General features: G+C 70.6%; 42 protein-coding genes and 1 tRNA gene. 22 read left to right on the top strand and 21 right to left on the bottom strand.

Annotated features, from left to right (window positions below; genetic code table 11):
* Positions 1-315 precede the first annotated feature (315 nt).
* On the bottom strand, positions 316-1,014 hold the full coding sequence (locus ACFWI9_RS12800; protein WP_387161299.1) for a hypothetical protein: 699 nt from the start codon (positions 1,012-1,014) through the stop codon (positions 316-318).
* A gap of 47 nt (positions 1,015-1,061) precedes the next feature.
* Here ACFWI9_RS12800 and ACFWI9_RS12795 point away from each other — a divergent pair, with 47 nt between their 5' ends.
* Positions 1,062-1,250 carry a DUF5703 family protein gene (locus ACFWI9_RS12795; protein ID WP_242333279.1) on the top strand — a complete coding sequence of 63 codons (189 nt, stop codon included), beginning with the start codon at positions 1,062-1,064 and terminating at the stop codon, positions 1,248-1,250.
* Positions 1,251-1,328: 78 nt separating this feature from the next.
* On the opposite strand, the gene ACFWI9_RS12790 is transcribed toward ACFWI9_RS12795, so the two are convergent.
* From ACFWI9_RS12790 to ACFWI9_RS12780, 3 genes are all read right to left on the bottom strand, one after another.
* Positions 1,329-2,135, bottom strand: coding sequence for a chaplin (locus tag ACFWI9_RS12790; protein WP_387161297.1), 807 nt, complete (start codon positions 2,133-2,135; stop codon positions 1,329-1,331).
* 131 nt (positions 2,136-2,266) lie between these two features.
* A complete protein-coding gene (gene chpH / locus ACFWI9_RS12785; protein WP_338675602.1) occupies positions 2,267-2,500 on the bottom strand; it encodes a chaplin ChpH in 234 nt (77 codons plus the stop codon).
* Positions 2,501-2,675: 175 nt separating this feature from the next.
* On the bottom strand, positions 2,676-4,001 hold the full coding sequence (locus ACFWI9_RS12780) for a M20/M25/M40 family metallo-hydrolase (RefSeq protein WP_387161295.1): 1,326 nt from the start codon (positions 3,999-4,001) through the stop codon (positions 2,676-2,678).
* Positions 4,002-4,193: 192 nt separating this feature from the next.
* On the opposite strand from ACFWI9_RS12780, the gene ACFWI9_RS12775 reads away from it, so the two are divergent.
* Together ACFWI9_RS12775 and ACFWI9_RS12770 are read left to right on the top strand one after the other, a co-directional pair.
* Positions 4,194-4,281, top strand: a tRNA-Leu gene (locus ACFWI9_RS12775).
* Between the two features lie 82 nt (positions 4,282-4,363).
* Positions 4,364-5,308: a pseudouridine synthase gene (locus tag ACFWI9_RS12770; RefSeq protein WP_387161294.1), complete on the top strand. Its 945-nt coding sequence runs from the start codon at positions 4,364-4,366 to the stop codon at positions 5,306-5,308.
* A 33-nt stretch (positions 5,309-5,341) separates the two neighbouring features.
* Here the strand turns inward: ACFWI9_RS12770 and ACFWI9_RS12765 are convergent, their stop codons facing one another.
* The 3 genes from ACFWI9_RS12765 to ACFWI9_RS12755 form a co-directional block, all read right to left on the bottom strand.
* Positions 5,342-6,439 (bottom strand): S-(hydroxymethyl)mycothiol dehydrogenase, encoded by a 1,098-nt coding sequence (locus tag ACFWI9_RS12765; RefSeq protein WP_387161293.1) that lies wholly within the window; start codon positions 6,437-6,439, stop codon positions 5,342-5,344.
* 156 nt (positions 6,440-6,595) lie between these two features.
* Complete coding sequence (locus ACFWI9_RS12760; RefSeq protein ID WP_387161291.1) at positions 6,596-8,059, bottom strand: amino acid permease; 1,464 nt, start codon at positions 8,057-8,059, stop codon at positions 6,596-6,598.
* Positions 8,060-8,220: 161 nt separating this feature from the next.
* Positions 8,221-8,457, bottom strand: a complete 237-nt coding sequence (locus ACFWI9_RS12755) for a hypothetical protein (RefSeq protein ID WP_387161290.1) — start codon at positions 8,455-8,457, stop codon at positions 8,221-8,223.
* 103 nt (positions 8,458-8,560) lie between these two features.
* On the opposite strand from ACFWI9_RS12755, the gene ACFWI9_RS12750 reads away from it, so the two are divergent.
* Positions 8,561-9,073, top strand: coding sequence for a gluconokinase (locus tag ACFWI9_RS12750; RefSeq protein WP_387161289.1), 513 nt, complete (start codon positions 8,561-8,563; stop codon positions 9,071-9,073).
* A 92-nt stretch (positions 9,074-9,165) separates the two neighbouring features.
* Here the strand turns inward: ACFWI9_RS12750 and ACFWI9_RS12745 are convergent, their stop codons facing one another.
* From ACFWI9_RS12745 to ACFWI9_RS12735, 3 genes are all read right to left on the bottom strand, one after another.
* Positions 9,166-10,722 carry an APC family permease gene (locus ACFWI9_RS12745; protein ID WP_387161288.1) on the bottom strand — a complete coding sequence of 519 codons (1,557 nt, stop codon included), beginning with the start codon at positions 10,720-10,722 and terminating at the stop codon, positions 9,166-9,168.
* Positions 10,723-10,843: 121 nt separating this feature from the next.
* Positions 10,844-11,803 (bottom strand): hypothetical protein, encoded by a 960-nt coding sequence (locus tag ACFWI9_RS12740; protein ID WP_387161286.1) that lies wholly within the window; start codon positions 11,801-11,803, stop codon positions 10,844-10,846.
* 226 nt (positions 11,804-12,029) lie between these two features.
* Positions 12,030-13,685: an FAD-binding dehydrogenase gene (locus tag ACFWI9_RS12735; RefSeq protein ID WP_387161284.1), complete on the bottom strand. Its 1,656-nt coding sequence runs from the start codon at positions 13,683-13,685 to the stop codon at positions 12,030-12,032.
* Positions 13,686-13,833: 148 nt separating this feature from the next.
* Between ACFWI9_RS12735 and ACFWI9_RS12730 the strand changes: the two genes are divergently transcribed.
* From ACFWI9_RS12730 to ACFWI9_RS12720, 3 genes are read left to right on the top strand one after another with little or no spacing between them, the layout of a single operon-like run.
* Positions 13,834-14,409: an NUDIX hydrolase gene (locus tag ACFWI9_RS12730; protein ID WP_387161282.1), complete on the top strand. Its 576-nt coding sequence runs from the start codon at positions 13,834-13,836 to the stop codon at positions 14,407-14,409.
* A gap of 22 nt (positions 14,410-14,431) precedes the next feature.
* Complete coding sequence (locus ACFWI9_RS12725; RefSeq protein ID WP_387161303.1) at positions 14,432-14,821, top strand: YidH family protein; 390 nt, start codon at positions 14,432-14,434, stop codon at positions 14,819-14,821.
* Positions 14,818-15,135 (top strand): DUF202 domain-containing protein, encoded by a 318-nt coding sequence (locus ACFWI9_RS12720; RefSeq protein ID WP_387161280.1) that lies wholly within the window; start codon positions 14,818-14,820, stop codon positions 15,133-15,135. Before ACFWI9_RS12725 ends, ACFWI9_RS12720 begins: the two co-directional genes overlap by 4 nt.
* Positions 15,136-15,168: 33 nt before the next feature.
* On the opposite strand, the gene ACFWI9_RS12715 is transcribed toward ACFWI9_RS12720, so the two are convergent.
* Entirely contained in the window at positions 15,169-16,104 is a 936-nt protein-coding gene (locus tag ACFWI9_RS12715; protein WP_387161277.1) for an NADP-dependent oxidoreductase, read from the bottom strand.
* Positions 16,105-16,380: 276 nt separating this feature from the next.
* Between ACFWI9_RS12715 and ACFWI9_RS12710 the strand changes: the two genes are divergently transcribed.
* The 3 genes from ACFWI9_RS12710 (at position 16,381) to ACFWI9_RS12700 (ending at position 19,655) form a co-directional block, all read left to right on the top strand.
* Positions 16,381-17,292 (top strand): MBL fold metallo-hydrolase, encoded by a 912-nt coding sequence (locus tag ACFWI9_RS12710; RefSeq protein ID WP_387161275.1) that lies wholly within the window; start codon positions 16,381-16,383, stop codon positions 17,290-17,292.
* A gap of 107 nt (positions 17,293-17,399) precedes the next feature.
* Positions 17,400-18,422: a phosphotransferase family protein gene (locus tag ACFWI9_RS12705; RefSeq protein WP_387161273.1), complete on the top strand. Its 1,023-nt coding sequence runs from the start codon at positions 17,400-17,402 to the stop codon at positions 18,420-18,422.
* Positions 18,423-18,431: 9 nt separating this feature from the next.
* Entirely contained in the window at positions 18,432-19,655 is a 1,224-nt protein-coding gene (locus ACFWI9_RS12700) for an acyl-CoA dehydrogenase family protein (protein ID WP_387161271.1), read from the top strand.
* Positions 19,656-19,768: 113 nt separating this feature from the next.
* Here ACFWI9_RS12700 and ACFWI9_RS12695 read toward each other — a convergent pair whose 3' ends face one another.
* Complete coding sequence (locus ACFWI9_RS12695; RefSeq protein WP_387161269.1) at positions 19,769-20,362, bottom strand: TetR/AcrR family transcriptional regulator; 594 nt, start codon at positions 20,360-20,362, stop codon at positions 19,769-19,771.
* Positions 20,363-20,533: 171 nt separating this feature from the next.
* Positions 20,534-21,301, bottom strand: coding sequence for an SDR family oxidoreductase (locus tag ACFWI9_RS12690; protein ID WP_387161267.1), 768 nt, complete (start codon positions 21,299-21,301; stop codon positions 20,534-20,536).
* Positions 21,302-21,574: 273 nt separating this feature from the next.
* On the opposite strand from ACFWI9_RS12690, the gene ACFWI9_RS12685 reads away from it, so the two are divergent.
* Entirely contained in the window at positions 21,575-22,789 is a 1,215-nt protein-coding gene (locus ACFWI9_RS12685) for a serine-threonine protein kinase (protein ID WP_387161301.1), read from the top strand.
* A gap of 73 nt (positions 22,790-22,862) precedes the next feature.
* Here the strand turns inward: ACFWI9_RS12685 and ACFWI9_RS12680 are convergent, their stop codons facing one another.
* Positions 22,863-25,682, bottom strand: coding sequence for a penicillin acylase family protein (locus ACFWI9_RS12680; RefSeq protein ID WP_387161264.1), 2,820 nt, complete (start codon positions 25,680-25,682; stop codon positions 22,863-22,865).
* Positions 25,683-25,927: 245 nt separating this feature from the next.
* Here ACFWI9_RS12680 and ACFWI9_RS12675 point away from each other — a divergent pair, with 245 nt between their 5' ends.
* The 3 genes from ACFWI9_RS12675 to ACFWI9_RS12665 all read left to right on the top strand — a co-directional run bounded on the left by ACFWI9_RS12675 (position 25,928) and on the right by ACFWI9_RS12665 (position 28,375).
* The gene (locus tag ACFWI9_RS12675; RefSeq protein ID WP_387161262.1) at positions 25,928-26,539 is read left to right on the top strand and encodes a hypothetical protein; all 612 of its coding nucleotides are present in this window, start codon (positions 25,928-25,930) and stop codon (positions 26,537-26,539) included.
* A gap of 150 nt (positions 26,540-26,689) precedes the next feature.
* Positions 26,690-27,757, top strand: a complete 1,068-nt coding sequence (locus tag ACFWI9_RS12670) for an RNA ligase (ATP) (protein WP_387161260.1) — start codon at positions 26,690-26,692, stop codon at positions 27,755-27,757.
* A gap of 156 nt (positions 27,758-27,913) precedes the next feature.
* The gene (locus ACFWI9_RS12665; RefSeq protein WP_387161257.1) at positions 27,914-28,375 is read left to right on the top strand and encodes a MaoC family dehydratase; all 462 of its coding nucleotides are present in this window, start codon (positions 27,914-27,916) and stop codon (positions 28,373-28,375) included.
* 42 nt (positions 28,376-28,417) lie between these two features.
* On the opposite strand, the gene ACFWI9_RS12660 is transcribed toward ACFWI9_RS12665, so the two are convergent.
* The 3 genes from ACFWI9_RS12660 to ACFWI9_RS12650 all read right to left on the bottom strand — a co-directional run bounded on the left by ACFWI9_RS12660 (position 28,418) and on the right by ACFWI9_RS12650 (position 30,662).
* Positions 28,418-29,050, bottom strand: coding sequence for a TetR family transcriptional regulator (locus ACFWI9_RS12660; RefSeq protein ID WP_387161255.1), 633 nt, complete (start codon positions 29,048-29,050; stop codon positions 28,418-28,420).
* An 80-nt stretch (positions 29,051-29,130) separates the two neighbouring features.
* Entirely contained in the window at positions 29,131-29,418 is a 288-nt protein-coding gene (locus ACFWI9_RS12655; RefSeq protein WP_387161253.1) for a YiaA/YiaB family inner membrane protein, read from the bottom strand.
* 92 nt (positions 29,419-29,510) lie between these two features.
* Entirely contained in the window at positions 29,511-30,662 is a 1,152-nt protein-coding gene (locus ACFWI9_RS12650) for an acyl-CoA dehydrogenase family protein (protein ID WP_387161251.1), read from the bottom strand.
* A gap of 63 nt (positions 30,663-30,725) precedes the next feature.
* On the opposite strand from ACFWI9_RS12650, the gene ACFWI9_RS12645 reads away from it, so the two are divergent.
* Positions 30,726-31,430: a TetR/AcrR family transcriptional regulator gene (locus ACFWI9_RS12645; RefSeq protein ID WP_387161249.1), complete on the top strand. Its 705-nt coding sequence runs from the start codon at positions 30,726-30,728 to the stop codon at positions 31,428-31,430.
* Between the two features lie 109 nt (positions 31,431-31,539).
* Here ACFWI9_RS12645 and ACFWI9_RS12640 read toward each other — a convergent pair whose 3' ends face one another.
* The 3 genes from ACFWI9_RS12640 to ACFWI9_RS12630 form a co-directional block, all read right to left on the bottom strand.
* The gene (locus ACFWI9_RS12640) at positions 31,540-32,619 is read right to left on the bottom strand and encodes a Zn-dependent alcohol dehydrogenase (RefSeq protein WP_387161247.1); all 1,080 of its coding nucleotides are present in this window, start codon (positions 32,617-32,619) and stop codon (positions 31,540-31,542) included.
* Between the two features lie 60 nt (positions 32,620-32,679).
* Positions 32,680-34,071, bottom strand: coding sequence for an aldehyde dehydrogenase family protein (locus ACFWI9_RS12635; protein ID WP_387161246.1), 1,392 nt, complete (start codon positions 34,069-34,071; stop codon positions 32,680-32,682).
* A 204-nt stretch (positions 34,072-34,275) separates the two neighbouring features.
* The gene (locus ACFWI9_RS12630) at positions 34,276-34,695 is read right to left on the bottom strand and encodes a hypothetical protein (protein ID WP_387161244.1); all 420 of its coding nucleotides are present in this window, start codon (positions 34,693-34,695) and stop codon (positions 34,276-34,278) included.
* Between the two features lie 249 nt (positions 34,696-34,944).
* On the opposite strand from ACFWI9_RS12630, the gene hmgA reads away from it, so the two are divergent.
* From hmgA to ACFWI9_RS12600, 6 genes are all read left to right on the top strand, one after another.
* Positions 34,945-36,297, top strand: a complete 1,353-nt coding sequence (hmgA, locus tag ACFWI9_RS12625; protein WP_387161242.1) for a homogentisate 1,2-dioxygenase — start codon at positions 34,945-34,947, stop codon at positions 36,295-36,297.
* Between the two features lie 30 nt (positions 36,298-36,327).
* Positions 36,328-37,077: a GntR family transcriptional regulator gene (locus ACFWI9_RS12620; protein ID WP_387161240.1), complete on the top strand. Its 750-nt coding sequence runs from the start codon at positions 36,328-36,330 to the stop codon at positions 37,075-37,077.
* Positions 37,078-37,085: 8 nt separating this feature from the next.
* Entirely contained in the window at positions 37,086-38,261 is a 1,176-nt protein-coding gene (locus tag ACFWI9_RS12615) for a type ISP restriction/modification enzyme (protein ID WP_387161300.1), read from the top strand.
* A 58-nt stretch (positions 38,262-38,319) separates the two neighbouring features.
* Positions 38,320-39,513, top strand: a complete 1,194-nt coding sequence (locus ACFWI9_RS12610) for a CaiB/BaiF CoA transferase family protein (protein ID WP_387161239.1) — start codon at positions 38,320-38,322, stop codon at positions 39,511-39,513.
* Positions 39,514-39,900: 387 nt separating this feature from the next.
* Complete coding sequence (locus tag ACFWI9_RS12605) at positions 39,901-43,830, top strand: Pls/PosA family non-ribosomal peptide synthetase (RefSeq protein ID WP_387161238.1); 3,930 nt, start codon at positions 39,901-39,903, stop codon at positions 43,828-43,830.
* Positions 43,818-45,173, top strand: coding sequence for a M1 family metallopeptidase (locus ACFWI9_RS12600; RefSeq protein WP_387161236.1), 1,356 nt, complete (start codon positions 43,818-43,820; stop codon positions 45,171-45,173). The genes ACFWI9_RS12605 and ACFWI9_RS12600 overlap by 13 nt, the downstream gene beginning before the upstream one ends.
* A 236-nt stretch (positions 45,174-45,409) precedes the next feature.
* On the opposite strand, the gene ACFWI9_RS12595 is transcribed toward ACFWI9_RS12600, so the two are convergent.
* A complete protein-coding gene (locus ACFWI9_RS12595; RefSeq protein WP_387161233.1) occupies positions 45,410-45,676 on the bottom strand; it encodes a hypothetical protein in 267 nt (88 codons plus the stop codon).
* Between the two features lie 274 nt (positions 45,677-45,950).
* On the opposite strand from ACFWI9_RS12595, the gene ACFWI9_RS12590 reads away from it, so the two are divergent.
* Entirely contained in the window at positions 45,951-47,480 is a 1,530-nt protein-coding gene (locus ACFWI9_RS12590; protein ID WP_387161232.1) for a DUF4331 domain-containing protein, read from the top strand.
* Positions 47,481-47,605 lie beyond the last annotated feature (125 nt).

Here is a 47,605-nt window from a genome sequence, read left to right as displayed (position 1 = left end):
CGTGGCGGTGGCACAAGGCCGTGGGGGTGAGGGGGGTGGCTGCGGGTGCCCCCGGAGTGTTCGGTGTCATCGGCGTGCGGGAGTGCTCGGTGCCGTAGCCGTTCAGCGCGGCCGGACACCACATCGGCGAAGACAACAAGCCGCGATCAGCGCACGCGGCACGCGGCACGCGGCACGCGGCACGCGGCACGCGGCAGAAAGTAGCCCATCGCCGACGCCATCCGTCACCCACCCCCCCTCCCCCCCCCTGGCGGGCGGGCGCGCCGCTCGGCGGGCGGTCAGGCCGTCGGCCCCACGGGGACACGCACGGCCCGGTCAGGCCTCCGCGGTGCCGAGGTGGCCGTCCGGATCCTCTTCATCCTCGTCGTCACTCTCGTCCTCTTCGAACTCGTCCTCGTCGAAGACCGCGCTGACGTCGAAGCGGCACACCACCCGCTCTGGATCCGCCTGGTCGAACGGAGTGCTCAGCCACTCCCCCGCCTCAGGGAGTTCGTCCAGCGCGGAGACCCAGAGCGTGGAGTCTCCCTCCTCAAGCCCGAACTCCTTGTGGCGGGAGGCGATCTCATCCGGCTCGAACTCGCCGAAGAGCACACCGAGCGCGGCATGCGGACTGGTGCCCACCGCGGCCGCCGTGCGGTCCGCGGTGTCGTCCCGGTCCAGGTCCGCGATGCGCTGGGCCTGGGCGAGCAGCCGCTGCGGCTGGGCCACGGCGTAGTCACGCCGGATGAGAACGCTCAGGGCGTTCGGCTCATCGGGGCCGACATAGGGCGGAAGGGAATCATCCGCTCCGGGAATTTCGAAGGGGGTGACTTCGTCATAGCGGTCGTAGAGGCGTTCGTCATAAGCCTCGGCTGCCGCGGCGAGCGCGTTGAACGCGTCGTACACCGCCGGATCGTCCTCTCCCGTGCGGCGTTCGACCGCTTCGAGGTGACGGTCCAGCGCTGCTTTGACCGCCTCGGCGGCGGCGCGAACCTCGGCAACCGTGGGCTGCGCAGGAGCGGATGCGTCAGACATAGGGAAGACGCTATCCGTACCAGGGCTCTGCCCGCACAATAGATGCGATGCCGGAATACGAATTTGTCGACGTGTATGTGCCACGCGGAGTCTCACGCAAGGAGGCCGCCCGTCTGCTGACCGACCATGCCGAGTACGGACACTGGGAGTTGGACCGATTGAGTCTTCGCCGGGACGGCAGCCGCAAGGTGCGGCTGCGCCGGCGCATCATCCGTCAGGTACGCGCCACATGGTGAGTTCCCGGTGGACGAGAAACGGGTCGGGGCCGCAGTAGCGGGCCCGACCCGTTCCCATCCCACTGGGTGACGCCACGGTCACGCCGAGGCGCGAGCCTTGCGATAGATGACCGCGCCGCCGAGCAGTGCGGCACCCGCGGGCAGGACGAAGCCGAGCGAGCCCGCACCGGTGTGCGCGAGCTGGTCCGTGGCCCTGGGCGGGGTGACCGTGTTGGTACCCGGGGTATTCGGGAGCTCCGGCTCATTCGGCGATCCGGGCTCTCCAGGCTCTCCGGGTTCTCCAGGTTCTCCGGGTTCTCCGGGTTCACCGGGCTCCCCCGGCTCTCCGGGCTCTCCGGGCTCTCCGGGTTCACCAGGCTCCCCCGGCTCACCGGGCTCTCCGGGCTCTCCGGGTTCACCAGGCTCCCCCGGCTCACCGGGTTCACCAGGCTCCCCCGGCTCCCCCGGAACGCCGGCACCGTTGCCGCAGGCGTTGCCGACGGCGGCATTGCCGAGGCCGACGACCGACACGCTGTTCCCGCAAGCGTTCACGGGGGCATCGACGGGGACCTGGACCGTGTTGCCGGACAGGACACCGGGTGAGTTGCTCGTCCCGCCTTCGGCGTGGGCTCCGCTGCCGCCGTCGGCACCACTCCCCGAGCCGTTGGCACAGCGGTTCCCGAATGCCGGGTTCAGCAGTCCGACGACATTCACGGTGTTACCGCAGACGTTGACCGGGACGTGCACCGGAACCTGGACCGCGTTGCCGGAGAGGACACCCGGTGAATTGGACGCACTGCCGTTGGCGTCAGCGCCACCGTGCGCCTGTGCGTAGCCACCGCTCAGGGCGATCAATCCGCCCGCGGCAGCCATGGTGATCAGGCCTTTTCGCGTGACCTGTCGCATAGCTAGTTCCCTGCCTTCTGACTTCCGGAACACCCCCGGGCACCGTCGCCCGGAGGCGGAATGCCAACGGCCCCGGAATACGCGGCGCGCACTCCGGGGCCGCCTGACTCCTCAGGAGCCGAGGTGCAATGTCATGCGTTCTGGCAGTAGTTGCCGAAGGCCGGGTTCAGCAGCCCGATCACGGAGACCGTGTTGCCGCAGACGTTCACCGGAACGTGGATCGGCGCCTGGATGACGTTGCCGGACAGCACACCCGGGGACTGCATGGCGGCACCCTGAGCACCCGAATCGGCGACGGCCATCCCCGCACCCGCGAGAACCAGACCACCGGTGGCAGCCGCAACAGCGACGACCTTCTTGATCATTCTTCCTCCTTGTTAGCAATGCGATCCCAGCCGCGGACCGCCACACCCTGTAACGAGGAGGAGGTAATGGAGCTACTAGCGTATGGTCCCATTCACTCTTTTCAGTCGGGTACGTACGCACGGCCGAATACGGAAACGGTCGAACTCAGGCCATCCGGAAGTCCGGCGCGGAGTGTCAGCTCGCGTCGAGGAACCGGTCCAGCACCCGGACTCCGAACCTCAGCCCGTCGACCGGTACACGCTCGTCCACCCCGTGGAACATTCCGGCGAAGTCCAGCTCGGGCGGCAGCTTGAGCGGCGCGAAACCGAAGCAGCGGATGCCGAGGTCGTCGAAGGACTTGGCATCGGTACCGCCGGAGAGCATGTAGGGCACGGCCCGCGCGATGGGGTCCTCGGCCTTCAGCGCCGATTGCATCGCGTCCACGAGATCGCCGTCGAAACTCGTCTCCAGTGCCCTGTCCGCGTGCACGTCCTCGCGCTTCACGCGCGGCCCGAGCAGCCGGTCGAGGTCGGCCAGGAACTCCTCCTCGTAACCGGGCAGGAAGCGCCCGTCGACATGGGCGGTGGCCTGGCCCGGGATCACGTTCACCTTGTATCCGGCGCCGAGCATGGTGGGCGCGGCCGAGTTGCGCAGCGTCGCGCCGACCATCTTGGCGATCCCGCCCAGCTTCGCGAGGGTGGCGTCCATGTCCTCCGGGTCGAGCGGGGTGCCGAGCGCGTCGGACAGCTCGTCCAGGAAGGACCGCACGGTCTTGGTGACCCGCACCGGCCAGGTGTGCCGTCCGAGCCTGCCGACCGCCTCGCACAGTTCGGTGATGGCGTTGTCGTCGTTGGTCATCGAGCCGTGCCCCGCGGTGCCCTCCACGGTGAGCCGCATCCAGTGCATGCCCTTCTGCGCCGTCTCGACCAGGTAGAGCCGCAGGTTCTCGTTCACGGTGAAGGAGAAGCCCCCGACCTCGCCGATGGCCTCCGTGACGCCCTCGAAGAGGTCCCGGTGCTTGTCGACGAGATAACGCGCCCCGTAGAGGCCGCCGGCCTCCTCATCGGCGAGGAAGGCCAGGACGACGTCACGCGGCGGCTTGCGGCCGCTGCGCAGCCGGTCCCGCACGACCGCGAGCGTCATCGCGTCCATGTCCTTCATGTCCACCGCGCCCCGTCCCCAGACGCAGCCGTCGGCGATCTCCCCGGAGAAGGGGTGGTGGGTCCAGTCCTCGGCGTTCGCCGGTACGACGTCGGTGTGGCCGTGGATCAGCAGCGCGGGACGGGACGGGTCCTCGCCCTCGATGCGGGCCACGGTGGACGCCCGCCCCTTGTGGGATTCGATGATCCTCGGCTCCAGGCCGACCTCGGCGAGCTTCTCCGCGACGTACTCGGCGGCGGCCCGCTCCCCCGGCCCCGAGTGGTCGCCGTAGTTGCTGGTGTCGATCCTGATCAGGTCGCGACAGAGGTCGACGACCTCGTCCTCGCCGGAAATCGTCCGGCCGGTGCTCGACTCGCTCACGCTGCTTCCTCCCGCTGTCGCTCGGTGGTCCCTCACATCCTCCCGCGCCCCCGGCCCACGCCCCAAGGGCACCCGCGCGCCATCGCTCGGCCACCCCGCGGCCGGGCCGCCAGGGGCGTGATCGAGCACCCCCGAATGTTTGCTATGGTTTTCCACGTCGGAACGGCCGCGGGCCGGAAAGACAGACACCTAGTCCGGGTGGCGGAATGGCAGACGCGCTAGCTTGAGGTGCTAGTGCCCTTTATCGGGCGTGGGGGTTCAAGTCCCCCCTCGGACACCAGCGAGGACCCCTGTTGATCAGGGGTTTTCTGCTTTTCTGGGCACGTTCCCTGGCGTGCCGCCGAGTACGGGGTGCGGGAGCTGTGGGACGCAGACGACGGACGGCGCCGGTGGCGCCGCTGCCGCAGCGGGACGGGGTCGATCCCGTACGTATCCGGCTGCCCGCCGACCCGGAGGGAGCCTGGCCGACACTGCGGGACCACCTCGTCGAGCGGTTCGGGAACGCGATCGGTGCCGCGAAGGTGGAGGCGATGCTGCGCGACGGGCGGTTCGTCTCGGCGGAGGGGGCCGTCGCGGCCGAGGAGCCGTACACCGCGGGCCGCCATCTGTGGTTCCACCGGGACTTCGCGGCCGAGGAGCGCGTGCCGTTCGAGGTGGGGATCGTGTACCGCGACGAGCGCCTGGTGGTCGCCGACAAGCCGCACTTCCTCGCCACCACTCCGCGCGGCCGGCATGTCACCGAGACCGCGCTGGCCCGGCTGCGGCGGGATCTGGGGCTGCCGATGCTGCAGCCCGCGCACCGGCTCGACCGGCTGACAGCGGGTCTCGCGCTGTTCGTCGTGCGGCCCGAGGACCGCGGGGCGTACCAGACACTCTTCCGGGACCGGCGGGTACGCAAGGAGTACGAGGCGGTGGCGCCGTACGACCCGGGGATCGCGCTGCCTGTGACCGTCCGCAGCCGGATCGAGAAGGAGCGCGGGGTGCTGGCCGCCCGAGAGGTGCCCGGCGAGCCGAACAGCGAGAGCCGTATCGAGCTGATGGAGCAGCGCGGCGGGCACGGCCGGTACCGGCTTGTGCCGGCGACCGGCCGGACCCACCAGCTGAGGGTGCATATGAACCGGTTGGGACTTCCCATCCTGAACGACCCCTTGTATCCGGTGCTGCGGGACGTTCAGGACGCGGAGCCCGAGGGTGGGGCGGACTACTCCCGTCCGTTGCAACTGCTCGCGCGGTCGCTGGAGTTCACCGATCCGCTCACCGGGCAGGAGTGCCGCTTCGAGAGTCGGCGGGCGCTCGGGGCATGGTGAGGGCCTCGGTGGGGCCGCGTCCGAGCGACCGGCTCAGAGCACCACGACCGAGCGCAGCACATCGCCCTCGTGCATTCGGGCGAAGGCCTTCTCGACGTCACCCAGGCCGATCGTCTCGGTGACGAAGGCGCCGAGGTCGATCCGGCCCTGCCGGTGCAGGTCGACGAGCATGGGGAAGTCTCGGGACGGCAGGCAGTCGCCGTACCAGGAGGACTTGAGCGCGCCGCCGCGTCCGAACACGTCCAGCAGCGGGAGTTCGAGCTTCATCTCCGGGGTGGGCACACCGACGAGGACGACGGTGCCCGCCAGATCCCTGGCGTAGAAGGCCTGCCGGTAGGTCTCGGGGTTGCCGACGGCCTCGATGACGACATCGGCGCCGAAACCGCCGGTGAGTTCGCGTACGGCCTCGACGGGGTCGGCGGTACGGGAGTTGACGGTGTGGGTGGCGCCCATGGAGCGGGCGGTTTCCAGCTTCCGGTCGTCGATGTCGATGGCGATGACACGGGACGCTCCGGCCAGCCGGGAGCCGACGATGGCCGCGTCGCCGACGCCGCCGCAGCCGATGACGGCCACGGAGTCCCCGCGGCCGACGTTGCCCGTGTTGATCGCGGCGCCGATGCCCGCCATGACGCCGCAGCCCAGCAGCCCGGCCACGGCCGGGGCGACCTCGGGGTCCACCTTGGTGCACTGGCCGGCGGCGACCAGGGTCTTCTCCGCGAAGGCTCCGATGCCGAGCGCCGGGGAGAGCTCCCGGCCCGCCTGCGGCCCGCTCGCCAGGGTCATCTTCTGGTGGGCGTTGTGGGTGTCGAAGCAGTACCAGGGCCTGCCTCGCAGACAGGCGCGGCAGCGCCCGCAGACCGCGCGCCAGTTGAGGATCACGAAGTCGCCGGGGGCGACGTCGGTGACACCCGGGCCGGTCGACTCCACGACGCCCGCGGCCTCATGGCCGAGCAGGAAGGGGAAGTCGTCGCTGATGCCGCCCTGCTTGTAGTGGAGGTCGGTGTGGCAGACCCCGCAGGCCTGGATCTTCACCACGGCCTCGCCGGGTCCCGGGTCGGGGATGGTGATCTCCATGACCTGGACGGGCTCGTTCCTGCCCGGGGCGACAACCCCTCGGACCTGCTGCGGCATTGCAGTGCTTCCCTTCCTCAGGACAGGTGTGTACTGCATGTGTACCGCATCACATGCCCGCGCGTGCGGCCTGCGGCGAGACCCCCCGGCGGATCTCTCCGCCGGGGGGCCTGCGCGTGTGCGGGCTGGTGAGCGCCCGCTGGTCCTGGTTGCGGCTCAGTCCTGGGTCTGGCCTGCGGCGATCTTCTTGACCTTGCCGCGCACCACGTACCAGCCGCCGACGAGGGCGAGCGCGATCAGCGGCACGAGGTTGACCGTGGTGCGGCTGATACCGCCGTCCATCCACATCAGGACCAGCACCGAGGCCAGGAACACCAGAGTGACGAGCTGGGTGTACGGGGCCCAGGGCAGCCGGTAGCCGGGGCGGGTGACCCGGCCATCCTTGGAGCGGTGCCAGAACAGCAGGGAGCAGAGCATGATCATGCCCCAGGTGCCGATGATGCCGATCGAGGCGAAGTTCAGCACCAGCTCGAAGGCCTCGCCGGGCATGACGTAGTTCAGGAACACACCCGCGACACCGAAGCCCGCGGTGAGCAGGATGCCGCCGTAGGGGACACCGCCCTTGTTCATCACACCGGTGAACCTGGGCGCGGAGCCGGAAAGCGACATGGAGCGCAGGATGCGGCCGGTGGAGTAGAGGCCCGAGTTCAGGCTGGACAGGGCCGCGGTGAGCACCACCAGGTTCATCGCGTGGGCGCCACCGGGGATGCCGAGCTTGTTGAAAACGGTGACGAACGGGCTCTGGTCGTCGGAGTAGGCGGTGTACGGCAGCAGCAGGGCGAGCAGCACGACGGAGCCGACGTAGAAGAGGCCGACGCGCCACATGATCGAGTTGATCGCCTTCGGCATGATCTTCTCGGGGTTCTCGGTCTCACCGGCGGCGACGCCGCAGAGCTCGACGGAGGCGTACGCGAAGACGACACCCTGGATGAGCAGCAACATCGGCATCATGCCGTTGGGGAAGACGCCGCCGTTGTCCGTGATCGTGGCGAGGCCCGGGGTGTGACCGCCGACCTCGTGCTGGGTGGCGACCAGGTAGATGCCGATCAGCATGAAAATCACCAGCGCGGCGACCTTGATGATCGCGAACCAGAACTCCATCTCGCCGAAGTACTTCACCGAGATCAGATTGGCGGCGAGGACGACCGCGAGCGCGATCAGAGCGAGCACCCACTGCGGGACATCGCTGAACATCGCCCAGAAGTGGGCGTAGGTGGCAGCGGCTGTGATGTCGGCCACCGCGGTCGTCGACCAGTTGAGGAAGTACAGCCAGCCGGCCGTGTAGGCGCCCTTCTCGCCCATGAACTCGCGGGCGTACGAGACGAAGGCACCGGAGGACGGCCGGTAGAGCACGAGCTCGCCGAGCGCGCGCACGACGAAGAAGGCGAAGACACCGCAGAGCGCGTATGCGATGAAGAGCGAGGGACCGGCGTTGGCCATACGGCCGCCGGCGCCCAGGAAGAGTCCCGTACCGATGGCGCCGCCGATGGCGATCATGTTGATGTGCCGTGATTTGAGGTCCTTGCGGTACCCGGCGTCTCCGGCGTCCACGTGGGGGGTGCCCGTGTCCGGGGTCCCGACGATGGGTGTTTCGGCCGCAGTCATGGTGCGGTCACTCATAAAGCTGTTCGCCTTCGTGAGGGGGTGTGCGGTACCCGGTCGTCCACCGGGTGGCCTTCGCGGTGAAGAAGGTGAGTCACCGCGACAAGGCACGCGGGCGCAGAGGGCCCGAGAAGACATAGTCACGGCAACCCTGGGATTTTGGCAGTGATCAAGCTCACTCAGGCATAAATCTGAGGTTTTTCAGAGGTTGCGACAAGGTGAACCAAGGCACTCAAGATCACTGAGACGAATCGATCATCAGCGGAAGTGAGGAGCTCCGGTTCGTTCGGGTCTGGTGCGGTGATCTCGCGGTCGAGCCGCTTGATCCGCTCTTCGTCGCCATCGCGAACGGTCTCGTCGCAATCGGCTGCAGGGGCTCCGGTAGCACCGGGGGCTTCGGCCTTCCACGGCCGCACGACATCAGCGGCCCCGGCATCACGGACGGCATCACATGATGGGGTGCGACAGGGCCCCGGGCCCGTGTGGATGGAGACGGCTGAGACAGCGAGGCAGGCACCGATGAGCAATCCCCCCGTCGTCGTGGTGATGGGAGTGGCAGGGACCGGGAAGACCACGATCGGCGCCCTGGTCGCGGCGCACCTGGGCGTCCCGTACGCCGAAGGCGACGATTTCCATCCACCGGCCGACATCGCCAAGATGTCGGCCGGCGTCCCGCTGGACGACACCGACCGCCTGCCCTGGCTCGACGCGATCGGCCGCTGGGCCCGCAGCAGGGAGGGCAGGGGCGGGGTGGTCTCCTGTTCGGCGCTGAAGCGGAGCTACCGGGACCGGCTGAGGGCGTCAGCACCCGGGGTGGTGTTCCTGCACCTCACAGGTGCCCGCGCGCTGATCGAACGGCGCATGGCGGAGCGCAGGGGCCACTTCATGTCGGCCGCGCTGCTCGACTCGCAGTACGCAACGCTGGAGCCGCTGGAGGCGGACGAAGCCGGTGTCGCCGTCGACGTGACCGGCCCCCCCGACGCCATCGGCGCGCGAGCCGTCGCGGCGCTGCGGCGCTACGGCGGCTCTTGAAGGGGCGCTCCATACCGATTCGATCGTCCGCGGTCGACGGAACCCGGCGACCACGGACGGTTGTCGGACTTCATGGGGAAATCGGGGAGCTTCTACGATCCGCCGCGTTCCGCGGCGCGCTCGAGCTGGAAGGCCTCGTTGCCGAGGCCGATGCGCGCGTGCGCTTCGGGTCGCACGATCCTGAGCACAGCGCCGTACAGCAGACCGGCGACCAGCGCCGCACCGATGACGCCGGGCAGGATCCAGCTGAGCGCGGAGCCCGGCCCTGCGCCGATCAGGACGTCGAAGTCCCGCACGGTGTAGATCGCGATCCCCACGAGGGCGATGCCCGCGAGCGCGGAGGCGATGAGCCGCCACGCCTGCGCCAGCGCCGCACCGCGGCGGACGAAGAACGCGATCACGGCGAACGAGGCGGCAGCCATGAGCAGGATGACGCCGAGCGCGCCGACATTGCCCATCCAGGTGAACAGGCGCAGTACGGGGGTCGTCGGGTCGCCCGCGGGGAGCCCGTCGCTGACGGCGAAGGCGATGACGACCAGGACCGAGACGGCGGACTGGAGCAGGGATCCGGTGGCGGGCGCGCCGCTCGACGCGCTCGTTCGGCTGAAGGCGGCGGGCAGCAGCCCTTCGCGGCCCATGGCGAAGGCGTACCGGGCCACCACGTTGTGGAAGCTGAGGAGTGCCGCGAACATGCCGGTGACGAAGAGTACGTGGAGCACGTCGGTGAAGGTGCCGCCGAGCCGGGCCTCGGTGAGGGTGAACAGCAGAGCCGGGCCCTGCTTGGCCGCCTCGCCGACCACCGCGCCCGGCCCGGTGGCGACCGTGAGTGCCCAGGCGCCGAGCGCCAGGAACAGGGCGACGAAGCCGACGGCGAGGAACATCACACGCGAGACGACCACCTGGGGGCGGCTGGTCTCCTCCGCGTACACCGGCGACTGCTCGAAGCCGATGAACGCGGCGATGCAGAAGCACAGCGCGGTGCCGAGCCCCGCCCCGGTGAGGCTGCCCGGGTCGAACGCGGCGAACGACAGCCCCTCAGGCCCCGGCTCCACGAGGGCGGCGGCGTCGAAGGCCACGACGAGGGTGCACTCGATGACGAGGAGTACGCCGAGGGCCTTGGCATTGAGGTCGATCTTGAGCCAGCCCAGCACGGCGACGAGGACGGCGGCTGCCAGGGCGGGTATCCACCAGGCAACCGTCAGACCGAGATGCGTGGCCAGCAGTCCGGAGATCTCGAAGCCGAGGATTCCGTAGATGCCCACCTGCATGGCGCTGTACGCCACCAGGGCGACATAAGCGGCGCCGGCGCCCGCGGTGGGGCCGAGGCCTCGGGCAATGTACGCGTAGAAAGCGCCTGCGTTGTGGACGTGGCGGCTCATCTCGGCGTATCCGACGCTGAACAGGATCAGGACCACGCCGAGGATGACGTACAGCAGCGGCTGACCAGGCATGCCCATGACACCGAATACGGTGGGCATGACCCCCGCCACGACCATCAGCGGCGCGCTGGCGGCAAGCACGGAGAGCAACAGGCCGGCGGTGCCGAGTCGGTCGGCGCGCAGAGCGCGTTCCTGCCCCTTGTACGTGTTGATCTCTCTGGACGTGGTGACAGTGCTGGTGGCGGTGGTACGCGGGCTGCCCGGGGACATGGCGGGTTCGGCCTCTCAGGTGGGAGTCGGACAAGGTCACATGGGTCAGGCGTGTCAGAGCTGTCAGACGGTCGGAGCTGGTCGGCGCCGACGGCGCTGTCGTTGAAGTCAGACGGTGAAGTCAGACGGTGCCGAGTGCGGCGCTGCGCGCCGCGTGGAACGCGTGGTGCGGGTCCTGGTCCGGATAGGACCAGGGAGCCGGGGTCGCATGCGAGCCGATCCGGTGGAAGAGCGCGGCGGCCTCCGCGGCCCGGCCTTCGCGGAACTTGGCATGGGCGAGGAAGTTGAGATCGACCCGGTTGCGCGGATGGTCCTCGCGTTCCCACTCCAGCCACCAGTCGAACGCGGCCTTCATGACCTGACGGGCCCGTCGGCCGGTCCAGTGCCCCGAGGCCGGCGGGTCGGCGAAGGCAGGGCTGCCGGCTGCCAGCACCCGGTAGCGTTCGGTGTGGGCGACGACCGGCAGCATGGCGAGCGGTGAGTCCGCCGGAGCACGTTCGGCGGCCCAGGCGGCGAAGTCGTACACCTCGTGCAGCGGGTCCTGCCCCGCTTCGGGGCGGCGCTCGGCGAGTCTGGCGGCCATCAGATGATGTGCGTGGTGGTGCTCGGGGTGCCGCACCCGTACCTCGTCGAAGAGGCGTACCACCTCGTCATCCGTGCCGAGACTGCGGGCGAGCGCCAGTAACGCGAGCCAGGGAGTGGGGTCTTCGGGGGCGAGGCCCGCGGCGGCCAGGCAGTCGGACCGCGCCCGATCCGGTTGCTCCGCACCGCGCAGTGCCGCGCTGACGGAGGCACAGGCGAGCAGCGCGGTGGCGTCGGCACTGCCCGGTTCCACCAGCAGCCATTCGCGCGCCCAGGCGGCGGCCGACGTGCCGTCACCCAGGACCAGGAGACGGTGCCCTCTGCGGTCCCAGTCGTCGCGGGTCGAGGCGAGCAGCGAACGGACGGCCGTCCACCGGCCCTGCGACAACTTGGCACGTGTGGCGCTGAGTTCGAGATCGCCGAGGGCCGGGTCGAAAGCGGGCCCGGTGCGCGCGCCGCGACGTCGGGCGCGTCCGAGCGGCGGCGGAGGTGGGGGCATCCGCTGAGCTTCCTTCTTTGTGTGATGAGCGCTTCACGCGATAAACGCGAGACGTGAGCGAACGGTCGCGCACAGCAAAGCGGTAGGCAAGGCTCCACGTCAAGGGCAGCCCGGCAGCTGGGCAACCCGCTTGTGGTTACAGCCGGTTGCCCTCGCCTCTCCGTCAGCGGGACCCGGACGGCCACTGCCAGGTCAGGCGGCTCCACCGCATCAGGCGGCAGTTCCGTCAGGCCACCGCCTTCGCCGCAGCACGGCCCGCCGCACGCCCCGAGAAGATGCAGCCGCCGAGGAAGGTGCCCTCAAGAGCCCGGTAACCGTGCACCCCGCCACCGCCGAAGCCCGCCGCCTCGCCCGCGGCGTACATCCCGGGCAGCGGTTCGCCGTCTCCGGCGAGCACCCGCGATGACAGGTCCGTCTCAAGACCGCCCAGCGACTTCCGGGTGAGGATGTTCAGCCGTACGGCGATCAGGGGACCGGCGGCCGGGTCGAGAATGCGGTGCGGCGCCGCGGTGCGGATGAGCTTGTCGCCGAGGTACCTGCGGGCGCCGCGGATCGCCGTCACCTGGAGGTCCTTGGTGAAGGGATTGACGATCTCCCGGTCGCGGGCTGTGATCTCGCGGCGCAGCCGGTCCTCGTCGATGAGCGGTTCCTTGGTGAGCGCGTTCATCCCCCGCACCAGGGCGCCGAGGTCCCTCTCGACCACGAAGTCCACCCCGTGGTCCATGAACGCCTTGACCGGGCCGGGTACTTCGGCGCGTGCCCGTCCGATGACCCCGCGCACCGACTTTCCGGTGAGGTCGGGATTCTGCTCGGAGCCGGACAGGGCGAACTCCTTGCCGATGATGCGCTGGTCGAGGATGAACCAGGTGTGGTCATGGCCGGTCCGCGTGATGTGCTCCAGCGTTCCGAGGGTGTCGAAGCCGGGGAACAGGGGTACGGGAAGCCGGTTTCCGCGTGCGTCCAGCCAGAGCGAGGAGGGGCCGGGCAGGATGCGGATGCCGTGCCGGGCCCAGATGGGGTTCCAGTTCTCGATGCCCTCGGTGTAGTGCCACATGCGGTCGCGGTTGATGTGGCTCGCCCCCGCGGACTCCGCGATCCCGAGCATCAACCCGTCGACGTGGGCGGGCACACCGGAGAGGAGTTTCTCTGGCGGGGTGCCGAGCCGCTCGGGCCACTGGGCGCGTACCAGGTCGTGGTTGCCGCCGATGCCGCCGGAGGTGATGATCACGGCTTGGGCGCGCAGTTCGAAGGAGCCGGTGACCTCCCTGCTGCTCGCCTCGCCGCGCGCCACCCCGGACGGCTCCAGGATCTCGCCGGTCACGGTGTCGACAGTGCCGTCCGTGCTGCCGAGCCCGGTCACCCGGTACCGGAAGCGCAGATCGACCAGTCCGCGTGCGACACCCGCCCTGACCCGTCGCTCGAACGGCTCGACCAGGCCGGGCCCTGTCCCCCAGGTGATGTGGAAGCGGGGCACCGAGTTGCCGTGCCCGCTCGCACCGTATCCGCCGCGCTCCGCCCAGCCGACGACCGGGAAGAACCGCACTCCCTGGGCATGCAGCCAGGAGCGCTTCTCCCCGGCGGCGAAGTCCACGTACGCCTCGGCCCAGCGCCGTGGCCACAGGTCCTCGTCTCGGTCGAAACCGGCCGTGCCGTACCAGTCCTGGAGGGCGAGCGCGTGGCTGTCCTTGATGCGCATACGGCGCTGCTCGGGCGAGTCCACGAGAAACAGTCCGCCGAAGGACCAGTGCGCCTGCCCGCCGGTGGACTGCTCGGGCTCCTGGTCGAGCAGGATGACGCGGCGGCCCGCGTCCACGAGCTCGGCGGCGGCCACCAGGCCCGCGAGCCCTGCTCCGATCACGATGACATCGGCGTCGTACGCCATGGGTTTTGGACCCTCTCGGAATGGGCGCCTTGGGCGCGGAGCTCTGCGGTGGCTCCGATCCTCTGTACGCGCGGGTAACTCGTCAACAGTCCGGGACGAACTGGCGCCGATCCGACTGATGGGCCGATCAGCTGATTGGATGGACGTCATGAGTGACAGCAGCCGCGACGCTTCGAGCTCTTCCGACGAAATCCTGGACATCGTGGATCTGCACGACGAGGTCGTCGGCCAGGCCCCACGCGGCGAGGCGTACACCCGCGGCCTGCGCCACCGCTGTGTGTTCGTCCAGGCCAGGGACGCGCAGGGCCGGATCTTCGTGCATCGCCGCACGGCGACGAAGCTGGTCTTCCCGTCCCTGTACGACATGTTCGTCGGCGGTGTCGTCGGCGCGGGCGAGTCATACGACGACGCGGCGCTGCGTGAGGCCGAGGAGGAGTTGGGCGTCAGTGGGCTCCCTCGCCCGGTGCCGCTTTTCAAGTTCCTGTACGAGGCCCCCGCCGGCCCGGGCCGGGACGGAGCCGCCTCCGGCGGGGGCGGGGTCCGGCAGTCGTGGTGGTCGGCCGTCTACGAGGTGCCGTGCCTGCTTCCGGTGCGCCCGCAGGCCGACGAGGTGGCCTGGTACGACTTCCTCTCCCAGGAGGAAGTCGATGCCCGGCTGGGCGTCTGGGAGTGGGTACCGGACGGCTTGGCCGCGTACGAACGGCTGCGCGCCCCCCGCGGGTAGGGTGCGGCAGGTGAGCGAGCGGGTGAGTGAATTCGTACGGAATCTACGGCTGTGGGTGTCGCCGGGGCAGATCCGGGAAGAGGGCAGGACTCCCGACTACCGTTTCTCGCTCGCCAACGAGCGCACCTTCCTCGCCTGGATCCGTACCGCGCTGGCGCTCATCGCAGGGGGCTTCGCCGTCGACCAGTTCCTGCCCGACCTGCGCTGGGGCGTGCGCGTGGGCTTGTCCCTCGCGCTGATCGGGGCGGGTGTGCTGTGCGCCCTGCGCGGGGTCAACCACTGGGTGCGGTGCGAGCGGGCGATGCGACGGGGCGAGGATCTGCCGGTGTCGCGCTTTCCGACGATGCTGGCGCTTGTCGTGGGAGCCGTGTCGGTCACGATGGTGGTGGTCGTCGCCTGGGGGCCGCGTTGAGCGGGGAGGGACGCGACCCGGGGCTGCAGCCGGAACGGACCCGGCTGGCGTGGCGCCGTACGACGCTGGCGTTCACGGTCGCGGCGGTTCTGGCAGCGCGGCAGGTCGTCCACAGTAAGGAGATCACGGGCGGCGATCTGGTGGCGCTCGCGCTCAGCGCGCTGGTGTGGACGAGCTTTCTGACGGTGGCCCACCGACGGATAGGGGCGATGGCCGTGGCGGACCGGCCGGACGCGGTGCCGCCGGCCCAGGTGCTCGGCGCCGCCGCCTGCACGGTGGCGCTGGCGGCGTTCGCCGTGGCGATCGTATGGTGATCGACCCCGCACCGGGCAGGCGTGCCGGGCGTTTCAGCTCTCCCAGTCGACGGTGACGACGATCTTTCCGCGGGTATGGCCGCCCTGGCTGAGCCGGTGGGCTTCCGCGGTCTCCTCCAACGGGAAGCTGCGGGCCACATGCACGGAGAGGACCTCTTCCTCGGCAAGCTCGCTGAGGCGGTACAGGTCCGCCGTGTTGGGGCGCACGAAGGCATAGCGCCCGCCCAGGGTGGTGACGGCCGGATCCGCGATGGAGGCAATCCTGCCGCCTTGGGCCAGCAGCTCGGCGGAAGCGGTCAGCACCTCGCCGCCGATGGTGTCGAACACCGCCTGCACGCCGTCGGGCGCCAGGGCCCTCACCCGGTCCACCAGCCCTTCGCCGTAGGTCACCGGCTCCCCACCGAGCTCGCGCACGAACGCGTGGGACGACTCGCTCGCTGTGCCGATCACCCGGGCGCCGAAGTGGTGAGCGAGTTGTACGGCCATCGAGCCGACCCCGCCGGCCGCGGCGTGGACGAGGAGGGTGTCGCCCGTACCCACGCCCAGGTCATGGGTGAGGACCTGGTAGGCGGTGAGTCCGGCGAGAGGCAGGCCGGCCGCCTCCTCGAAACTCAGGTTGCGCGGTTTGCGGGCCAGGGTGCGGACCGGGGCGGCCACGTACTCGGCGAAGGTGCCCCGGGAGAGGAAGTCCTCGCGGACATAGCCCATGACCTCGTCGCCGACGGCGAACTCAGGGGCGGACGCTCCGGGCTCCACCACGACCCCGGACACATCCCAGCCGGGGATCACCGGGAAGACGGTGTCGATGAGACCGTCCAGATAGCCTTCGCGGCACTTCCAGTCGACCGGGTTGACGGCCGCCGCCCGCACCTTGACCAGGACGCTGTCGGGCCCGAGCTTGGGCTCGGGGCGCTCTCCGTACTCCAGGACCTCGGGACCGCCGTAACGGCTGTAGCTGATCGCCTTCATGATCCGACACTCGGGCTCGCGGGGTCCATGTGCAAGCAGGAGCGCCGTCGGCGCGGCCGGGGCGCGGGCAGCCTCCACCGGCCGGAGCACTGGACGGCCGCCGATCGGCGGGGAAGGCTGCTTCCGTCAGCCGAGCTGATCCAGCGTCAACCGACCGCTACCGGCTTCGCTCCGCTGCCACCGACCTCGTCCCCTCGCGACCGACCTCGAGCCACCGCGACCGACCTCGACCCCTCGCAACCTGTCTCAGCCGACGACCTTTCCCGGGAGCCCGAAGTGCCCGCGACCGATCCTTACACCGTCCCGCTCGCACCGTCCGTACACGCCTACGTCCAGCCCGACGGCGGCTGGTGCCTCAACAACGCGGGGTTCGTCAGCGACGGGGGTTCCACCCTCCTCGTCGACACCGCCGCCACCGAGCGACGCGCCCTCCTGCTGCGAGAAGCCCTGCTGGCGACCGGCGCCCCGTCGCCGCGACTGCTCGTCAACACACATCACCACGGCGACCACACCTACGGAAACGCCGTCTTCCACCCGGAAGCGGCGGTCGTCGGCCATGAGGCCTGCCGCAGCGAGGTCATCGCCGCCGGGCACCAACTGCACCTCATCTGGCCTGAGACCGACTACGGCGACATCACGATCACCGCGCCGGAGATCACGTACGGCGAGCGCATGACGCTCTACGCCGGAGAGACCGAGGTGCGGCTGATCCATCCGGGTGTGGCGCACACCGTCGGCGACACGATCGTGCACCTGCCCGAGCACGGCGTCGTCTTCACCGGGGACCTGATCTTCAACGGAGGTACGCCCTTCATTCCCATGGGTTCCCTCACCGGCTCGCTGAAGGCGTTGGAGCTGCTGCGTTCGCTGGACGCCGCGGTCGTCGTCCCAGGGCACGGACCGGTCACCGACCCCACTGCCTACGACGCTACCGAACGCTATCTGCGCTTTGTCGCCGAGGTCGCCGATTCCGCGCGCGCCAAGGGGCTGACGCCGCTGGAGGCGGCTCAGGGGGCCGACCTCGGCGAGTTCGCGGGCTGGCGGGAAAGTGAGCGGCTGGTGGCCAATCTGCATCGCGCGTACGCGGAGCTCGACGGCCTGCCGGGTGGTTCGCCGCTCGATCCGATCGCTGTCTTCGGTGACATGGCGGTGATGAACGGCGGGAGAGCGGTCGCCTGCCACGCCTGACGGCACGGCTTCGGCCAGGCGGTGGCGCCACACCCTGGACGACATACCGACCGGTCGGTCATGATGAAGGGAGACGACCCGCCGCCGCCTCACCGGAAGGTGCCCCCATGAGCGCAGCCCCCCCGCCAGGCCTCGACCTCGAGCGGCTCCGCGGCCATCTCGACCACGCGCTGCCCGGCCTGGTGAGCGGACCGCTCAGCGCCCGGCTGATCCAGGGCGGCCGGTCCAACCTCACCTATGCCGTGACCGACGGCACGCACCGCTGGGTGGTCCGCAGACCTCCGCTGGGTCACGTCCTGGCCACCGCCCATGACATGGGTCGCGAGCACCGGGTCATCAGCGCGCTGCACCCCACCGCCGTGCCGGTGCCGCGGCCTGTACTGCTGTGCGAGGACGAGGCCGTCATCGGGGCTGCGTTCTACGTCATGGAGCACGTCGACGGCACCCCGTACCGCACGGCCGAGGAGCTCGCCCCACTCGGCCCTGAACGGACCCGGGGCGCCGTACTCGGCCTGGTCGACACGCTGGTGGAGCTGCACGACGTGGAGCCCGCGGCGGTCGGGCTCGGGGACTTCGGGCGCCCCGACGGCTTCCTCGAACGGCAGCTGCGGCGCTGGGGCAAGCAGCTCGACGCCTCGCGCAATCGGGAGCTCCCGGGCATCGACGAGCTGCACGCCGCCCTCGGCCGCTCCCTGCCGGCCTCGCCGCCCGCCACCGTCGTCCATGGCGACTACCGCCTCGACAACGTGCTGATCGGCGATGACGACCGGATCAAGGCGGTCCTCGACTGGGAGATGTCGACGCTCGGCGACCCGCTCACCGACCTCGGGCTGCTCGTGATGTACAGCCGGAAGCTGGAGTTGCCCGGTTCGCCCATCAGTACGACGGCGGGGGCCGCGGGCCATCCGGACCCCGCCGAGCTGGTCGAGCGCTACGCCTCCCGCTCCGGCCGGGACACCGCGGCCATCGCCTGGTACACGGCGTTCGCCTGGTTCAAGCTCGCCGTGATCCTGGAGGGCATCCACTACCGCTACACGCTGGGCCAGACCGTCGGCGCGGGCTTCGACCGCATCGGTGAGCTCGTCCCCGTCTTCATCGAACACGGTCTCACCACTCTCCAGGAAGGCTGATCCACCGCCATGGACTTCGCATTCGACGCGCGCACCGAGGAACTACGGGCCAGGCTCCTCGCCTTCATGGACGAGCACGTGTATCCGGCGGAGGCGATCGCGCACGAGCAGCTCACCCACTCCGCCTCCCCCTGGGACACTCCTGCGGTCATCGAGGACCTCAAGTCCGAGGCCCGCAGGCAGGGACTATGGAACCTTTTCCTGCCGGATCCGGAGTACGGGGCCGGGCTGACCAACCTCCAATACGCGCCGCTCGCCGAGATCACGGGCCGTTCACCGCACCTGGCGCCCATCGCGCTGAACTGCGCGGCCCCGGACACCGGGAACATGGAGGTGCTGGCCCTCTTCGGTTCCGGCGAGCAGAAGAAGCAGTGGCTCGAACCACTGCTGGCCGGTGAGATCCGTTCGGCGTTCGCGATGACCGAGCCCGCGGTGGCCTCGTCGGACGCCACCAACATCGAGACGCGCATCGAGCGGGCCGGCGACGGTGGGGACGACTACCTCCTCAACGGCCGCAAATGGTATATCTCCGGCGCGATGAACCCGAACTGCAAGGTCTTCATCGTGATGGGCAAAACGGACCCGGCCGGTCCCGACATCCGGCGCCAGCAGTCGATGATCCTGGTCCCGCGCGACACTCCCGGCCTTGAGGTGCGGCGGGCGATGACGGTGTACGGGTACGAGGACCACCTGCACGGCGGACACGCCGAGGTGGTCTTCGACAACGTGCGTGTACCGGCGTCCAACCTGATCAGCGAGGAGGGCAGCGGCTTCGCCATCGCCCAGGCGCGTCTCGGACCGGGCCGTATCCACCACTGCATGCGGCTGATCGGTATGGCCGAGCGCGCGATCGAGCTGATGTGCCGCAGGGCGGTGTCCCGTACCGCGTTCGGCAAGGCGCTCGCCCAGCAGGGTGTGGTCCAGTCCTGGATCGCGGACGCGCGGGTCACAGTCGAGCAGCTGCGGTTGCTGGTGCTCAAGACCGCCTGGCTGATGGACACCGTCGGCAACAAGGGAGCGCACACCGAGATCCAGGCCATCAAGATCGCCACTCCGCGCGCCGTCGTGGACATCCTCGATCGGGCGGTCCAGGTGCACGGTGCGGGCGGCGTCAGCCAGGACTTCCCGCTGGCCGAACTGTGGGCCGGGGCGCGGACGCTGATGCTGGCGGACGGGCCGGACGAAGTGCACCAGCGGTCGCTGGCGCGGCAGGAGCTCAAGAAGTACCGGTAGGCGAGTACCGGGTAGGCGCGAAAGCACCGGTTGCTCGCGACCGCGCCGTGTGACGGGAACGCGCCGTGTGACGGGAACACGCCGTTGTCTGCGGGCGCCCGTTGAGCGTGGGGCTACGGACGCAGGGCCCGCAGCAGCAGATCGGCGAGGTGGTCGGCGACCTGCTGCGGGCTGAGCGGCCCGTCGGGGCGGTACCAGGTGGACAGGTGGTGCACCGAGCCGAAGTGATAGTCCACGACCAGGTCGGCCGGGGTCGCGTCGGAGAACACCCCGCTGCGCTGGCCCTCCTCGATCAGCGCCCGGAAGCGCTCGTGGTAGCGCCGGCGCTCGGATCGGACCTGCTTGTTCTTCTCCGGGCTGAGGTGGTGCATGGAACGGAAGAAGATCGACGCGTCGTCGAGGTTCTCGATCGTGGTCACGACGACATCGGCGGCGGCGGCCCTGAGACGCTGCTCGATCGGCGCGTCGGCCTCGGCGAAGGCGTCGAGCCGTTCCTGCTGAAGGCGCAGCACACGGGCGTAGATCTCCTGGAGGAGGTCTTCCTTGGAGCCGAAGTAGTGGTAGAGGGCGCCCTTGGTGACTCCGGCCGACTCCACGATCTCCTGCACGGAGGTGCGGTCGTAGCCCTGCTCGGCGAAGAGCCGGGTGGCCGTGGCCAGCAGCCTCTGGGGGACGGGTGTGCCGCTCCCGTCCGTCGTCCTGGCCATTGCCGCCACCCGCCCTTCCGTGCCGTCTTCCGCTCCCGCGCCGCCGTTCCGCGGCCGGGAAGGTGATTCCCTTCCGAGGATCTTCCCACCTGGTCACCGGCGGGTGCTCCGCGCAGGGGGGTGTCGCCGGTGTGCCGCCGTCACCGCGACCGTGCCGCCCCGCGCCGCCGCTCAGGCACCGGTCATGTCTTCCCACTTCCGCTGTATGTGGTTCATGCTGTCCAGCCAGCGATCGGTGTCGGTGGCCCTGCCCTGGTAGTACCCGGCGACCTCGGGGTGCGGCAGGATCAGGAAGCGGTCCGCCTCCATGCCTTCCATCAGGGCGCCCGCGACGTCCTCCGGCTCGATGGCGCCGGGCGCGAGGACGAGCTCACCGGCGGCTCCGGCCTGGGTGAGCATGTCCGTGCGCACGCCCTGCGGACAGATGGCGTGCACCTTCAGGCCGCGGTGGCGGTAGGTCAGGGACAGCCATTCGGCGAACGCGAGCGCGCCGTGCTTGGTGACGCTGTACGGCGCCGCGCCGATCATGCTCAGCAGCCCGGCAGCGGAGACCGTGGAGACGAAACGACCGCTGCCGCGCTCCAACCAGTCGGGCAGCAGCACGCGCGCGGCGCGCACATGCGCCATGACGTTGACGTCCCAGGCGGCAGCCCAGGCGCTTTCATCGGCGAGGGCGTCCCCCGCGCCTGAGAGCCCGGCGTTGGCGCAGTAGATGTCGACAGTGCCACCGAGCGCCTCGCGCGCCTGCTCCACGATGGCGGAGGCGTCGCCGGGGACGGCGACGGCGCCCGTCTCGTCGGCGATGGCCGCAGTCGCGGCAGGGTCGATGTCGTTGACGGCGACCCGCGCGCCCTCGGCGGCGAACCTACGGGCAAGCGCCGCTCCGATACCGCCGCCGGCTCCGGTGACCACCACGTTCGCGCCCTGCACCGTGCTCATGGGACCTGCCTCTCGGTTGCGACTCAGCGAATCGGCGAATCGGCGGTCCGATCGCTCACCGCTACAGACTAACCAGTCGGTATGCCCATTGAAAGGCCCCCCGAGCGGCCGCTGAAAGGATTCTGCTGGCGTGTGTACGCCAAACTCTGGTCGTCTGTACCGCCACGCGGGATGCTTTCCGCACACCCGATTCGCGGTGTACGTCCCCTGGAGCGTGGTCCAGGGGACGGGGAGATACGCACGCGCCGAAGAAGGGACACGCTCTTGAACGAGATGGGTGCCGAGCCGTACGTCGAGCTCACCTTCGACGCGCAGGGGGATGTGCACCGCGCCCAGCGGGACGCACTGGCGGAGCTGGACGTCACGGACCTGGTGATGTTCGCCCACGGATGGAACAACTCCCCGTCCGTGGCGAGGCGTTTCTACGAACGCTTCTTCGAGCCTTTCCCCCGCTTCGTCGCGAGCGGGGCCACCGTCGGCTATGTGGGTGTCGTCTGGCCCTCGATGATGTTCACCGATGAGCCGATCCCGGATTTCGGCACGCTCGCCGGGGTCTTCCCCGGGCAGGAGCGCACCCTCTCGCGGCTGGCCGCCCTGCTCGCGGACGAGCCCGAGAACCGGGCGGCCTTCCAGGAGTTCGGCGTGCTGGTGCGGGAGCTCGTCGATACCTGCGATGCCGGTTCCGCCGAAGCCTGCGTCGGCGACTTGGCCGGTCCGGACGGCGAGGACATACCCGCCTTCCTCGAGGGGGATCCGGTCGAGATATGCCGGCTGTTCACCGCCACCCTGGACGGGACGGAGCCGTCACTGGCCCTCGGATCCGGACTCAGAAGACTGTGGAAAGGCGGGCGTGAGGTACTGCGCCAGGCCACCTACTACACGATGAAGCGGCGGGCGGGGACGGTCGGCGAGCGTGGGCTCGGGCCGGTGATCGCCCATCTCTCCCGCTCATCGCCCGCGATCCGCATCCACCTCGCCGGACACAGCATGGGAGCCCGGCTCGTCGCCTTCGCACTGCGTGGGCTACCGGACGGCATACGCACCGTGAAATCGGTGACGCTGCTCCAAGGCGCCTTCTCGCACTACGCGTTCGCGCCGTCGCTGCCCCACGCACGTGAGAGCGGCGGGGTGCTGCGCGCCATGGAGAAGAGGGTGGACGGCCCCGTGGTCGCCTGCTACTCACACCATGACTCGGCACTCGGGGTGCTGTACCCCCTGGCAGCGAGGATGGCGAGGGACTCCTCGAGCATCGTCGGCCTGGACAAGCGCTGGTGGGCGGTCGGCCACGACGGCATACAGGCGGTCACGGGGGCTCGTCGGCTGACACTGGAGGCGGCGTTACGGGATGGGCTGCCCGGCTCGGGGTGCGTCAGTGTCGACACGGCGGCAGTGGTACGCAGTGGCGGGCCGCCGTCCGGGGCGCACAGCGACATCCTCCATCCGGAGCTGGCCCGGGTGGTGCTGAGAGCGGGCCGGATCGGGCGCTGAGGGCGGCGCCGCCGGATCGGGCACTGGGGCGGCGCCGGGCACCCGATCCGGATCCCGCGTGTGGGTGCGCCTGTCAGCGATGCGAGGGGAACTCCACGATCTGCTGGTAGGTCGGGCGGTTCTGCCAGTTGATCGCCGGGTGGGTGATCCCGCCCAGGGCGCGGTGCATCACCGCGTCGGCGCACCATTGGTCACCGGCCCGGCAATTGGTGTCACCCGGGTAGACCTGGGTGGCGGGCTTCGCCACCGCCTGCTTCAGGGTGGTGAGCAGCGCCTCACGGCAGGTGGCGAGCCGGCCTCCGCCGCAGTAGGTCGCCGGCAGCGGACCGGAGACGGAGTCGCCGAGTACCTGCCGCAGGTCCTTGTCCACAAAGCCCCACCACCCCGACTGGAAGGCCGAGCCGCTGTGTCCGCCTGTCGGGCCGTGGGCCGCCGCGGGCGACTCGTCGATGGGCAGGTTCGCCGCCAGGGCTTGGTAGAGGCCGTCTCCGAGCCCGGGCCTGAACTCGGCGTCGACCAGCAGCGGCCACCAGGCGTCCATGAGGCGCACAGCGTCGGCGTGCCCGTAGACACGCGAGCCTTGCGTGGTCTCCTTGCGCTGCGCGCCCGCGGCCCGCCAGGTCTCCAGTTGCTGGACCGCGGTTTCGAGTTGGGCATCGGTGACGGGCGAGCTTCGGATGACCCGGAGCAGTTCGGGCAGCAACTGCTCGCCGCGCAGATCGGCGAGGCCGGCCTCGGCCATCGCCCGGGTGAGCGAGGCACGGGTCACCCCGCCGCCCCGGACCAGCTGGGCGACGCGATCGTCCAGCAGGTCGCCTCGGTGGACGGCGCCCATACCGAAGCCCGCCGTGTTGTAGTCCTTGGCCTGCCGGTTGTTCCAGGAGATGTAGTAGTCCTGGCCGATGGATTGGGGGTGTTCGGCGAAGGGGGTGTAGTCAGCGGTGCCCCGGACCGGGTCGAAGCCGCGCCACTCATAGGCGGGCTCTGCCTTCACCGGCAGGGCCGGGTCCACCCCTGTGGCGCGCACCGGGTTCATGCCGCTGTTGTAGTAGGCGGCTGTGCGGGAGTCGGCGTAGAACCAGTTGAAGGCGTAGTCGATCTGGTGGGCGGCCTGCTGGAAGGAGGCGGCGTCGGTCACGAACGACGGGTCGTTGAGCATCTGGAAGCCGATGATCGAGTCGGCTTCATGGCCGTAGGTGCTGCGCAGTGAGGTGTAGGCCACGGGCTTGCCGCCGATCGTGGCGCGATGGGTGACGACGCCGTACTTGGTGCGCCACACCTGGAGCCGGTATGAGCCCGCCGCGGTGCCGTCCGCGACAGTGGGCTTCCACGAGTTGCGCCGCTCCAGTTTCTCCATCGGAACGCAGCCGCCCCGGTATAGATAGTGGTCGGCGTCCAGGCCCGGTGCGCCGCCGCCGGGAGCGCACAGTTCGACGGCATAGGTGTCGGTGATGTCCTGCCCGGCGGAGGTGGCCGACCAGGCGTAGTCCTCGCCGCGCCCCATCTGCACGTACATGCCGACCCCCGCGAAGGAGACGCCGCGGGCGGAGATCCCGGGTCCCTGGATCTCCTGCAGCATCAGCAGTTGCGGGGCGAAGTAGCCGGTCTGGGGCCCGAAGACGGCGATGGGGTGGCCGCTCGCGGTGTGGGCTCCGGAGACCAGCAGGGCGTTGGACATACCGCGTTTGGGGTCCAGCGAGCCGGTCGGCAGTACACCCTGGTCGAAGATGCCCTGGGCGGGTGCCAGTGCTCCGGGGTCGCGCACCGGGGACTTGGTACCGGTGCCGGCCGAGCCGGTGCGGTCGTACACCAGCGGTTCGGTACGCACCGAGCCCGGGTCGGGCAGGGCCGTGCCGCGCGGGTCTTCCGGCTTCCGCGCGTAGGGAAAGGAGGAGCCGTCATGGACGGTGAGGACCGCTTCCGGGTCGTTGCGCTGGCGGAAGCCCTCCCAGACCCGGGTCCCCTCGGCCACACCGTACTTCTGCTGGGCGGCGAGCAGGGACAGCGCGGCGTGGACCTCACCGCCTCCTCCGCCGCCGAACTGCCCGCCGACCACGGAGGCGATGGCGATCAGGTCGGTGAGGCTGAAGGGCGCGATCTCACCGGCGTTGGTGATCGCGTCTATATGGCCGGTGAGGACGTACTCGCCGGGGAAGTATCGGCCGTTCTTGGACTGGGTGCGATAGGCGTTGATGCCGTCGACATAGGCCTGAGCGTCGGCCATCGCCTGTTCGCCCCGAGGGCCCTCGGTGGTGCGGATACGGTCGATCTGGGCCTGGTAGTCGGCCTCGGTGTACGGGGCTCCGGGCCAGAACTGCTGCTCAAGGCCCTGGTTGGCGAGGGCACCGCCGGCGAAGGGGGTGAGGTTGCCCCGTCCGATGTGCCGGAAGAGGTCCATCATCCAGAGCCGGTCCTGGGCGGCGGCGTATCCGGCGCCGAACTCAGTACCGTACCGGGTGGTGCCCTTGATGTGCGGGACTCCGGTCTTCCTGTCCCGGGTGATCGTGACGTCCGAGCGCGGGGTGGCGACGGATTCCACCTGGTTCGACGGGACGCCGAAGGAGGCGTCGTTGAAGAACTCGGTCAGCTTGGCGTCGGTCAGCCCGCCGTATCCGCCCGCGAGCGCGTCATAGCGGGCGAGCTGGTCGGAACTGTGGCCGGGGCGGGTACCGAACAGCCGGTGGGCCAGGATGTCGGCGAGGGTGGCGTTGCCGTTCTGCCCCGGCGGCAGGATGTCCGCGCACTGGCTCTGGCCCTGGGCGAGACAGTGGTCCACGACGGCGGCCTCGACCGCGGTGGCCTGGGGCAGCGGCGCCAGGAGGGCGGTACCGAGTACGAGGGCTGCGCAGGCGGTTCTCAGGCGTCCGGTGGGGGATCCGGTGATGCGTCGCATGGTTGCTCCTCGATGAAGCGGGTGCGGCGCAGGCTACTGGCCATATGACTCGTCGGTAAGATGAGCGGTCGTCAGTTTTTCGGCTGCGCATGCCCCTTCCGGCGCCGCCCGTGCCGACCATCCGGCTGGTTTCAGCCCCGTATCCCGGGACGGATGTTCGATGGAGCCGGATTGGGTAGTCGTACGTCCATTCCTCAACGCGGAAGTACGAGCCATGGAGTACGAGCGACGGAGGTGGCAGTGCGATGGCTGGTTTCCGGAGTCTTGCCAGACAGGTCCGCGACCCGCGCGGTGATCTCGCGCTGAGGCGCTATTCCCTGCGGAAGTGCCTGGAGCGGTTCGCCCCCTACGGGCACCGGGCGACCTGGAATCATCTGTGCAGCAGGCACGGTATCGAGCCCGAGGACCGCGCTCCCGATCCGGGGCGGCTGGTGGCCGCGCTCGACGAGTTGGAGCAGGCGCGGGCCGTGTGGCTCGCGTACGAGGAGCGGTTCGCCGAGCGACGTAAACGCGAGAAGCACGATGGACTGCGGCGCCCGGGGTCGATCGACGACTGGCACCGGCGTACCTGGGGCGGCAACGGGATCGCACGCTGTGACGACCCGGAGGTGCACCCGTCGGATCCGCTGGATGTGGTGCTGCGCCGACTGATCAGGGCACTCGGATCGGGCCCGAGTGCGGTGTGCCCGGTGTGCGCGGACCGGCGCATCGTCTGGCGGCAGGATCTGGAGCACGATCCGGGCTACGGTCCGGTGTGCGCGGGCTGCGGAGTGATGGTGCCCCAACCCGTGCTGACGCACGAGGCGCTGAGGAACGCCAAGCGGATGCGCGGCAGGGCACTGGCGTCGGTGGCCTGACGCCCAACCGCCGGGCGAGGGGCACCGGCAGCGAGACGCCGGTCCCCTGCGCCGCCGCGCGGACATAGCAGAGACACAAACCGTTGGCCCACCCTAATTCCCCACGGCGACAGTGGCGTTGTACGTCAACCACGTCCAGGGAGCCGTGACATGTCGACGCTGCGCGTCACCGCCGAAGTGCTGACCATCCATGAGCATCCGAACGCCGACGCCCTCGAACTGGCCCAGGTGGGCCTGTACCGGGCCGTCGTCGCCAAGGGCGCCTACCGCAGTGGTGATATCGCCGTCTACATCCCGGAACAGGCCGTGCTCCCGGCCGTGCTCATCGAGGAGCTCGGGCTGACCGGACGACTCGCGGGGCGGGCGTCCGACCGGGTCAAGGCGGTGCGGCTGCGCGGTGAGCTGTCACAGGGGATCGTGTGCCGCCCCAGGGCGCTCTCGGACACCGATCTGACCCAGGCGGCCACCGAGGGCACGGACTTCACCGAGTTGCTGGGGATCACCAAGTGGTCGCCGCCGATACCGCCCACGATGAGCGGTGAGATCGAGGCGGCCCCGGAGCTGCTGCCCTGGGTCGACATCGAGAACCTCCAGCGCTATCCGGACATCTTCGCTCCGGATGAGCCCGTCGTGCTCACGGAGAAGCTGCACGGCACGGCCTGCCTGGTGACCTATGTCGCCTCGTCGGGGAAAGTGCTGGTGTCCTCGAAAGGCTTCGGCTCGAAGGGCCTCGCGCTCCGGGAGGACCCGCGCAATCTGTACTGGCGTGCGGTGCACGGCCATGGTGTGCCGGAGGTGGCGGCACGGCTGGCTGAGCGACTCGGTGCGCGGCGGGTGGGTGTCTTCGGCGAGGTGTACGGCTCCGGAGTGCAGGACCTGGCCTACGGCGCGGACGCCCGTTCGGCCGCGCTCGGCTTCGCGGTGTTCGACGTGTCCGCCGATATCGACGGCCGGGTCGAGTGGCTCGACGCGGCTGAACTGCTCGACGGTGAGCTGCCGCTGGTTCCCCGGCTGTATGAGGGACCGTTCACGCTGGACAGAGTCCTGGAGCTCGCGAGCGGTCGGGAGACCGTGTCGGGGCGGGAGCTGCATCTGCGCGAGGGCGTGGTGATCCGTCCGGCGGGCGAGCGCTACAGCCCGGTGACCGGGGGCCGGGCGATAGCCAAGGCCGTCAGCCCGGCGTATCTGACCCGCAAGGGCGGCACCGAATACGAGTAGCCCCGTCCGGCGCGGGGTGGCCCGGCACGGGGGGTGCGGGCCACCCCGCACCGGCCGTTCATCCGGCCGGGGTCCGTTGACAGACGCCTGCCCGCCCACCATGCTAAGCAGTCGCTTAGATGCGCGTCCCGTCGGATGAGAGGCAAGGAAGAAGACATGGCCGAGCCGAGGATCTTCACGTCCCCAGACGAGCTGACCGCCGGAGTGGGCGAGCAGCTCGGATACAGCGACTGGCTGGAGGTCGACCAGAAGCGGATCGACCTCTTCGCCGACGCCACGGGCGATCACCAGTGGATCCATGTGGACCCCGAGCGCGCCGCCTCCGGTCCGTTCGGCCGCACCATCGCGCATGGCTATCTCACCCTGTCGCTGCTGCCCGCGCTCGTCCCCCAGGTGATGCGGGTCGAGGGGATGAAGATGGGCATCAACTACGGCACCAACAAGGTCCGCTTCCCCGCGCCCGTGCCGGTCGGTTCCCGACTGCGCGCCACGGCGGTACTCAAGAACGTCGAGGAGGCAGGCGGCGGGGTGCAGGTGACGGCCCTGGTCACCGTGGAGCGCGAGGGCGGCGACAAGCCCGTGTGCGTGGCCGAGTCGGTGTCCCGCTACTTCTTCTGATCGCCACCGCTGCCACGTCCGCCACCACCCACGCCCCGGCCGCTACTTCCGCGCGGCGGCACCGACCATGCGCAGCGCGAGGTCGGCGTAGAGTGCGCCGACCTCGTCGGGCGTGCGGCGGCCCTGGGCGCTGAACCACCGGGCGACGTCGATACACAGGGACAGCACGGCCAGAGTCGTCCCGGGGACGTCCGGCACGTCGAACTCCCCTGCCGCGACGCCTTCGTTGACGATGCGCTGGACCACCGCGTCCGACTTCCGCCGCAGCGCGACGATCTCGGCGCGGTGATCCTCGCTGAGCGCCTCGAGCTCGTACTGCACGACCCGTGCCGTGGTGTGCCGCTCAGCGTGCCAGCGGACGAAGCAGCGCACGGCGTCGGCGAGCCGCTCGGCGGCCGTGCCCTCCCTGTCGGCGGCCTCCGTCAGAAGCTCGAGCGCGCGATCGTGTCCGATGCGGCTGATCCGGTGGAGCAGCTCTTCCTTGGTCTTGTAGTGGATGTAGAGCGCGGCCGGGCTCATTCCGGCCCGGCCGGCGATATCGCGTGTCGTGGTGGCGTGGTATCCGCGCTCGGCGAACGCCTCGACGGCGGCGACGAGCAGCCGCCTGGCCGCCTCGGGCGTGACCTCGCCCCATGACATGTCATCGACGCCGGATGCTTCCTCCGCCGTACCCATCGCTCGCTCCGCCCCTTCGTCTCCGCCTCCTGGCCGGACGAACACCATACCCCGAAGCTGAGCAAGCGCTTAGAACGGGCTCACAGCTTCTGGAACGGGTCGTGCTCCGCCAGCAGCTTCTCCAGCCGGGCCTGGTCCACCCGGCTGACGATCTGTCCAGCCTCCTGCTTGTCACGGACGACCTTGGCCAGGGTGAAGGACGAGGTCGTGAGAAAGAGCACGGCGATACCGAGGAAGGCGCGCACCCAGGCGTCGGCGTCCAGGTAGACGATGCCCAGGGCGACCGCCGCGAGGGCGACGGCGAAGGAGATCACGGCCTGGGAGTAGTAGGCAGTCGTGTTCTGCTGCTTGATCTGCGTGTCACTCATGGAGCCAGCATCGGCGAACGTGACAGGCGCCACATCCGTACGGGTACTCAGACGAACAGCTCAGATACCGGTGGCTTCGACGGGGGCGGGGCTCAGAACGCGGAGACCCCGGTCAGCGCACGGCCGATGATCAGCTTCTGTATCTGGCTGGTGCCCTCGTACAGCGTCATCACCCGGGCGTCGCGCACCAGCTTGCCCACCGGGTACTCGTCGATATAGCCGTAGCCGCCGAAGACCTGGAGCGCGTTGTTCGCCGCCCGCACCGCGGCCTCGGAGGCGAACAGCTTCGCCTTGGACGCGGCCGTGGCGAAGTCCTCGCCCCGGTCGATGAGATCGGCCACCCGCCAGGTCAGCAGCCGTGCCGCGTCCACGTCGACGGCGATATCGCTGATCAGCTCCTGCACGAGCTGGTACGAGGCGATCGGCTTGCCGAACTGCTCGCGCTGCCCCGCGTAGCCGACAGCCGCGTCCAGCGCGGCCTGGGCGATGCCGACACACCCGGCGGCCACCGACATCCGGCCTTTGGCCAGCGCGGACATGGCGATCGAGAAGCCCTTCCCCTCCGGGCCGAGCAGCGCCGACGCGGGGACGTGGACATCCTGGAGGACCAGTTCGGCGGTGGCCTGACCACGCAGTCCGAGCTTGCCGTGGATGGGGCGGCGGGTCAGCCCCGGCGTGTCCGCGGGCACCAGGAAGGCCGATACTCCCCGGTGCCCAGGCCTGTCGTCGGTGCGGGCGAAGAGCAGCACGACATCGGCCCAGGTGCCGTTGGTGATGAACATCTTGGAACCGTTGAGGACATAGGAGTCGCCGTCCGCTACGGCCCTGGTGGTGAGGCTTCCGGCGTCGGACCCGGTGCCGGGCTCGGTGAGCCCGAAACAGCCGAGAGCTTCCCCCGAGGTCAGGCGTGGCAGCCAGTGCCGCTTCTGCTCCTCGCTCCCCCAGGCCGCGATGGTCTTGGTGACCAGCCCGAGGGAGACGGAGACGATCCCGCGCACCGACGAGTCACCGCGCCCGAGTTCCTCGGTGACCAGGCAGTACGCGAGGTGGTCACCGCCCGAGCCGCCGTACCGCTCGTCGATCGTGAGTCCCAGGAAGCCGATGGCGCCCAGCTTCCCCACGATGGCCCGGTCGACGTCCTCGGCCCGGTCCCACGCGGTGGCATAGGGCGTGACCTCGCGCCCGACGAAGTCGCGGGCAAGCTTCCGGACGGCCTCGTGCTCCTCGCCGAGCTTCAGATCCACCGGGCACTCCCCACTTTTAACTAACACTGCTAGTTTCTTGCTGGCAGGCCTACTATGTGCCGCATGGCCCGACCGCGCAAGCCCCTGCTCAGCAGAGATCGCATCGTCGCGGCAGCGAGCGCGCTGGTGGACGCCGAAGGGCTGGACGCCGTCTCCACGCGTCGACTCGCCGCCGAGCTGGGGGTCAGCGGCCCCTCGCTCTACAACCACTTCCGCAACAAGGACGAGATCCTCGACGCGGTCGCCGACGCCGTCAGCGCCAAGGTGGACCTGTCGATGTTCGACGCCTCGGACGGCCGGGACTGGCGCACCGCGCTGTACGACTGGGCCCTCTCCTACCGCGCGGCCCTCACCGAGCACCCCAACATCGTCCCGGTACTGGCCCGCGGCCCCGGCCGAAGGCCCGCCGGGCTCAAAGTCGCCGACACCGTCTTCGGCGCGATGGTCCGGTGCGGCTGGCCGCCGTCCCAGGCCACCCATATCGGCGCACTGATGCGGTACTTCATCACCGGTTCGGCACTGGGCTCCTTCGCCCGCGGTTTCGTCGACGACGAGGCGGCGTACGACCCCGCCGACTACCCTCACCTCGGCCAGGCCCACCTGCTCGCCGACCGGCAGCGGCAGGTGGACGAAGGGGCGTTCGCGACGGGGTTGCGGGCGCTGCTGGACGGGCTGTCGGTGCAGTACGCGCTGCGGAACGAGCGAAGCGGGACCGGGGCACGGGGGACGTCCACATCGAGGGGCACACAGGACGCAACGGGCTGCTGATCACCGCCACGCCGGCCGACGCCGCCGAGCGGGCACGCCAGGCCCCTCGGCCACCTGACGCGTACAAGGGCGGGCGCGGTAGGGGCGTACCGCGCCCGTGTCCTCGGACTCAGAGCACGATCAGTGCCCTGGCACCGCGTCCGGCGACCATGTTGTCGAACGCGGCCGGGATGCCGTCCAAACCGATCCGCTCGCTGACCAGAACGCTCAGGTCGAGCCGACCGGCGCGGATGTGCTCCGCCAGCACCGGGAGGTCACGCGCCGGATCGGAGTTCCCGTAGACGCAGCCCGAGAGGGTCCTGCCCCAGTGGAAGATCTCCAGGGCGTTGAAGGTGACCTGCTGGTCCTTGCCGCCGATGCCGACGACCGTCGTACGGCCGCCACGCCGGGTGGAGTCCCACGCGGTACGGATCGTCTCCGGGCGGCCCACGCACTCGATGGCCACGTCCGCGCCCTGACCAGCGGTCAGCTTGCGGATGTCCCGCGCGGTGGTGTCGGAGGCGACGACGTATTCGGTGGCACCGGCGCGGCGGGCCAGCTCCTCCTTCTCCGGGGAGACGTCCACGGCGATGATCGTGGAAGCACCGGCGATCCGGGCGGACTGGAGGGTCGCGAGTCCGACGCCGCCGACGCCGAACACGACCACCGACTCGCCCTCCCGGACCCGGGCGCTGTGGTGCACGGCGCCGTAGCCGGTGAGCACAGCGCAGCCGAGGAGCGCGGCATCGGTGAGGGGCACACCGTCCGGTACCGGCAGGACGCAGTTGCCGGCGACGACGGTCTCCTCGGCGAAGGCGGCGACGTTCAGGCCTGGGTGGAGTTCGGTGCCGTCCTCGGCGACAGCGTGCACCCTGCCGGTGCCGGTGAGTGCGTCGGAGCAGAGCCAGACCTCGCCGATCGAGCAGTGGTGACACTTCCCGCAGGACGGCGCCCAGTTGAGGACCACGTCGTCGCCGGGCGCCACATGGGTGACGCCCTCGCCGACGGACACGACCGTGCCCGCTCCCTCATGGCCGAGCACCGCGGGCACCGGCACCCGCATGGTGCCGTTGGACAGGGACAGATCGGAATGGCAGACCCCGGCGGCGGCGATACGGACCCTCACCTGGCCGGGGCCGGGCTCGGGGAGCTCGATCCTGGTGATCTCCAGGGGGGAGCCGATGGCGGGCAGGACGGCGGCGCGGACCACGCTCCACACTCCTCGGTGGTTTTCAGAACTGAACAGAACCAGTGGAACCGATGGAACAGGTCAGAACTGGAGGGACTTGGTGTGCAGGTACTCGGCGAGACCGTGCGGGCCGAGTTCACGGCCGATGCCCGACTGCTTGTAACCGCCGAACGGCGCCAGCGGGTTGAAGCGACCGCCGTTGATGTCGACCTGCCCGGTGTCCATCCGGCGGGCGAACGCGACGGCTTCGTCCCGCTCCCCCCACACCGCGCCGGCCAGACCGTACACGGTGCCGTTGGCGATCCGCAGCGCGTCGTCCTCGTCCTCGTACCGCAGGATCGAGACCACCGGGCCGAAGATCTCCTCCTGGGCGATCGTCATCTCGGGCGTGACATCGGCGAAGACGGTCGGCGCGACGAAGTACCCGGTCTCGTGCGGGGCTTCGGGACCGCCGGCGACCAGCCGGGCGCCTTCGGCTATGCCCTGCTCGATGTAGGCGCGCACCCGCTGCTGCTGCTTGGCGTTGACGAGCGGGCCGACGCGCTCGCCGGGTACGTACTTGGCGACGGCCTCCGCGGCGAGCGCCACGGCCTGGTCGTACTGGTCGGTGTGGACCAGCACGCGGGTCCAGGCGCTGCACGTCTGGCCGGAGTTGGACATGACGTTGGCGATGCCGACGTTCACGGCCTTGGCGAGGTCGGCGCTCGGGAGGATCACGTTGGCGGACTTTCCACCGAGCTCCAGGGCCACGCGCTTGACTGCGGCGCCCGCGATCGCGCCGATCTGCCGGCCGACGGCGGTGGAGCCGGTGAAGGACACCAGGTCCACTCCGGGGTGTTCGGCGAGTGCCTGTCCCGCGACCGGGCCGAGCCCCGTGACCAGGTTGAACACTCCTGCCGGCAGACCCGCCTCATGGACCGCCTCGGCGAACAGCTGCGCGGTCAGCGGGGTGTCCTCGGCCGGCTTCAGCACGATCGTGCAGCCAGCCGCCAGCGCCGGGGCGACCTTGGCCACGATCTGGTGCAGCGGGTAGTTCCAGGGCGTGATGGCGCCGACGACACCCAACGGCTCGAGCAGCACGGTGGAGTTGCCGATCCGTTCCTCGAACGAGTACGAGGCGGCGAGCTCCGCGTACGAACCCGCGACCAGCACCGGCAGGCCCGCGTGGACGGTCTGGGCGAGCTGTGCGGGCGCACCCAGTTCGGCGGTGACGGTCTCGGCGATCTCGGCCACGCGGGCGGCGAGCGCGTCACGCAGTGCGCCGATGGCGGCCCCGCGCTCGGCGGGCGGGGTCGCGGCCCAGACGGGGAAGGCGGCGCGGGCGGCGCGTACCGCCGCGTCCACGTCCTCGGCGGTACCGGCCGGGACATGCCCGATGACCTGCTCGTCCGCGGGGTTCACCACCGCGATGGTGCCGGTGTCTGCGGCGGGCCGCCAGTTGCCGCCGATGTACATCCCGTCGTGGGCCTTCATCCGCTGTCTCCTTTGGGCGTGGCACGCCGGTGGTGGTGATCCGACGCCCAAACTAGCGGTGTTAGTTTTCCAGCACCAGCGCCCGACCTGCCGGGGATGCTGTGATTCTCCCCCTACCCCCTGGACCGCCCCACCCCACCCCGCTCCTTCCTGTAAGCGGGGTGGGGAGACTCGGGACCACCGGGCATCAGACGCGGGACGGGATCAGGCCGACGTCTGACCGGCCGCGGCCGAGGCCGTTTGCACCTGGCGGGCAGCCGCGGCGGGCGCCGCCGAGATCGAGGCGACCCGGGCCGACTCGCTCATCGGACCCACCTGGACCCGCGACCGGTCGTTCGCGGGCGCCGCCGAGATCGCGGCCGAGGTGGGAGCGGAGGGGCCGGCCGCCGGGGCGCTCTGGGCGACGTGCCCCTTCTCGTCCGGGCTCTTGGCCACCGCCGACCAGGTACGCAGCCGGTGACTCGCGGCCTCGTCCAGACTCACCGGCGCCCCCCGCTGCTCCGCGAGCCGGCTGGCCTCCCGGCCGAGTGCGGCCACGTCGTCCCAGCGCAGCCGCAGGACGACGGACAGCTCGGCCCCGCCGTCAGGGAGTCCGTGGATGATCGGCCCGTCACCTTCAGTCATTGCCACTCCTGTTGTTCGCACTCAGACGTGTCACCGCACCGGTTAGTACGCGGTGACGCCGTGCCGCGTTCAGCACTCACGCGAACAGGAGAACGACCCGTCGAACGGAGGTGGGCGTGTCGGCGGGCGGTGCCCGACCGACTGACGGCGCCTCGACAGGGCCGCCGTGATGCCGTTGACGGGACCGTGTCGCACAGGGAATCCTATTCTTCAGCATAGGATTCATTAGCGGACGCATCGGGAGTGCGCATGAGCGGCAACGGAACGAGCGGCGGCAACAGCACCGAGCAGGCCGGAAAGACCGCCGAAGGGCTGGAGTACCTGACGGGCTTCGGCAACGAACACAGCTCCGAGGCCGTGCCAGGCGCACTACCGCTGGGCCGAAACTCACCGCAGCGGGCCCCGCTCGGCCTCTACGCGGAACAGCTCAGCGGCTCCGCCTTCACCGAGCCGCGCGCCCACAATCGGCGCTCCTGGCTGTACCGGATCAGGCCGTCCGCCGCCCACCCGCCGTTCACCAGGGTCGACAACGGCGCGCTGCGCTCCGCGCCCTTCACGGAGACCGTGGCGGACCCCAACCGGCTCCGCTGGAACCCGCTGCCCGCGCCCGCCCCCGGCACCGACTGGCTGGCCGGCCTGTGGACCCTCGGCGGCAACGGCGACGCCGCCCAGCGCACCGGCATGGCCGTGCACCTCTACCACGCCAACGCCGCCATGGAGCGGCGTGTGTTCAGCGACGCCGACGGCGAGCTGCTGATCGTGCCCGAGCACGGCGGGCTGCTGCTGCGCACCGAGTTCGGCCTGCTCGCGGCCCGTCCGGGCGAGGTGGCGCTGATCCCGCGCGGCGTACGCTTCCGGGTCGAGCTGCTCGACGACACGGCCCGGGGCTATGTCTGCGAGAACTATGGCGCGCCCTTCCAGCTCCCGGACCTGGGGCCGATCGGCGCCAACGGCCTCGCGAACGCACGGGACTTCCGTGCCCCGATCGCCGCGTACGAGGACGTCGAGGGCCCCGTGGAGGTGGTCAACAAGTTCTGCGGCAACCTGTGGGCCGCCACCTATGACCACTCCCCGCTCGATGTGGTGGCCTGGCACGGCAACCATCTGCCGTACGTCTACGACCTGCACCGGTTCAATGTGATCGGCACGATCTCCTACGACCACCCGGACCCGTCGATCTTCACCGTGCTCACCTCGCCGACCGACACCCCGGGGCTCGCGAGCGTGGACTTCGTGGTGTTCGCACCGCGCTGGCTGGTCGGCGAGGACACCTTCCGCCCGCCGTACTTCCACCGCAATGTGATGAGCGAGTACATGGGCCTGATCGAGGGCGCGTACGACGCCAAGACCGCGGGCGAGGGCGGCTTCGTCCCCGGCGGCGGCTCGCTGCACAACATGATGTCCGCGCACGGACCCGACCGGGAGACCTTCGACAAGGCCAGCGCCGCCGAACTGAAGCCGCAGAGGATCGACGACGGCCTCGCGTTCATGTTCGAGACGCGCTGGCCCGTGACAGCTACCCGGCAGGCGGCGGGCGCCGGACATCTGCAACAGGGGTACGACGACGTATGGCAGGGTCTTGAGCGCCACTTCCGGCCGTAGTAGTCGTAGTACTCGTCGTACGGAGATGCCGTGACCGCCTTCGCCCCGGACTCGCTCGTCCTGAACCGCAAGCTGCCGCTGTGGTACCAGGTCTCGCAGTCGCTGCGCGCCTCGATACTGGGGCGCGGGCCGCATGACCCGTTGCGGCTGCCCACCGAGGAGCAGCTCGCCGAGCACTACGGGGTGAGTGTGCTGACCATGCGGCAGGCGCTGAAGGAACTGGAGACCGAGGGGCTGATCAGCAGGCACCGCAGGCGCGGCACGTTCATCGAGCCGGGCGCGCGGCGCAGCGCGCCGCGCCGGCTGCTGGGCTCGATCGACGCGATCGTGGCCCAGCAGTCGGGCGAGCTGACCACGGTACTCGGGCACGGCACCGGCACGGTGCCCGGTGAACTCGCCGAGTTCTTCACGGACGTGGACGAGGTCGTGACGTACCGCAGGCTCCGCCGGGACGGGGACAGCGGCGAGCCCACGAACTGGGCGGAGAACGCGGTACGGCCGGATGTCGCGGCGCTGCTCGATGCCGCCGATCTCGAACGCTGGCCGATGACGAAGGTGCTGCGGGATGTCGTCGGGGTAAGGATCAGCCGGATCACGGACACGGTGGAGGCGAGGCTCGCCGACCCGGAGACCGCCGAGTTGCTCCAGGTGCCGCTGCTGTCGCCGATCCTGCACTACACCGGGGTGACCTACGACGACGAGGGGCGGGTGGTGGATGTGGCGCGCATCCGGTACCGGGGGGACCGGTTCTCGTTCTCGGTGACCGTCGAGGCGGAGTGATCACCGCGATGCTGCTGGACGATCTGATGCCCTGGTCCACCGGACCGCTCAGGCTGGGCCGCGACTGGGTGGTGGCCCCCGACCCGGGGACCTTGCGGGCCCGCTGGGACACGCTGGTCCGGGCCGACGAGGGTGAACGGCGGGCACTCTTCGGGGAGACGCGGGCGCGGACGCTGCACAGCGCTGTCGCCGCTCTGCCCGGACAGTCCACCGGGACCTCTCGGTTGGCCGAGGAGGGCGGGACGTGCCCGGAGCCGGTCCGGATCGTGCACGGGCCTTTCGACCGGCAGTGGGTCGTTCCCGACCACCGCCTGATCGATGTCGCCCGCCCGGAGCTGTGGCGGGTCGCCGACGAGCGGCAGCTCTTCGTCCATGAGCTCGGGCGGGTCCCCGGAACGGCGGGTCCGGGGCTGCTGGTGTCCGCCGTTCTGCCCGACGGCCGCTCCCCTGCCGGGCGGCCGGGGAGGATACGTCCGCTGTACCGGCGGCCGGGCGGGACCGAGCCCAATCTCGCGGCGGGGGTGGTGGCGGCACTGTCCTCGCGTTACGGGCGGCAGGTCGGCGCTGAGGACATCCTCGCCTGGATCATCGCGGCGGGGCAGCCGTCCGCCTCGGCGACCCGTGGGTACGAGGTGCCGCTCTCCCCGGATCCCGGGGTGTGGGAGGACGGAGTGCGGCTGGGGCGGCAGATGGTTCAGATCCAGCTCAGGGGCGCCCGCGGGGCCGAACGGCCCAGGCTGCCCGGTGGCCGGCGGCCTTATGTGCGGGCCTCGCTCCCGGCACGCCCCGAGGCCATCGCGTACGACGCGGACGAGGAGGCCCTGCTGGTCGGCACGGGGCGGATCGCCCCCGTCCCGGCGGAGGCATGGGACTTCACCGTGGCCGGGGTACCGGTGCTCGCGCACTGGTTCGAACGGCGTACGGCTGGGGCGGAGCCAGGCACCCTCGCGGCGGTCGGGCCCGGTGCCTGGACCCAGGAATGGACGTCCGAGCTGCTGGAACTCATCACCGTCCTGGCGCTGCTGGGCCGGCTGGAGGCCCAGCGGCAGACCCTGGCCCAGGCCGTCGCCGCGACCGGCCCGGCCGACTTGGAACTCCCGCCGGTGTCGGAAGCCGCGCGGAAGCCCGCATCGGTGCTGGACCACCACGAGGAGGGCCCGGCCGGGCAGTTCGCGCTGATCTGAGCGCGCCTGAGCGGAGCAGGGATGACAAACGTGGCTGGTACACGGTAGTACGGCTGCCATGAGCCAGCCGCTGCCCCTCGAAGGAATCACCGTCGTCGCGGTCGAACAGGCCGTGGCGGCGCCGTTCGCCACCCGCCAGCTCGCGGACCTCGGAGCCCGGGTGATCAAGATCGAGCGACCGGACGGCGGCGACTTCGCGCGCGCGTACGACACCGCGGCCCAGGGACTCGCCTCGCACTTCGTCTGGTGCAACCGCGGCAAGGAGTCAGTCGCGGTCGATCTCAAGGAACCCCGCGGGGCCGCCGTGGTGCGCCGGCTGATCGCCGGCGCCGATGTGTTCGTACAGAACCTCGCACACGGCGCCGCGGCGCGGCTCGGGCTGGACGCGGCGACGCTGTGCGCGGAGTTCCCGCGGCTTGTGGCGGTGGACATCTCCGGATACGGGGCGGACGGCCCGTACGCCCACAAGCGGGCGTACGACATGCTGGTGCAGTGCGAGGCGGGACTGGTCTCCGTGACCGGGACTCCCGACCAGCCGGTGAAGGCGGGCATCCCGGCGGCGGATGTCGCGGCGGCGATGTACGCGTTCTCGGGAGTGCTCGCCGCGCTGCTGCGGCGCGCGACGAGCGGGCTCGGGGGGCCGGTGGAGATCTCCATGCTGGAGTCGCTCGCCGAATGGATGGGGCACCCCCTGCACCACGGCATGCACGGCGGCACGCCCCCGGCGCGCACGGGCCTGGCGCACGCCGTGATCGCGCCGTATGACGCCTACACCACGGCGGACGGCGGCCAGGTGCTGCTGTCCGTGCAGAACGACCGCGAATGGCGGCGACTCGCGGAACAGGTACTGGAGCGCCCGGAGCTGGGTGAGGACCCCGTCTTCGCGACGAACGCAGCACGCACCGCCAACCGCGCGAAGACCGACGCGGTGGTGGGCGAGGCGCTGGCCCGCCTCGCCACCGACGCGGCGGTCGGCCGCCTGGAGGCGGCGGGGATCGCCTGCGCCCGCCTCAACACGGTCGCCGACCTGGCTCACCACCCCCAACTCGAGGCCCGCGCCCGCTGGCGTGAGGTGCCCTCCCCCACGGGCCCGCTGCGCGCGCTCCTGCCCCCGATCAACCTGCCGGGTGGCCCGGAGCTCCGGATGGGCGCGATTCCCGCGCTCGGGGAGCACACGGACGCGGTGCTGCGGGAGGTGGGGCTGAGCGCCCCGGAGATCGCGGACCTCCGGACCTCCGGCGTGGTCCGCTGAGCCCCGTTGCACGGGGTGCGGGGTTTCGCGGTGTACCCCACCCCGCACGGTGGACCGGAGTGTCCGGCCTCAAACGCCGGCCAGGCTGGGTAGTCGGGGCAACCCATGCCCGGGGCACCGGGTGCCGCGGTGCACCCCCACCCCGCACGATGGACCGGCGTGTCCGGCCTCAAACGCCGGCCAGGCCGGGTAGTCAGAGCACCCCGCGCCCGGGGCACCACCGGGTGCGGGCACCCCGTGCGGGGCCGCGGGCCCGCGGATAGACTCCTCGGTTGCCATGCGCGCGAGGTACCACGATTCGCGACGCACTCCACACCGCACGGACGGAGAGTGAGCGATGCGCAGCAATGAGAACCGCGTCACGCAGGTGGGCGAACGGCCGACCATATGACCGTCGTGCCGGACACGCCGACGCTACTCGATCCGCTCCTCGACGCGAGCGCGCCGCCCGCACCGGCGCTGTTCGTCGCGGGAGCCGCCCCCGCCGAGCGGACCCTGCTCGACATCCTGGAGGCGACAGCGGGTCGGTACCCCGAGGCGCCGGCCGTGGATGACGGCAGCGGGGCTCTCACGTACCGCGGTCTCGTCGCGGAGGTGGAGAACCTGCGCCAGCGGCTCGCCGAACGGGGGGTCGGTGCCGGTGACCGGGTGGGCGTGCGCGTGCCGTCCGGGACCGTCGACCTGTACGTGGCCATCCTGGGGGTGCTCGCGAGTGGCGCGGCCTACGTCCCCGTGGACGCGGAGGACCCCGACGAGCGTGCCGAGCTGGTCTTCGGGGAGGCCGCGGTTGTGGCCGTGATCGGGATCGGGCGCGGTATCGCGGTGCGCGGGACGCCAGGCGGGAGGACGGGGCGCAGGCCCGGGCCCGACGACGACGCCTGGGTGATCTTCACCTCGGGTTCCACCGGGAAGCCCAAGGGAGTCGCCGTCACTCATCGCAGCGCGGCGGCGTTCGTGGACGCGGAGGCGCGGCTCTTCCTCGCGGGCGCGGCGGCCGATCCACTCGGACCGGGCGACCGGGTGCTCGCGGGACTCTCCGTCGCGTTCGACGCGTCCTGTGAGGAGATGTGGCTGGCCTGGCGGCACGGTGGGTGTCTGGTACCCGCGCCGCGCTCTCTCGTACGGACGGGAGTCGACCTGGGGCCCTGGCTGGTCGAGCAGCGTGTCACCGTGGTGTCGACGGTGCCCACGCTCGCCGCGCTGTGGCCGGTGGAGGCGCTGGACCAGGTGCGGCTGCTGATCTTCGGCGGTGAGGCCTGCCCGCCCGAGCTGGCGGAGCGGACGGCCGTGCCGGGACGCGAGGTATGGAACACCTACGGCCCGACGGAGGCCACCGTCGTCGCCTGCGCCGCCCCGCTGACCGGGACGGGCCCGGTGCGTATCGGGCTGCCACTGGACGGCTGGGAGCTCGCGGTCGTGGACGACCGCGGCGGGCTGGCACCGATGGGCGCGACCGGCGAGCTGGTGATCGGCGGGGTCGGTCTCGCCCGGTATCTGGACGCCGGCAAGGACGCGGGCAAGTACGCCCCACTGCCCGCGCTCGGCTGGGACCGCGCCTACCGCAGTGGCGATCTGGTGCGTGCCGAGCCCGCGGGGCTGGTCTTCGTCGGCCGGGCGGACGAGCAGGTCAAGCTGGGTGGTCGCCGTATCGAGTTGGGCGAGATCGACGCGGCCCTCCAGGCGCTCCCTGGCGTGGCGGGTGCCGCGGCGGCCGTCCGCACCACGACCGCGGGCCACCAGCTGCTGGTGGGCTACGTGGTGCCGCACGGCACCGAAGCCACGCTCGACACCGACGCCACGCTCAACACCGACGTCGGCTTTGACGCGGCTGACGCAGTGGCGCGGCTGCGCAAGGAGCTGCCCGCCGCGCTTGTGCCCGTCATCGCCGTCGTCACCGCACTGCCCACACGTACGTCGGGAAAGGTGGACCGGGACGCGTTGCCGTGGCCCCTGCCGGACAGCGGCGTCCCGAGCGCGGCCGGATTGAGCGAGACCGAGGCATGGCTGGCCGCGCAGTGGCGCGAGTTGCTCGGGGCACCGGTCGGCGGACCCGGGGCCGACTTCTTCGTGAGCGGCGGCGGCAGCCTCGCCGCCGCTCAGCTGGTCTCGCGGATCCGCGAGCGCTACGGCACCGGTTCGGTAGGCGACATCTACCGGAACCCGACTCTCGGGGCGCTGGCGGGCACTCTGGAGGCGGCGTCCGGGCGCGGTACGAAAGTCCGCGATGTGCGCCCGGTGGCGCTGCGCACGGGCCTCGCGCAACTGCTGCTGATGCTGCCGCTGATGAGTGTCCTGGGCCTGCGCTGGGCGGTGGTCGCCGCCGCCGTGAACAACGTCGTCGGGTCACCCTGGGCCCCTGCGGTGTCCTGGTGGTGGGTGGCCGTCGGCTGGCTGCTCGTGGTCAGCCCGCCGGGGCGGATCGTGATCGCGGCGGGTGGGGCCCGGTTGCTGCTGCGCGGTCTGCGGCCCGGCACGTACGCCCGAGGTGGCCGTACGCATCTGCGGCTGTGGACGGCGGAGCGGCTCGCCGAGCTCAGCGGAGCGACCGGGCTCGCCGGTTCCTGGCTCACGTACTACGCGCGGGCGCTCGGCGTGCGGGTCGGGGACGACGTCGATCTGCACGCCCTGCCACCCGTGACCGGGATGCTGCGGCTCGGCAAGGGCTGTGCGGTTGAGCCTGAGGTGGACCTGTCGGGCCACTGGCTGGACGGCGACCGGCTGCATATCGGCACGCTGCGGATCGGGGCGGGTGCTGTCGTCGGTGCGCGCAGCACGCTGTTCCCCGGTGCGCGTATCGGCAAGCGGGCGGAGGTGGCGGCCGGCTCCGGGGTGACCGGGGCCGTCCCCGGCGGCGAGCGCTGGGCGGGGGCCCCGGCGTCGAAGCAGGGCAGGGCGGGACGGGGCCTGCCGGGTGGACGTCCGGGGCGGCGCCGCCGCTGGACCGCCGTCTATTCGGTGTCGTCGCTGCTCATCGGACTGCTGCCCGCTGTCGCGGCGCTGCCGGGTCTGCTGGTCATCGGCGACTTCCTGCACGGCGCCGACGGACCCGGGGACGCGCTGGCGGCGGCACTGGCCGCGGTACCGCTGGCGACGCTGGTCGCGATGGCCGCGTACGCGGTGCTGATCGTGACCGGCGTCCGTCTGCTGGGGATCGGGCTGTGCGAGGGCCACCATCCGGTGCACGGCCGGGTCGCCTGGCAGGCGTGGGCGACCGAGCGGCTGATGGACATGGCGCGGGTACATCTCTTCCCGCTGTACGCCAGTCTGTTCACGCCCGTGTGGCTGCGCGCGCTCGGTATGCGGATCGGGCGCGGGGTCGAGGCGTCTACCGTGCTGGCCCTGCCGACCATGACGACGGTCGGCGACGGAGCGTTCCTGGCCGACGACACCATGGTCGCGTCATACGAGCTCGGCGGCGGCTGGCTGCGTCTCGCCGAGGCACGGGTCGGCAAGCGCGCCTTCCTCGGCAATTCCGGGATGGCCGCGGCAGGCCGCAGGGTGCCCAAGCGGGGCCTGGTGGGTGTGCTGTCGGCAGCCCCCAAGCGGGCCAAGGCCGGCTCCTCCTGGCTCGGCATGCCGCCGATGAGGCTGCCCCGGGCAGCCGAGGACGGCGACCAGAGCCGCACCTTCGCCCCGCCGCTGCGGCTGCGGCTGGCGCGTGCCGCCGTGGAGCTGTGCCGGGTGGTTCCGGTGATGTGCGGGGTGGCGCTGGCCGTCCTCGCGCTCGCCGCGTTCGCCTTGGTCGCCGGGCACTTCGGGGCCGTCGTCGCGGTGCTGCTGGGCGGGTTGCTGCTGCTGGTCGCAGGGGTGGCGGCGGCATTGGTCGCGCTGGCCGCGAAGTGGCTGCTGGTGGGCAGGTTCCGGGCGGTTGAGCAGCCGCTGTGGTCGTCGTTCGTGTGGCGCGACGAGCTCGCTGACACGTTCGTCGAGGTGCTGGCGGTGCCCTGGCTGGTGGGCGCCACCACAGGCACCCCGCTGATGAACCTGTGGCTGCGCGGTCTCGGGGCGCGGATCGGCCGGGGCGCCTGGTGTGAGACGTACTGGCTGCCGGAGGCCGATCTCGTCGCGATCGGCCCCGGGGCCAGCGTCAACCGGGGCTGTGTCGTGCAGACCCATCTCTTCCACGACCGGATCATGCGGATGGACAATGTGGTTCTCGGTGCCGGTGCGACACTCGGTCCGCATGGGATCGCGCTGCCCGGTGCGGTGATCGGCGACCGTGCCGCGGTCGGTCCGGCGTCGCTGGTGATGCGCGGGGAGCGGGTCCCCCCGGACACACGGTGGCTGGGCAACCCGATCGCCGCGTGGAAGGCGTGAGCGGCGCGGCGCAGGGCACGACCGAAGGACGCACGACGGTGACGGATTCGTATCTGCCGCAGCACGGCGATGACGGCCATCGGACCACGCGGTACGACCTGGAGCTGGACTATCGTCCGCAGACCGGCCGGCTCAGCGGCCGGGCGGTGATCCACGCCGTGGTGGGGACCATGCGAGCGCTGCCCGAGGTCGTGCTCGATCTCGGGCAGTTCCGACTGACCAGGGTCCTGGTGAACGGAGCCCGGCCGGCGAAGTACACGCATCGCGGCGACAAGCTGCGGATCCGGCCGGCGAAACCGCTGCGCGCGGGCGCGCCCTTCACGGTGGAGGTGCGCTACACGGGGGTCCCCCGTCCCGTACGTACCCGCGACTGGGGCGATCTGGGCTGGGAGTTGCTGGACGAGGGTGCGCTGGTGGCGTCACAGCCGAACGGGTCGCGTTCCTGGTTCCCCTGCAACGACCGCCCGGACGACAAGGCGGCCTACCGGATCACGGTGACCGCCCCGTCCCCGTACACAGTGGTGGCGAACGGGGCGCTCATCGCACGCAGTATCAGTGCCTCCACCACGACCTGGGTGTATGAGCAGCCCGCGCCCATGGCCAGCTATCTGGCGACCGTCCAGATCGGGCCGTACGAGCTGGTGGAGGTGGCGCACGCGGGTGAGGTTCCGCAGCCGGCCGCGGTACCGGGCGCCCTGCTCGGCCGGTTCGAGCGGGACTTCGCGCGGCAGCCGGAGATGATGCTGGTGTTCACGGACCTGTTCGGCCCGTACCCCTTCGACGACTACGCGGTCGTGGTGGTGGACGAGGAACTGGACGTGCCCGTGGAGGCACAGGGCCTGTCGGTCTTCGGCGCCAACCATGTGGACGGCCGCCGGGGAAGCGAGCGGCTGGTCGCGCACGAGCTGGCCCATCAGTGGTTCGGCAACAGTCTGACGGTGGCCGACTGGCGGCATATCTGGCTCAACGAGGGCTTCGCGAAGTACGCCGAGTGGCTGTGGTCCGAGCTGTCCGGCGGGCCTTCCGCCTCGGCGCTGGCGGCCAGGTCGCGGGCGCGACTGGCCATGATGCGGCAGGACATCCGGATCGCCGATCCGGGACTGCGGCGTCTGTTCGACGACCGGGTCTACGAACGGGGCGCCCTCACCCTGCACGCACTGCGCACCGAGATGGGGCACGCGGCGTTCGTGGGGCTGCTGAGGGAGTGGACTGCGGTCCACCGGCACGGGGTGGTGACGACGGAGGCGTTCATCGCCCTGGCGCGGCGACGTTCGGAGCGACCGCTGGACCGGCTGTTCGCCATGTGGCTGTACGAGGCCAAGCTCCCGGCGTTGCCGCTCTAGTGCCGTGTCATCCGGAGTTCGTCCGGGGCGGAACGGTGGGTGCCGACGGGGCTGCCACGGGTGCTGCGCACGGCCTGGGTGGGTGCGTCGCACGACGTGGATGGGTACGGTGCGCGGCCTGGGTGGCGGGCATCGGAGCCGGACGGGCGAGCGGGGGACGGGTGCGCGTGAAGTGGTCACGCGAGCCCGGCTCCGCCTGCCGGCCACCCAGGCCGGAAGCTGCGAGTCTGCCTGACCTAGTGCCGGCGGCTGCCGAACAGCGAGCGCCGCAGCCGGCGCAGCGGCGCGAAGAGCGAGACCCGCGCGCTCCTGCTGGTGTGGGTGTGCGCCACATCGCGCGTCGTCAGCTCGCGCATCAGCGAGGTCGCTTCCGCCGACTCACGCTGCGGGACGGCAGGTCCGCCCAGCACCGCGAGATGGCGGTCGAGACGCGAGCTGGTCGCACTGCTTCCGCATGTGATCGCGGGCACTCGCGCCCTGCTGCGCACCGTTATCTGTTCCATTTCACTCCCCACCCGTACGAGGGCACCCGGCCCGGGCAGGTTAACCCTATCGTCCCGCAGTGACACTCGTGTATCCCGGTCGCGGGATTCACCATCCCTGTACGGGTGTTGACGATTACTCAGCGAATACAACCGATTCCAGGGCGAGTTGGACAGTTCCACGCCACCCTCGATTCATTTTCGATCCACGCCAATCCACCCGGTCTCCTGCCCCGAACACCGGTCAGCAAGCAGGACTGAACCTAGGTCCTCTGGACAGGACGGGATGGACGCGATGACCGCTATGAAGTGGAGCGCGCGAGGGCGCAGGAATCTCGCCGCGCTCGTCTGTGGTGCGCTGGCAGCCGGGGGGCTCGCGGCCTCGGGGGTCACCACCACGCTCGCGCCAGGGGCGGCACACGCCTCCAGCCACCGCGAGGCCCCGTTGATCTCCGGCCAGCCCCAGCTGGACAACACGGACGTATACGCGTTCGTGAGCCCGGACCGGCCGGACACGACCACGATCGTCGCCAACTGGCTGCCGTTCGAGGAACCGGGAGGCGGGCCGAACTTCTACAAGTTCGCCAAGGACGCCCGCTACGAGATCCACATCGACTCGGACGGCGACGCACAGGGCGATCTGCTCTACCGCTGGACCTTCCACGACCAGGTCAAGAACGGTGACACCTTCCTGTACAACACCGGCGCGGTGACCAGCATCGACGACCCCGACCTCAACATCACGCAGACCTACGACCTCGAACTGCTGAAGCTGAAGAAGCAGCGTGTGATCTCGAACACGAAGATCGCCGACCATGTGCCGGTCGCCCCCTCGAACGTGGGCAAAGCGTCCATGCCGGACTACGCGCAGCTGCGCGCCCAGGCCGTGCACCGGATGGAGGACGGCTCCTCGGTGTTCGCGGGCCAGGCCGACGACCCCTTCTTCCTCGATCTGCGCGTCTTCGACCTGCTGTACGGCGGCGATCTCTCGGAGGTCGGCAACGACACGCTCAAGGGCTACAACGTCAACAGCATCGCGCTCCAGGTGCCGACCGAGCACATCCGGGAGTCCGAGGGCCAGCCGGTGGTCGGCATCTGGTCGACCACCTCCCGCAAGAACGCGAGCGGTGATTGGACCCAGGTGTCACGGTTGGGCATGCCGCTCGTCAACGAGGTCGTCATCCCGGTGAAGGCGAAGGACAAGTTCAACGCCTCGTCGCCGTGGAACGACGCGGAGTTCCTCCCGTTCGTCACCGAACCCGAGCTGCCGAAGCTCATCGAGTCCATCTACAAGATCAAGGCTCCCGCGACCCCGCGCGACGACCTGGTGTCGGTGTTCCTGACCGGCGTCAAGGACCTCAACCAGCCGCCGAACGTCACGCCCGCCGAGGCGCTGCGGCTCAACACCTCGATCCCGCCCACCCATGAGCCCAAGCGCCTCGGGGTGCTCGACGGCGACAAGGCTGGCTTCCCCAACGGGCGGCGGCTGACGGACGATGTGATCGACATCTCCCTCCAGGTGGTCGAGGGCGAACTGCTCGGCCAGAAGAACGACCTGGGTGACGCGGTGAACGCGAACGACCAGGGCTTCGAGAAGAAGTTCCCGTATGTGGCACTGCCGACGTCCGGCTCCCGCGGCCCGGTCGCCGAGGGCAACGGCGCAGAGAGCCAGCTGAAGGGCGGAGCCTCGGACCTGTCGGTGGCGGCGGGCGGCGACAGCAAGCTCGTGGTCACGTCCCTGCTCTCCGCGGGCGCCGGAGCTGTCCTGGTGGCCCTGGGTCTCGGCTGGTCGCGGATGCGTCGGCGCAGCAGGGGCATGCTGTGACGCTCGGTCAGCGGCGCGCTCGTGCGGGGCGGCTCGCGGCCGGGGTGGCGGGGCTCGCGCTCCTGCTGACGGCCGTGGGAGCCGTCGTCGGCGGCGAGGGCGGCCGGGACGGCGTACCCGCCGTC

Origin of the sequence: Streptomyces sp. NPDC127084, from assembly GCF_042724175.1 — a bacterium.
Classification (GTDB): Bacteria; Actinomycetota; Actinomycetes; order Streptomycetales; family Streptomycetaceae; genus Streptomyces.
The sequence above is the reverse complement of the archived record's forward strand: the minus strand, read 5'-3'. Positions and strand labels throughout refer to the sequence as shown.

Bases quoted from the DNA above. Each gene is read 5' to 3' on its own strand.
- ACFWI9_RS12800 (WP_387161299.1), bottom strand. From the start codon at position 1,014: ATGTCTGACGCATCCGCTCCTGCGCAGCCCACGGTTGCCGAGGTTCGC.
- ACFWI9_RS12795 (WP_242333279.1), top strand. From the start codon at position 1,062: ATGCCGGAATACGAATTTGTCGACGTGTATGTGCCACGCGGAGTCTCA.
- ACFWI9_RS12790 (WP_387161297.1), bottom strand. From the start codon at position 2,135: ATGCGACAGGTCACGCGAAAAGGCCTGATCACCATGGCTGCCGCGGGC.
- chpH (WP_338675602.1), bottom strand. From the start codon at position 2,500: ATGATCAAGAAGGTCGTCGCTGTTGCGGCTGCCACCGGTGGTCTGGTT.
- ACFWI9_RS12765 (WP_387161293.1), bottom strand. From the start codon at position 6,439: ATGCCGCAGCAGGTCCGAGGGGTTGTCGCCCCGGGCAGGAACGAGCCC.
- ACFWI9_RS12760 (WP_387161291.1), bottom strand. From the start codon at position 8,059: ATGAGTGACCGCACCATGACTGCGGCCGAAACACCCATCGTCGGGACC.
- ACFWI9_RS12750 (WP_387161289.1), top strand. From the start codon at position 8,561: ATGAGCAATCCCCCCGTCGTCGTGGTGATGGGAGTGGCAGGGACCGGG.
- ACFWI9_RS12745 (WP_387161288.1), bottom strand. From the start codon at position 10,722: ATGTCCCCGGGCAGCCCGCGTACCACCGCCACCAGCACTGTCACCACG.
- ACFWI9_RS12740 (WP_387161286.1), bottom strand. From the start codon at position 11,803: ATGCCCCCACCTCCGCCGCCGCTCGGACGCGCCCGACGTCGCGGCGCG.
- ACFWI9_RS12735 (WP_387161284.1), bottom strand. From the start codon at position 13,685: ATGGCGTACGACGCCGATGTCATCGTGATCGGAGCAGGGCTCGCGGGC.
- ACFWI9_RS12730 (WP_387161282.1), top strand. From the start codon at position 13,834: ATGAGTGACAGCAGCCGCGACGCTTCGAGCTCTTCCGACGAAATCCTG.
- ACFWI9_RS12715 (WP_387161277.1), bottom strand. From the start codon at position 16,104: ATGAAGGCGATCAGCTACAGCCGTTACGGCGGTCCCGAGGTCCTGGAG.
- ACFWI9_RS12705 (WP_387161273.1), top strand. From the start codon at position 17,400: ATGAGCGCAGCCCCCCCGCCAGGCCTCGACCTCGAGCGGCTCCGCGGC.
- ACFWI9_RS12700 (WP_387161271.1), top strand. From the start codon at position 18,432: ATGGACTTCGCATTCGACGCGCGCACCGAGGAACTACGGGCCAGGCTC.
- ACFWI9_RS12695 (WP_387161269.1), bottom strand. From the start codon at position 20,362: ATGGCCAGGACGACGGACGGGAGCGGCACACCCGTCCCCCAGAGGCTG.
- ACFWI9_RS12690 (WP_387161267.1), bottom strand. From the start codon at position 21,301: ATGAGCACGGTGCAGGGCGCGAACGTGGTGGTCACCGGAGCCGGCGGC.
- ACFWI9_RS12685 (WP_387161301.1), top strand. From the start codon at position 21,575: ATGGGTGCCGAGCCGTACGTCGAGCTCACCTTCGACGCGCAGGGGGAT.
- ACFWI9_RS12680 (WP_387161264.1), bottom strand. From the start codon at position 25,682: ATGCGACGCATCACCGGATCCCCCACCGGACGCCTGAGAACCGCCTGC.
- ACFWI9_RS12675 (WP_387161262.1), top strand. From the start codon at position 25,928: ATGGCTGGTTTCCGGAGTCTTGCCAGACAGGTCCGCGACCCGCGCGGT.
- ACFWI9_RS12670 (WP_387161260.1), top strand. From the start codon at position 26,690: ATGTCGACGCTGCGCGTCACCGCCGAAGTGCTGACCATCCATGAGCAT.
- ACFWI9_RS12665 (WP_387161257.1), top strand. From the start codon at position 27,914: ATGGCCGAGCCGAGGATCTTCACGTCCCCAGACGAGCTGACCGCCGGA.
- ACFWI9_RS12660 (WP_387161255.1), bottom strand. From the start codon at position 29,050: ATGGGTACGGCGGAGGAAGCATCCGGCGTCGATGACATGTCATGGGGC.
- ACFWI9_RS12655 (WP_387161253.1), bottom strand. From the start codon at position 29,418: ATGAGTGACACGCAGATCAAGCAGCAGAACACGACTGCCTACTACTCC.
- ACFWI9_RS12645 (WP_387161249.1), top strand. From the start codon at position 30,726: ATGGCCCGACCGCGCAAGCCCCTGCTCAGCAGAGATCGCATCGTCGCG.
- ACFWI9_RS12635 (WP_387161246.1), bottom strand. From the start codon at position 34,071: ATGAAGGCCCACGACGGGATGTACATCGGCGGCAACTGGCGGCCCGCC.
- ACFWI9_RS12630 (WP_387161244.1), bottom strand. From the start codon at position 34,695: ATGACTGAAGGTGACGGGCCGATCATCCACGGACTCCCTGACGGCGGG.
- hmgA (WP_387161242.1), top strand. From the start codon at position 34,945: ATGAGCGGCAACGGAACGAGCGGCGGCAACAGCACCGAGCAGGCCGGA.
- ACFWI9_RS12615 (WP_387161300.1), top strand. From the start codon at position 37,086: ATGCTGCTGGACGATCTGATGCCCTGGTCCACCGGACCGCTCAGGCTG.
- ACFWI9_RS12610 (WP_387161239.1), top strand. From the start codon at position 38,320: ATGAGCCAGCCGCTGCCCCTCGAAGGAATCACCGTCGTCGCGGTCGAA.
- ACFWI9_RS12605 (WP_387161238.1), top strand. From the start codon at position 39,901: ATGACCGTCGTGCCGGACACGCCGACGCTACTCGATCCGCTCCTCGAC.
- ACFWI9_RS12595 (WP_387161233.1), bottom strand. From the start codon at position 45,676: ATGGAACAGATAACGGTGCGCAGCAGGGCGCGAGTGCCCGCGATCACA.
- ACFWI9_RS12590 (WP_387161232.1), top strand. From the start codon at position 45,951: ATGACCGCTATGAAGTGGAGCGCGCGAGGGCGCAGGAATCTCGCCGCG.